Annotated in this window: 55 protein-coding genes (2 of these 55 only partly in view); 22 read left to right on the plus strand and 33 right to left on the minus strand. The window is 67.8% G+C overall.

Annotation, left to right across the window (positions count from 1 at the left end; translation table 11 throughout):
• Positions 1–689, plus strand: the 3' portion of a protein-coding gene (locus tag K7711_RS25385) for an alpha/beta hydrolase (protein ID WP_222971951.1). It extends 373 nt beyond the left edge of the window; only the last 689 of its 1062 coding nucleotides appear in the window; its start codon lies beyond the left edge, outside the window; it ends in the stop codon at positions 687–689.
• Between the two features lie 49 nt (positions 690–738).
• Here K7711_RS25385 and K7711_RS25390 read toward each other — a convergent pair whose 3' ends face one another.
• Complete coding sequence (locus K7711_RS25390; RefSeq protein ID WP_222971952.1) at positions 739–1311, minus strand: hypothetical protein; 573 nt, start codon at positions 1309–1311, stop codon at positions 739–741.
• A 339-nt stretch (positions 1312–1650) separates the two neighbouring features.
• On the opposite strand from K7711_RS25390, the gene K7711_RS47790 reads away from it, so the two are divergent.
• Positions 1651–2370, plus strand: a complete 720-nt coding sequence (locus tag K7711_RS47790) for a VOC family protein (RefSeq protein ID WP_235747758.1) — start codon at positions 1651–1653, stop codon at positions 2368–2370.
• Between the two features lie 21 nt (positions 2371–2391).
• On the opposite strand, the gene K7711_RS25400 is transcribed toward K7711_RS47790, so the two are convergent.
• The gene (locus tag K7711_RS25400) at positions 2392–3018 is read right to left on the minus strand and encodes a lytic transglycosylase domain-containing protein (protein WP_222971953.1); all 627 of its coding nucleotides are present in this window, start codon (positions 3016–3018) and stop codon (positions 2392–2394) included.
• Between the two features lie 339 nt (positions 3019–3357).
• On the opposite strand from K7711_RS25400, the gene K7711_RS25405 reads away from it, so the two are divergent.
• Together K7711_RS25405 and K7711_RS25410 are read left to right on the plus strand one after the other, a co-directional pair.
• Positions 3358–4191 (plus strand): hypothetical protein, encoded by an 834-nt coding sequence (locus tag K7711_RS25405; protein ID WP_222971954.1) that lies wholly within the window; start codon positions 3358–3360, stop codon positions 4189–4191.
• An 82-nt stretch (positions 4192–4273) separates the two neighbouring features.
• Positions 4274–4873 (plus strand): hypothetical protein, encoded by a 600-nt coding sequence (locus K7711_RS25410; RefSeq protein ID WP_222971955.1) that lies wholly within the window; start codon positions 4274–4276, stop codon positions 4871–4873.
• 9 nt (positions 4874–4882) lie between these two features.
• Here K7711_RS25410 and K7711_RS25415 read toward each other — a convergent pair whose 3' ends face one another.
• From K7711_RS25415 to K7711_RS25430, 4 genes are all read right to left on the minus strand, one after another.
• Positions 4883–5857 (minus strand): NADPH:quinone oxidoreductase family protein, encoded by a 975-nt coding sequence (locus K7711_RS25415; RefSeq protein ID WP_222971956.1) that lies wholly within the window; start codon positions 5855–5857, stop codon positions 4883–4885.
• Between the two features lies 1 nt (position 5858).
• Positions 5859–6644, minus strand: coding sequence for an enoyl-CoA hydratase-related protein (locus tag K7711_RS25420; protein ID WP_222971957.1), 786 nt, complete (start codon positions 6642–6644; stop codon positions 5859–5861).
• Positions 6645–6663: 19 nt separating this feature from the next.
• Positions 6664–7692: a phosphotransferase family protein gene (locus K7711_RS25425; RefSeq protein ID WP_222971958.1), complete on the minus strand. Its 1029-nt coding sequence runs from the start codon at positions 7690–7692 to the stop codon at positions 6664–6666.
• 181 nt (positions 7693–7873) lie between these two features.
• Positions 7874–9175, minus strand: coding sequence for an acyl-CoA dehydrogenase family protein (locus K7711_RS25430; protein WP_222971959.1), 1302 nt, complete (start codon positions 9173–9175; stop codon positions 7874–7876).
• Between the two features lie 35 nt (positions 9176–9210).
• Here K7711_RS25430 and K7711_RS25435 point away from each other — a divergent pair, with 35 nt between their 5' ends.
• Both K7711_RS25435 and K7711_RS25440 read left to right on the plus strand, forming a co-directional pair.
• Positions 9211–9690, plus strand: coding sequence for a VOC family protein (locus K7711_RS25435; RefSeq protein WP_308014936.1), 480 nt, complete (start codon positions 9211–9213; stop codon positions 9688–9690).
• A complete protein-coding gene (locus tag K7711_RS25440; RefSeq protein ID WP_222971961.1) occupies positions 9687–10526 on the plus strand; it encodes an SDR family oxidoreductase in 840 nt (279 codons plus the stop codon). Before K7711_RS25435 ends, K7711_RS25440 begins: the two co-directional genes overlap by 4 nt.
• Positions 10527–10650: 124 nt before the next feature.
• Here the strand turns inward: K7711_RS25440 and K7711_RS25445 are convergent, their stop codons facing one another.
• Positions 10651–11826, minus strand: a complete 1176-nt coding sequence (locus tag K7711_RS25445; protein ID WP_222971962.1) for an amidohydrolase family protein — start codon at positions 11824–11826, stop codon at positions 10651–10653.
• 141 nt (positions 11827–11967) lie between these two features.
• A complete protein-coding gene (locus K7711_RS25450; RefSeq protein WP_222971963.1) occupies positions 11968–12684 on the minus strand; it encodes a 3'(2'),5'-bisphosphate nucleotidase CysQ in 717 nt (238 codons plus the stop codon).
• A gap of 141 nt (positions 12685–12825) precedes the next feature.
• On the opposite strand from K7711_RS25450, the gene K7711_RS25455 reads away from it, so the two are divergent.
• Positions 12826–13482 carry a phosphate signaling complex PhoU family protein gene (locus K7711_RS25455; RefSeq protein WP_222971964.1) on the plus strand — a complete coding sequence of 219 codons (657 nt, stop codon included), beginning with the start codon at positions 12826–12828 and terminating at the stop codon, positions 13480–13482.
• Positions 13483–13604: 122 nt separating this feature from the next.
• Here the strand turns inward: K7711_RS25455 and K7711_RS25460 are convergent, their stop codons facing one another.
• From K7711_RS25460 to K7711_RS25525, 14 genes are all read right to left on the minus strand, one after another.
• Positions 13605–14504 (minus strand): acyl-CoA thioesterase, encoded by a 900-nt coding sequence (locus K7711_RS25460; protein WP_222971965.1) that lies wholly within the window; start codon positions 14502–14504, stop codon positions 13605–13607.
• Between the two features lie 132 nt (positions 14505–14636).
• The gene (locus K7711_RS25465; protein WP_222971966.1) at positions 14637–15224 is read right to left on the minus strand and encodes a carboxymuconolactone decarboxylase family protein; all 588 of its coding nucleotides are present in this window, start codon (positions 15222–15224) and stop codon (positions 14637–14639) included.
• 30 nt (positions 15225–15254) lie between these two features.
• Positions 15255–16010, minus strand: coding sequence for an SDR family NAD(P)-dependent oxidoreductase (locus K7711_RS25470; RefSeq protein WP_222971967.1), 756 nt, complete (start codon positions 16008–16010; stop codon positions 15255–15257).
• Entirely contained in the window at positions 16007–16834 is an 828-nt protein-coding gene (locus K7711_RS25475) for a TauD/TfdA dioxygenase family protein (protein ID WP_222971968.1), read from the minus strand. The genes K7711_RS25470 and K7711_RS25475 overlap by 4 nt, the downstream gene beginning before the upstream one ends.
• Positions 16835–16875: 41 nt before the next feature.
• Positions 16876–17436 carry a nuclear transport factor 2 family protein gene (locus K7711_RS25480; protein ID WP_222971969.1) on the minus strand — a complete coding sequence of 187 codons (561 nt, stop codon included), beginning with the start codon at positions 17434–17436 and terminating at the stop codon, positions 16876–16878.
• Between the two features lie 31 nt (positions 17437–17467).
• Positions 17468–18328, minus strand: a complete 861-nt coding sequence (locus K7711_RS25485; RefSeq protein ID WP_222971970.1) for an SDR family NAD(P)-dependent oxidoreductase — start codon at positions 18326–18328, stop codon at positions 17468–17470.
• 5 nt (positions 18329–18333) lie between these two features.
• The gene (locus tag K7711_RS25490; protein WP_222971971.1) at positions 18334–19761 is read right to left on the minus strand and encodes an aldehyde dehydrogenase family protein; all 1428 of its coding nucleotides are present in this window, start codon (positions 19759–19761) and stop codon (positions 18334–18336) included.
• Between the two features lie 24 nt (positions 19762–19785).
• Positions 19786–21492, minus strand: coding sequence for a thiamine pyrophosphate-binding protein (locus K7711_RS25495; RefSeq protein WP_222971972.1), 1707 nt, complete (start codon positions 21490–21492; stop codon positions 19786–19788).
• Positions 21493–21511: 19 nt separating this feature from the next.
• A complete protein-coding gene (locus K7711_RS25500) occupies positions 21512–22468 on the minus strand; it encodes an SDR family NAD(P)-dependent oxidoreductase (protein ID WP_222971973.1) in 957 nt (318 codons plus the stop codon).
• A gap of 4 nt (positions 22469–22472) precedes the next feature.
• Positions 22473–24302, minus strand: a complete 1830-nt coding sequence (locus K7711_RS25505) for a flavin-containing monooxygenase (RefSeq protein WP_222971974.1) — start codon at positions 24300–24302, stop codon at positions 22473–22475.
• A gap of 16 nt (positions 24303–24318) precedes the next feature.
• Complete coding sequence (locus tag K7711_RS25510) at positions 24319–25671, minus strand: aromatic ring-hydroxylating oxygenase subunit alpha (protein ID WP_222971975.1); 1353 nt, start codon at positions 25669–25671, stop codon at positions 24319–24321.
• Positions 25668–26522, minus strand: a complete 855-nt coding sequence (locus tag K7711_RS25515) for an SDR family NAD(P)-dependent oxidoreductase (protein ID WP_222971976.1) — start codon at positions 26520–26522, stop codon at positions 25668–25670. Before K7711_RS25515 ends, K7711_RS25510 begins: the two co-directional genes overlap by 4 nt.
• Before the next feature lie 5 nt (positions 26523–26527).
• Positions 26528–28120, minus strand: coding sequence for an SMP-30/gluconolactonase/LRE family protein (locus K7711_RS25520; RefSeq protein WP_372460187.1), 1593 nt, complete (start codon positions 28118–28120; stop codon positions 26528–26530).
• Between the two features lie 413 nt (positions 28121–28533).
• Complete coding sequence (locus K7711_RS25525; protein WP_222971978.1) at positions 28534–29340, minus strand: FadR/GntR family transcriptional regulator; 807 nt, start codon at positions 29338–29340, stop codon at positions 28534–28536.
• 153 nt (positions 29341–29493) lie between these two features.
• Between K7711_RS25525 and K7711_RS25530 the strand changes: the two genes are divergently transcribed.
• From K7711_RS25530 to K7711_RS25560, 7 genes are all read left to right on the plus strand, one after another.
• Positions 29494–30663: an acyl-CoA dehydrogenase family protein gene (locus K7711_RS25530; protein ID WP_222971979.1), complete on the plus strand. Its 1170-nt coding sequence runs from the start codon at positions 29494–29496 to the stop codon at positions 30661–30663.
• 217 nt (positions 30664–30880) lie between these two features.
• The gene (locus K7711_RS25535; RefSeq protein ID WP_222971980.1) at positions 30881–31822 is read left to right on the plus strand and encodes an acyl-CoA dehydrogenase family protein; all 942 of its coding nucleotides are present in this window, start codon (positions 30881–30883) and stop codon (positions 31820–31822) included.
• Between the two features lie 17 nt (positions 31823–31839).
• A complete protein-coding gene (locus K7711_RS25540) occupies positions 31840–32622 on the plus strand; it encodes an enoyl-CoA hydratase/isomerase family protein (protein WP_222972191.1) in 783 nt (260 codons plus the stop codon).
• Between the two features lie 143 nt (positions 32623–32765).
• Positions 32766–32963: a hypothetical protein gene (locus K7711_RS25545; RefSeq protein WP_222971981.1), complete on the plus strand. Its 198-nt coding sequence runs from the start codon at positions 32766–32768 to the stop codon at positions 32961–32963.
• Positions 32960–34135, plus strand: a complete 1176-nt coding sequence (locus K7711_RS25550; RefSeq protein WP_222971982.1) for an acyl-CoA dehydrogenase family protein — start codon at positions 32960–32962, stop codon at positions 34133–34135. Before K7711_RS25545 ends, K7711_RS25550 begins: the two co-directional genes overlap by 4 nt.
• Positions 34132–35223: an acyl-CoA dehydrogenase family protein gene (locus K7711_RS25555; RefSeq protein WP_222971983.1), complete on the plus strand. Its 1092-nt coding sequence runs from the start codon at positions 34132–34134 to the stop codon at positions 35221–35223. The genes K7711_RS25550 and K7711_RS25555 overlap by 4 nt, the downstream gene beginning before the upstream one ends.
• A 96-nt stretch (positions 35224–35319) precedes the next feature.
• Positions 35320–36039 (plus strand): alpha/beta fold hydrolase, encoded by a 720-nt coding sequence (locus tag K7711_RS25560; RefSeq protein WP_222971984.1) that lies wholly within the window; start codon positions 35320–35322, stop codon positions 36037–36039.
• 8 nt (positions 36040–36047) lie between these two features.
• Here K7711_RS25560 and K7711_RS25565 read toward each other — a convergent pair whose 3' ends face one another.
• From K7711_RS25565 to K7711_RS25585, 5 genes are all read right to left on the minus strand, one after another.
• Positions 36048–37766, minus strand: a complete 1719-nt coding sequence (locus K7711_RS25565; RefSeq protein ID WP_308014937.1) for a class I adenylate-forming enzyme family protein — start codon at positions 37764–37766, stop codon at positions 36048–36050.
• A 19-nt stretch (positions 37767–37785) separates the two neighbouring features.
• Complete coding sequence (locus tag K7711_RS25570) at positions 37786–39006, minus strand: FAS1-like dehydratase domain-containing protein (RefSeq protein WP_222971985.1); 1221 nt, start codon at positions 39004–39006, stop codon at positions 37786–37788.
• Positions 39007–39077: 71 nt separating this feature from the next.
• On the minus strand, positions 39078–40061 hold the full coding sequence (gene acuI / locus K7711_RS25575) for an acrylyl-CoA reductase (NADPH) (RefSeq protein WP_222971986.1): 984 nt from the start codon (positions 40059–40061) through the stop codon (positions 39078–39080).
• A 34-nt stretch (positions 40062–40095) separates the two neighbouring features.
• Entirely contained in the window at positions 40096–40893 is a 798-nt protein-coding gene (locus K7711_RS25580; protein ID WP_308014938.1) for an SDR family NAD(P)-dependent oxidoreductase, read from the minus strand.
• A 15-nt stretch (positions 40894–40908) separates the two neighbouring features.
• A complete protein-coding gene (locus K7711_RS25585) occupies positions 40909–42444 on the minus strand; it encodes a class I adenylate-forming enzyme family protein (RefSeq protein ID WP_222971987.1) in 1536 nt (511 codons plus the stop codon).
• Between the two features lie 206 nt (positions 42445–42650).
• On the opposite strand from K7711_RS25585, the gene K7711_RS25590 reads away from it, so the two are divergent.
• The 3 genes from K7711_RS25590 to K7711_RS25600 all read left to right on the plus strand — a co-directional run bounded on the left by K7711_RS25590 (position 42651) and on the right by K7711_RS25600 (position 45975).
• Entirely contained in the window at positions 42651–43790 is a 1140-nt protein-coding gene (locus K7711_RS25590; protein ID WP_222971988.1) for a CaiB/BaiF CoA transferase family protein, read from the plus strand.
• A gap of 148 nt (positions 43791–43938) precedes the next feature.
• Entirely contained in the window at positions 43939–45207 is a 1269-nt protein-coding gene (locus K7711_RS25595; RefSeq protein ID WP_222971989.1) for an acetyl-CoA hydrolase/transferase family protein, read from the plus strand.
• On the plus strand, positions 45208–45975 hold the full coding sequence (locus K7711_RS25600; RefSeq protein WP_222971990.1) for an enoyl-CoA hydratase-related protein: 768 nt from the start codon (positions 45208–45210) through the stop codon (positions 45973–45975). It abuts the gene before it with no gap.
• A 160-nt stretch (positions 45976–46135) separates the two neighbouring features.
• On the opposite strand, the gene K7711_RS25605 is transcribed toward K7711_RS25600, so the two are convergent.
• Entirely contained in the window at positions 46136–47176 is a 1041-nt protein-coding gene (locus tag K7711_RS25605) for a CE1 family esterase (protein ID WP_222971991.1), read from the minus strand.
• Between the two features lie 114 nt (positions 47177–47290).
• Between K7711_RS25605 and K7711_RS25610 the strand changes: the two genes are divergently transcribed.
• On the plus strand, positions 47291–47950 hold the full coding sequence (locus K7711_RS25610; RefSeq protein WP_222971992.1) for a TetR/AcrR family transcriptional regulator: 660 nt from the start codon (positions 47291–47293) through the stop codon (positions 47948–47950).
• Here K7711_RS25610 and K7711_RS25615 read toward each other — a convergent pair.
• Genes K7711_RS25615 through K7711_RS25630 form a run of 4 tightly spaced genes read right to left on the minus strand, consistent with a single transcriptional unit; the run spans position 47919 to position 52097 of the window.
• The gene (locus K7711_RS25615; RefSeq protein WP_222971993.1) at positions 47919–48821 is read right to left on the minus strand and encodes an SDR family NAD(P)-dependent oxidoreductase; all 903 of its coding nucleotides are present in this window, start codon (positions 48819–48821) and stop codon (positions 47919–47921) included. The two genes, K7711_RS25610 and K7711_RS25615, sit on opposite strands and share 32 nt — an antisense overlap.
• A 3-nt stretch (positions 48822–48824) precedes the next feature.
• Positions 48825–49727 carry an LLM class F420-dependent oxidoreductase gene (locus K7711_RS25620; protein WP_222971994.1) on the minus strand — a complete coding sequence of 301 codons (903 nt, stop codon included), beginning with the start codon at positions 49725–49727 and terminating at the stop codon, positions 48825–48827.
• 1 nt (position 49728) lies between these two features.
• Entirely contained in the window at positions 49729–50970 is a 1242-nt protein-coding gene (locus K7711_RS25625; RefSeq protein WP_222971995.1) for an acyl-CoA dehydrogenase family protein, read from the minus strand.
• A complete protein-coding gene (locus tag K7711_RS25630) occupies positions 50967–52097 on the minus strand; it encodes an acyl-CoA dehydrogenase family protein (protein ID WP_222971996.1) in 1131 nt (376 codons plus the stop codon). Before K7711_RS25630 ends, K7711_RS25625 begins: the two co-directional genes overlap by 4 nt.
• 103 nt (positions 52098–52200) lie before the next feature.
• Between K7711_RS25630 and K7711_RS25635 the strand changes: the two genes are divergently transcribed.
• From K7711_RS25635 to K7711_RS25645, 3 genes are read left to right on the plus strand one after another with little or no spacing between them, the layout of a single operon-like run.
• Positions 52201–53538 (plus strand): cytochrome P450, encoded by a 1338-nt coding sequence (locus tag K7711_RS25635; RefSeq protein WP_235747759.1) that lies wholly within the window; start codon positions 52201–52203, stop codon positions 53536–53538.
• Positions 53539–53724, plus strand: coding sequence for a ferredoxin (locus tag K7711_RS25640; protein WP_222971998.1), 186 nt, complete (start codon positions 53539–53541; stop codon positions 53722–53724).
• A gap of 45 nt (positions 53725–53769) precedes the next feature.
• Positions 53770–55386: an acyl-CoA synthetase gene (locus K7711_RS25645; protein WP_222971999.1), complete on the plus strand. Its 1617-nt coding sequence runs from the start codon at positions 53770–53772 to the stop codon at positions 55384–55386.
• Positions 55387–55399: 13 nt separating this feature from the next.
• On the opposite strand, the gene K7711_RS25650 is transcribed toward K7711_RS25645, so the two are convergent.
• Positions 55400–56233: an enoyl-CoA hydratase gene (locus K7711_RS25650; RefSeq protein WP_222972000.1), complete on the minus strand. Its 834-nt coding sequence runs from the start codon at positions 56231–56233 to the stop codon at positions 55400–55402.
• A gap of 118 nt (positions 56234–56351) precedes the next feature.
• Between K7711_RS25650 and K7711_RS25655 the strand changes: the two genes are divergently transcribed.
• On the plus strand, positions 56352–56506 hold the 5' end (the start) of the coding sequence (locus K7711_RS25655) for a TIGR03617 family F420-dependent LLM class oxidoreductase (RefSeq protein WP_222972001.1). The gene runs 883 nt beyond the window's last position; only the first 155 of its 1038 coding nucleotides appear in the window; it begins with the start codon at positions 56352–56354; the stop codon falls past the right edge of the window.

Here is a 56506-nt window from a genome sequence, read left to right on the forward strand (position 1 = left end):
CGAGCGGTCAGCCGCCGGGGACGCTCAGCTGTGTGGGCGGCCAGGCGACCGTCGCCCATCAGATCGTTCAGGACCTGCGATCGGGCAACTACTCGTCGGACGGCGGGGCGGTGGCCTTCCAACACGTTGCGCTGCTGGGACATTCGCTCGGCGGCGCGGTCGCCCAGGTCGAGGCGTACTCGTTCAACGACGTGGACGCCGTCGGCGTGCTGTCCTACTCCGATCTCGCCCTGACCCCCGAGCAACTGGTCGGCACCCTGTCCTGGGGATCCACCTGCCTCGCCGGTGCGCAGAAGTCCCCGGCCGGCGCTCCCGGCTACAGCTACCTGACCCCGAATGTCCAAGCCTTCCAACAGGATTTCCTGGGTCAGTCGCCTCCGAACGTCCTGGCTGCCGCAACTCCGCTGCGCGCGGTGAACCCCTGCGGTGACATGATCTCCCTGACCGAGGCGACCCTGATCGACCCCACCCGCCTCGGCGCGATCCACGTGCCGGTCCTGTTCCTGACCGGTACCAACGACCGGGTATTCGACGTCAACCGAGCCCGCTTCCAAGGCAGGCTGTTCACCGGCAGCAGGGACGTCACCACCGACATCGTCGACGGCGCCACCCACGGCCTGACTCTGGAACCCACAGCGGCGCAGGTGCGCGACGATCTCGACCGGTGGCTGCGCACCCACGGCTTCTGAACGACGCGTCATCCGCTGCCGGGGCTCCGGTCCCGACTTCGCCCGCCGGTCACCGACCGGGCCGAGCCAGGGAAACGTCGGTCGAGTCGACCAGCGTGCTCGGCCCGGACGCGGCGTCGACCAGCGCGTCGTGCAGGAGTTTCGCGGTTTTTCCGGCGCGCTTGCCGCGCAGGTTCACCTCGGTGAAGCCGTCGATCAGCGCCGCGGCGGGATCCAGCAGGTCGTAGTTGGTCCGGCGGCTGTTCAGGGAATCGGTGACCACGGTCTGCCACGCTTGCTGGTGGGCTCGGAAGTTTCCGGCGCGGTCGAGGACGCGGGCGTATTCGCGAACCACGGCCGTGAACACCGCCCGCTCGAATCCGCGTCCGAACCATCGCCGCCGCGCCGCGCCCGGTGACTGCGGCAGGGCGGCTTGGTCCAGGACGATCCACAGGGCGATGTCGTGCTGTGGCCCTGGTTCATTCGGTGAGCCATCCCCCGATGCGCCGATTGCTATGCCGCGCAACGGTATCGGGTACTTCGTGAGCAGTCGATCGATGGCGGAAGCGATCTCGCGGACGGTGCGCACATCCATGCCTTCGCGGTCGAACCCCCTGGTTTCCAGGCTGTGGCCGGCTGCCATGGTTCGAACGATCCGCAGCGATTCGCCGACGTCCTCGGTTCGAGCAGGTCCGCCGCGCTCGTCCGCGAGGGGCGCGGGCGATGTCGTCGCCCTGCGCGGGAGTAGAAAATCGAGGTCGGTCGGAATGGCCGTCACGCTGGGCATGGGCATGGGCATGGGCATGGGCGTCGGCCTGGCCATGGGCGTTGGCATCGGTGGCACGGTGTGGAGCTGCGTCGTGATCGGACTGTGCACTCGCGGTGCCGGTGTCGTCGTTCGCCTACGGGACCACGGAGTGGACAGCGGAGCGGAACCGTCGGCACGGTGCTCCGGTATCGCCGTCGACGTCGCGGTCAACGCATGCACAGCACCGTCGCGCTCGTGCATTTCGGCGAATGCGATGGCCGCCTTCAACTCGTCGGCTGCTCGGGACGCTTCACCGATGAGCTGTTCCAATGTCGCAACCAACGCGCGCAATGCGTCCGTGTCGAACTGCGACGGCTGACTCACCGATCTCTCCTGCTCGTCCCGCCGATCCCCGACCGGTTGAACTCGGCCCCCGCTCATCGAAGGCAGAACACCCAGTATCCCACGCCTCCCCACCACCCCTTGCCACCCGCGAGGATGCCCGCGAATGCATCCACCACAACGTTATTCGCCGAAGATATTCGGACTCACTCGGGCGCGTGCGAGACTTTCGGTATGACTTCGGCTTCTGAGGTTCCGCCGGGTTTTCATTCGGTGACGCCACGCATGGTGGTCGATGACCAGCTTGCCGCGGTTGGGTTCCTGCGGACGGTGTTCGGGGCCGTCGGCGAGGTCGAGCCGAATCGACCGGCCGAGGTACGGATCGGCGACTCGCTGATCATGGTGTCGGGAGCCGGCGAGCGCGAGGTGTTTCCGGTGTTTCTGTACATCTATGTCGATGATGTCGCCGGAACATATCAGCGGGCATCGGCTGCGGGAGCGGTCACCATCGAGGCGCCGCTCGATACACCGTACGGTGACCGGCGCGCGATGGTTCGCGATCCGTTCGGCAATGTCTATCAGATTGCGCGTCGGAGCGGGACCACCGCGTGAGGTTTCACGATTCGGGGCGAGCTATGCGTAACGGTGTGCCCAGCCCATGACCTGGGTGACGTAGGCCATCGAGTGGTTGTAACGCATGATCGCGGCCGTGCGCTGTTCCGGCTTCTGCATGTTGAGCCCGCCTGAGCAGAGATAATTTCCGGCGGTGTAGCTCGCGTCGAACAGATTTTGCGGGTTGCTGCCGGGCCGTGCGTACCGTGCCCACGTCGCGGGCATGAACTGCATCGGTCCTTCCGCGCGCAGGAATTTGCCTGCGTGATTGCGGATCACCTCGTTGCCGGGCAGCGTGCCGTCCAGGGACGGGCCGTAGATTGCGCGCCGGGTCGTCCCGAACATGTCGACATTGCCGTTGTTCGCGTGATGCGACTCGACCCGGCCGATACCGGCGAGCAGCTGCCACGGCATGTGGCACTGAGGTTGCTCCACAGCGAGTTCGGCGGCGGCGAACTTGTAGGCGGTTGCCGCGACCCCGGGAATTTCCGGGGCGCTCGAGCCGGAAGCCGATCCGGAGTCCGCGGATCCCGTACCCGCCGACCCCGATTCCGCAGACCCGGTGCCGGCCGATCCGGTGGGCAGCGCAACCATCCGGACCTCGGGCGTGGTCTCGGCTGCCGAGGCTTGGGTAGCGAGGGCGGTCAAGGAGACCACCCCGGGAACCAAACCGGACAACGCGATCACTGACCTGCGCCGGATCACTGGATCCGGCTCCCTCCGGTGACGTCCCACCTCGGTACTACCTCCGTGACATACATGCGAGCGGACGTCATTGTATCGATATCGGCCGCCGAGCGCTCGGTAACGCCCATCTAACTCGAAATACGTTCTCCAGCAGCATGATCGGTGATATTGCGACCAGGGAGCGAAACCGGCGACCGTGCCTGCCGGGCGCACGGCACCGAAATGCTCTGCAGGTCAGGACATCCTGTCGTACCGAAATCCCGATCGGTCCGCGGCATCCGGCTCGATAGGCTGCAGGTCATGGAACGCCCGGACCCGAACTCTCCGCTCGACTACGACGAAGCACTGCGGATCGCGCGCGATTGGGCACAGGATCCGGGCACGCTCATCGCCCACCCCCATCAAGGGCTCGAGAATGCCCGCTACGGGAGAGGTTTCGCCTTTCTGGAGACGCTCCGCAGCGGTACGAACGGCTATGTCCTGGTGTCCACGACCCGTACCGGTGGCGGAGTATTGTCGGCCGACCGAGACATCGACGCGGTGATCGCCGAACACCTGGTCGATGCCGAACATACCAACAGGCATATCCCCGACAGCGAACTCTCGGCTGTGCACCGAGTGGCGCTCGACGCCTACGATGCCGGTCTCACACGCATCGACGAAATACCCGCCCGCGCAACTCTCGACGCCGAGACCGCCGACTATGCCGAGTTCATCCTGCTCATTCTGCGGAATAACCAGGGCCAAGGGGACTCCGGTCGGAAAATCCTCGCCCACAACGATTTCCTGCTGGAAAGCCCGACCCCTGGACGTCGCGATACCCAGCCTTGCCCGCACTGTGGGCGGCCGGCGGTCTACCAGGCGCGCTATCCGCGCGCGGTCTGCGGTCACTGCTTCGACCGCACCACCGACCGCGCGGGACGTCGGGTCACCGGTTTCAACATCGATATGAGCGGCGGAATGATCGCCTACTACACCGACACGGTCGACCAGCCGGACGGCTCCAGCTCCCGATCCGAGGAATGCGTCGAGGTCAGCCGAACGGGTGTGTGTTTCATCGGCGACCACCCGGCGATCATGCAGGAGGCACGTTTCGGCGGGATCGTCGTCCAGATAGCCGTCGGCGACTTGTAGGCCGGAACCGGTTGCGGCCGCTGAAATTCGGCCGAGGCGGCACACGATCGCCTGGTGGGCTTCACGCTGTACCGTGGCGCGGGTGGATACGACGGAGGAATTCGTTGTCGGGGTGAATCGCGCGGAGGTGCAGCGGGCTCGGGAGCGGACGCTCAGGTGGAGCATGTTCAGTGCTGTCATCGACCTGGTGGGCGCTGTGATCATGGCCTTCATGGGCGGGGTGATCGTGTGGTCGGTGGGAGCGATCGGTCTGCTGGAGGCCGTGGTGGTGATCCTGTTCGCCTACAGCGGCATACGCAAACTGCGAGGGATCGCGGCACTGCGGCGGATGTGGCAGTCGGCAGGGGTCGTTGCCGAGGCGATGCGGTTGTCCACGGCGGGTGTGCGAATCGGCGTGGACAATGCCTCGGATTCGGTATTTCTGCCGTGGGACACCGTGCTCGGCTTCCGCGTGCATCGCTGGCGGGGCAAGCAGTTGCTGGTCGTGGATCTCGCACCCCAGGTCGACGCCGAGACTCCCGGCGTGGAGGGACTCGGGCAGCCGGCAGTGCAGCTCATGCTGAATCGGCGGATTCACGGCACTGCCGGGCTGCGTACGTCGGTCGGCATTTTCGATCAACCGTTGCAGGCGATCGATCACGCGTCGGCGTCGTTCACCGCGGGACGCGTACGCGTGCGGTGACTCTCGCGGTCAGGATGCAGCCGTGAGATCGATCAGGATCTTGCCGATCGCCTTGCCGTCGGCCACCCGGCGTAGCGCCGTCGCCGCATCGGTGAGCGGATAGACCGCACTGATGTGCGGGTGCACCCGCCCCGTGGTCAGCAATTCGCGCAATTCGCGTTCGTTGCGCGCGAACTCGTCCCGATCCAGATCCTGGAACTGGAAACCGAGGAGCTGAATTCCCTTGACCAGCACCAGATTCAGCGGGATCTGCGGAATCACGCCCGAGGCGAAGCCGACGGTCACGAATCGGCCCCCGCGCCCGAGGGAACGCAGTGCGGGCTCGGACAGCCGACCGCCCACCGGGTCCAGGACCGCGTGCGCACCCTCCGGTAACGCCTCGCGCAACGCGCCACGCAGATCTCCGGTGGTGTGATCGATCAGTTGCGTCGCGCCGTACCCGGCTGCCGCGCTGAGTTTTTCGGCCGAGGAAGCCACGGCGGTGACCTCCGCGCCCAACTGCACGCCGAGTTGCACCGCGGCGAGGCCGACTCCACCGCCCGCGCCGAGCACCACCAGCCGATCTCCGGCGCCTACCCGCGCCACGGACCGCAGACAGTGATAGGCGGTCCGATACGCGACTCCGAACGCCGCGGCGCGATGATCGTCCACCCCGTCGGGGATGCGCGCGAGTCCTTTCGCGGGTGCCGCGATCTCCTCGGCGAATGCCCCGACGATGCCGGTGCCGGTCACCCGGTCGCCCACCGCGAGCTCGGTGACCGCATCGCCGACTTCGACCACGGCTCCGGCGAATTCGCTGCCCGGCACGAACGGCGGCGGCACCTTGATCTGGTATTCGCCCGCGATCACCAGCACATCGGGGAAGTTGACCGCGGCCGCGCCGACCCGCACCCGGACCTGTCCCGGTCCGGGTGCGGGCGACGGCCGTTCCTCGATGCGGATGACCTCCGGCGGCCCGTAGGCCGGGCAGATCACCGCGCGCACGTCAGTTGCCCTGCCACTGCGGGGTGCGCTTCTCGGCGAACGCGCGAGCGCCCTCCTTGGCGTCGGCACTGGTGAAAACCTTTGCCTGCCAGGTCTTCAGGCGCGCCTCGGCCTCGTCGGCGTCGGCGACCGCAAGGCGGGCCAGCTCTTTGGAAGCTGCCAGACCCAGCGGCGCGTTGGCGGCGATCCGCTCGGCCAGGGCCACCGCGGTGGACAGCACCTCGTCGGGTTCGGCGACGGCGTTGATCAGCCCGACCTCGTATGCCCTTGCGGCACTGACGAAGTCACCGGTCAGCAGCAGTTCCAGTGCGATGGCCAGCGGAATCCGAGTGCCGACCGTGGTGCCGCCGCCCGCGGCGAACAATCCCCGCTTGACCTCGGGGAAGCCGAATTTCGCGGCCGAGGAGGCCACGACGACATCGCACCCGAGCAACAGTTCCAGACCGCCGCCGACCGCCGTGGCATTGGCCGCGCCGACCACCGGCACACCCGCCTGCCCCTTGCTCAGTCGCCCGTACGCCTCGGTAGCCGCGTCCGCGCCGAAGGTCTCGCCTTCGGCGAACGCGCGCAGATCCATGCCCGCGCAGAAGGCGCGGTCGCCGGTGCCGATGAGCACGATCGCGCGGATCCCCGGATCGGCCTCGGCATCCAGCACGGCCTGCCCGATGCCACGAATCAGATTGCCGTTCAACGCGTTACGCGCCTCGGGCCGGTTGAGGCGAGCGATCAGCACCGCCCCGGACCGTTCGACGACGAGTTCGCTGTTCGTGTCGGTGTTCTCGGTCATCGAGATTCCTTCCTGGATGTCAACGTGCGTACTTCGTGCTCTCGGCCAGCTCGGCGGCCGAACGCATCGTGTCGACCACCACCGGGCCGAACGATTCCAGTTTCACATCGCCCTTGGCGCGCTGGAATCCACGCTCGAGCACGATGGCCAGTTTCCACTTGGCCAGGATCAGGTAGTAGTCGATATCGTCGATCTGGCGTCCCGAGACCTCGGCGTAGTGCGCCAGAATCTGCTCGCGCGAGGGCATGTACTGCATATTCGCGTAGCCCTTGTTCGCGACCGCGGGATCGCTGGTGTCCTCGGGCCAGCCCTGCAACATCCAGCCCAGATCCAGCTTCGGATCGCCGACGGTGCCCATCTCCCAGTCCACCAGGGCGGCCAGTCGCGCCGGGCCGCCGTGCTGGAACATCACGTTGGCGAACTGGTAATCACCGTGCATGAGTCCGGGAATGTAGTCCAGCGGCCGGTGGGTGCGCAGCCATTCGGTCGCCACATCCATGCCGTCGAGGGTGCGTGCGCCGTCGATCCGGTCGTAGAAGCTCAGCCACCGCGCGACCTGACGTTCGTGATAGCCGTCCGGTCGGCCCAGATCGTGCAGCCCCTTGGCCTGCCAGTCCACCCGGGACAGCAGCGCGATCCCTTCGGCGAGTTGATAACCCAGCCCCGCGCGCAGGGTGTGATCGGAGTCGAACGGTTCGGGCCACACGCCGCGATGATCCATCGGCGACCAGCCGTCCACGAAACCCATCAGATAGAACGTGCGGCCCAGGACCGAAGCGTCGGTGCAAGCCGCGACCGCCGCGGTGTGCGGGACGTCGGTGCCCTCCAGCGCCTCGATGATCCGCCACTCGCGCAGAATGCCCGCATCCCGCTCGGTGGGCGCTTCGGGCGGCGGAATGCGGATGGCGCAGACGTGCTCACCCCGGCCGATGCGGTAGATCTCGTTCTGCGTGCCGCCGGACAGGAATCGTGCCTCGATCGGCTCGCCCTTCCCCGGCAGGCCCTGCTCGTCCATCCACTCGGCCAGACGCGCGGTATCGATACTCATGGTTGCCCTACGTTCATTCGTGCGGACCTCTCGCATCGGCCTCGGCGGGCACGAGTCGGACCGTGCCGGTGTGCTCGCCCAGGTCGGTCGATGTTCGCGGTTTCTGTTGTGCCGGTGCGGGTTCGAATCGTCTGTGCCATGGCGGCCCGCGCACCCACGGGGCCGGTCCGACGTGCGGCGCTCACAGATTTCCCGCCTCGTGCTCCAGGAATTCCGCGAATTTCGCCCGCGCCGCTTGCTGTTTCGCTGGAATCCACTGGGTGGGCCACATGCCGTCGGTCGGTTGGTAGTCGCGCAGTACCTGTTTGGCGACGGTGCCCTTGTGCACCTCGGTCGGGCCGTCGGCCAGACCCATCACGCCCGCGCCGTGAATCATCCGGAAGAAGGGCATCTCGTTGGTCGTGCCGAGTGCGCCGTGCACCTGCATCGCCCGCCAAGCGATGTCGTGCAGCACCGTCGGCATGATGATCTTCGCGGTGGCGATGTCCTTGCGGACCTTCTTGTAGTCGTTGTACTTGTCGATCTTCCACGCGGTGTTCAGCACGAACAGCCGGAACTGGGCCAGTTGCGCGTAGGAGTCGGCGATGTAGCCCTGTACGAATTGCTTGTCCGCCAGACGACTTCCGGCGGTCTCGCGGCTCAGGGCCCGCTCGCACATCATGTCCACCGCCTGCTGCGCCAGGCCGATCGTGCGCATGGCGTGGTGGATCCGCCCGCCGCCCAGACGAGTCTGCGCGATGACGAATGCCTGACCCTCGCCGCCGAGCAGTGCCTCGGCGGGCACCCGGACGTTGTCGTAGTGGATGAGCGCGTGTGAGCCGCCGTCCAGCGGTTCGCCGTACAGGCCGACGTTGCGCACGATATCGATGCCGGGGGTGTCGGTGGGTACCAGGAACATCGACATGCCCTGGTACGGACTGACATCCGGATTCGTCACCGCCATGACGATCAGGAAGGCCGCGGTTTTCGCGTTGGAGGAGAAGAACTTCCAGCCGTTGATGATCCAGTCGTCGCCGTCGCGGGTGGCGCGGGTGGTGAAGCGGGTCGGGTCGGCCCCGGCCTGCGGTTCGGTCATCGAATAGCTGGAGAACAGTTCGCCCTCCAGTAGTGGTTGCAGATAGCGTCGCTTCTGCTCCGCGGTGCCGTAGTGGGCGATGATCTCGGCGTTGCCGGTGTCCGGGGCCTGACAGCCGAAGACGATCGGCGCCCAGGACGAGCGACCCAGAATCTCGTTGAGCAGCGCCAGTTTCAACTGTCCGTAACCCTGCCCGCCAAGGTCCGGGCCCAGATGGGTGGCCCACAATCCCTGTTCGCGCACCTGCTTCTTGAGCGGCTCGATCGCCGCGCGGCGCGCCCCTTCCAGCGGGACGAACTGCTCGTGCTCCCAGACCAGGTCGAGCGGCTCGACCTCCTCGCGGACGAACTCATCGGCCCAGTCGAGCTTGCGCTGGTACTCGGGGTCCGTCTCGAAATCCCATGCCATTGCGCCTCCTCTCTCAAAGTGAGAATATCCTTCTCGTGATAAAGAACGCAATTCTTGATCCTGGTGATCAGTTCCACATCGGCATCGTGGCGGCGGATTTCGAGGCCACCGTGGCGCGGTTGACCGAGGTGCTCGGGTACGAGTGGGGGCCGGAGGTCGGTGGGCCCGTCACGGTGGATCGGCCCGGCGGTGCGGCCGTGGACCTGGATCTGCGGTGCGTGTATTCGATAACGGTGCCGCGCCTGGAGGTGGTGCGCAGTATCGCGAACACGCTGTGGGATCCGGCGGGGGAGGCCGGGGTGCACCACATCGGCTACTGGTCCGACGACGTCGCCGCCGACACCGCGGCGCTGGTCGAACACGGCTATCTGGCCGAGGCCACCCGCCCCGGTGCGCAGGGTGGGCTGTTCTTCGCCTTCCTGCGCAGTGCCGACGGTTTCCGGGTGGAACTGGTCGATCGCGCGGCCGAATCCGGGCTCTCGCGCTGCTGGGCCGCGCCGGAGGGGGTGGCATGAACACCGTGGGAATCGTGACCGGCGGCGGTCGCGGCATGGGATACGCCTGCGCACAGCGAGTGGCGGGACTGGTCGATGAGTTGCTGCTGGTCGATCGTGACGCGGCCACCGCGAATGCGGCGCGAGATGTTCTGGCGGCCGAAAATCCCGGTGTCACAGTGGAATCGGTGGCGCTGGACATCACCGACGCGCAGGGCCTGGCACACCTGGCCGAGCGGATCGGCGAGCTCGGTGAACTCCGTGCGGTCGCGCATGCGGCCGGGATCTCCCCGAGTATGGGGGACTGGCGCGATATCTTCACCGTCGACCTGATCGGCACCGCCCTGCTCGCGCAGGCCCTGCGCCCGCTGGCCGTATCCGGTACGGCCACAGTCTGTTTCGCCTCGATGGCCCCGCTGCTGGATCCCACGCCTCCGGATCCGGCCGCCCTGGCGATCCTGGACGATCCGCTCGACCCGCGATTCCTCGACCGGCTGCGCGAGGTGCTCGGCCCGGTCGTGGAGAAGCCGGGCGTCGCCTACGGCTGGGCGAAACGTGGCGTCCATCGATTCGTGGAGCAGGAGGCGGTCCGCCTGGGGCCCTCGGGTGCGCGCATCTGCTCGGTCTCGCCGGGCATGATCGATACCCCGCAGGGGCGACAGGAAGCCGCGGAGCAGCCGAGCATCGCGGCGCTCATCGAACGAACCCCGCTGGGGCGCACCGGTATTGCCGACGAGGTCGCCGATGTCGTGGCATTCGCACTGTCGGACCGAGCGAGCTTCCTCAACGGGACGGACCTGCTGGTCGACGGCGGGGTGATGGCCGCAGTGCGGGTGGCCGGACGGTCCACGAAGTGAATGTTTCTGGTCTCCGGTGATATTCGGCGGCGAGGCGTTGCGTCGCGGTAGTGGCAGCGGGGAAACAGCTTCGCCCCCGGCAAGAACCGCCGGGGGCGACGAGCTGTCGGGGCTACCGCGTCCGCTAGACGTTCAGCAGCCGAGCGAGGTTGCCGCCCATGATCTTCGACTGATCGTCCAGGGACAGGTCCTTGATCTCGTCGACGTAGCGCGCGGGCTCCGCAAGGCCCTCCGGATGCGGGTAATCCGAGCCGAACAGCACGTGGTCCGCGCCGATCAGGCCGGACAGCTCGACGAGATCCTCTTCCCAGAACGGGCTGACGTAGATGTTCTTGATCATCTCGACCGGATCACTGGGGAAGCCCTCGGGGGCCTTCTTGTAGATCGAGGCGAGGTCTTCCAGCAGGCCGGGCAGCCAGGCCGCGCCGTTCTCGATGACGGCGATCTTCAGCTCCGGGAAGCGGTACAGCGCACCGTGGCACACCCAGGAAGCCATCGCGTCGCGGATCGGCTGCCAGGCGTTGACCATCTTGAAGGTGTTGGTGACGAACGGCAGCATCTCGCGCTGCGTGCCGTCCCATTCCGAGGCGAAGCGGGCGTAGCCGCTGTCGGAGGAGTGCATGGTGACCAGCACGTCGAGTTCGACCACGCGCTTCCAGAACGGGTCGAACTCCGGCACCGCGAACGAGCGCGGGCCGCGCAGGCCGGGGACCGGCGCGGGACGCACCAGGATCGCCTTCGCGCCGCGTTCGACGACCCATTCCAGTTCTTCGATGGCCTTCTCCACGATCGGCAGGCTGATCACCGGCACGGTGAAGATGCGGTCCTCGTGGTTGAACGACCAGGTCTCGTGGAGCCACTGGTTGAGCGAGTGGATGACCGCGTGGATGAGTTCCGGATCGGCCTTCATGCGTTCTTCGACGAGGCTGGCCAGCGTCGGGAACATCAGCGCCCGATCGATCTGCAACTCGTCCATGACCTCGATGCGCGCGACCGGATCGCGGAAGGCGTCGGTGGAACGGATCGGCTTGCCGAAGATCTCCCGCATGCTCTTGCCTTCGGGATTGCCGTTCTTGAAGTAGTCCTCCATGGCCCCGGGCGCGGCGACCACGTCGAAGGTCGGGTTCGGGATGTATTCGCTGATCTGGCCGAGGATCGCGATCTTGGTGCGGCCGTCCACCTCCACGTACTTGACCGCGTCCTGGTACTGCTTCGGGAGGAACTTGGTCAGTGCCTCCTTGGTCTCGTAGAGGTGGTTGTCGGCGTCGAACAGCCGATAGGGCAGATCCCGCTTGGGCATGTAAGTCTCCTTCACGTTTTAGGAGAATTTTATTCTCACATGAGGGAGGGTGCAATGCCTACAAGGATTGCAAGGAAAGCAATTCGACGTGGTTGTACGCCAGCATCACCGGCCGTGGCCGGTGATGCTGTGGCGGGATGCTCAGGATGCCGCGCGGAGGACGCCCAGTGCGGTGTCGGCCAGCTCCGGGCGGCAGATGAGCAGGTCGGGGAGGTAGGGGTCGCGGCGGTTGTAGCGCAGGGGGGAGCCGTCGAGGCGGGAGACGTGCAGGCCCGCGGAGGCTGCCACGGCGACCGGTGCGCAGGAGTCCCATTCGTACTGGCCGCCGGAGTGAGCGTAGATATCGGCCTCGCCGCGGACCACGGCCATGGCTTTCGCCCCGGCTGAACCCATCGGCACGGTGGTGGCGTCGAGATGGTTCACCAGCAGATGGACGCAGGCCGGCGGGCGAGTCCGGGAGACCACCAAGCGAATCGGGCCATCGGTGGCCGGGGGGAGGACGGGCGGTTCTCCGGTGTGCAGGACGAGGTCGGCGGCGGGCAACGCCACCGCGCCGATGACGGCGACCCCGTCGACGGCCAGAGCCACGTGCACGGCCCAGTCCGGACGGGGCGGCTGGCCGTATTCGCGGGTGCCGTCCAACGGGTCGATGATCCACACGCGTTCACGTTCGAGCCGGATCGGGTTGTCGGTGCTCTCCTCGGAGAGCACGGCGTCGTCCGGCCGCAGTTCGGCCAGCCGCCGCAACAGCAACTCGTTCGACTTCCGGTCCCCGGCCGCTCCGCCCTCGTGCCGGATTTCGAGCAGTAACTCACCGGCCTCGGCCGCCAGCTGCGCGGCAACGCTGTGATCATCCATGCCAGTCATCATTACCTTGGCTTGCCCGAGTGCGCCAGAGCCGGGTGGGGTCCGGGGCGCTTATACCGGACAGCGAACGGACCGCGCGGATGGTTTTACGGAAGTTGTGCATATGGCGGTGAAAACAGCGAAGATTACGGCGTGCGAACTAAATTCGCCGCAGAGCTCGCGGCGCTCAGCGAGGAACTCGGGAGGCTCGCGGAGTTGGCATCCCTGGCATCCGAACGAGCCGCGGTGGGGTTGGCTCAGGCCGATCTGACCGCCGCGTACGAGGCCCTTGCGGCCGATGAAGAACTTCAGACCGGATATACGGCCTGCGAGAATCGGGCCGTCATTCTGCTCGCACTGGAGGCGCCGGTCGCTCGCGACCTACGCCAAGTGGTCAGCGCCATCCGGATCACCGATGATCTGTCCAGGATCGGCTCGCTGATCAGCGGTATCGCCGAGATGGCGGTGCGGTACTTCCCGGATCCGCTGGCGCCGCCGGAGGTGGCCGAGCAGCTCGCGGCCGTCGGACGAGCGACTGCCGAGCTGATCGCGGCGACCAATGCGGCCATCGCCGCACCTCCGGGCAAGGGGGACGTCCTGGTTCCGCCGGATGCGGAGCTGGCCGAGCTGCGTGCCGAGGTGCTGGCCCGGGTGTCGGCCCCGGAATGGCCGCACGGTCACACGGTGGCGATGGATCTGGCGCTGTTGATCCACCACTACGAACGCTGTGCCGAGCATTGCGGGCGGATCGGCGGACTGATCAACTTCTTCCACACCGGCACGCCGCTGTCGTTGGAGGCCGCGGAGTAGACCTACGAGCCCACACCCCCTACTGTTCCCTTTTCGCCCGGCCCCGATGACGATTCCGGTCATCGGGGCCGCTGAGTTTCGCGGTGCCGTGTCTGCGTGGGATGGCGTTGCGGTGCAGCGCCTTATAGCAACTCGCCGCTACCGCTGCCGCGCGGTTGGAAGGCGCGGAGCATGGCGTGCACGCCGTAGGAGGCGACCAGGCGGCCGTCCTCGGTGAAGATCTGCCCCTGGCTCTGGGCGTGGCCACGCCCGGCATAGGTGATGCGGGTGCCGTAGAGCAGCCACTGGGAGACATCCACGTCGTCGTGAAAGGTGATGGTGGCCATGGTGATTCCGGTGGAGATGCTCCGGTGTGCCATGGCCTCGCCGAATCCGGCGTGTGGACGCAGGGCGGCGGCGACCGTCCAGTGCGTGGTGGACTGGGTCAGCAGGGCGGCGTGTAGATTGTCGCGGTCGGGTGCGTCGCGAAATCGTGTCCACACGAACAACTCCGGCGGGCCGATCCGATCGGGATCCGGATCGTAGGCATCGTCGACCACGCGGATGTCGCGACCGAGGACCTCCGTGCCCGGTATGGCCATCGGCCGCAGTCCGTCCGGTGGGGCCACCTGCGGCATCGGCGCCGCCGAACGCACCAGGTCGGGTGCGGTCGCGTCGAGCAGGGCGATGCCCGCGCAGCACAGCGAATCATCCTGGCGGATATGGATCTGTCCGGTGCCGAGCGTCCGCCCGGAACGGAGCATGTCGACCTCGATCGACAGCGGCTCGGTGTGCTTCGCGACCCGCGAGAAGATCATCGAGACCGAGGTGACCCGTTGTCGCGGAACTTCTTTCGCGGCAGCCACCACGGCGCTGCCGAGCATCTGACCGGCCTCGACGACGTTGCGGATCGTCGGGCCGTGCGCGGGTGCGAGATAACGGCCTGCGCCCTGTGGTTCGACGTCCATCAGGCGCACGAGTTCGGCCTGGGTCCACGCGGGAGCCTCGGGATCGTCTGCGGCAGGGTAAGTCTCAGCAGCCACCGCGCAGCCCGCCCGGTGTGCGGGCCGGGTTATCGGCGCGTCGAAGCGGGTGCCGCTCCTGTCGCGGACTGACAGCGCAGGCCGTATGCATGCTTCTCCTCTCGGTGAGAATGATATTCTCCAACATTGATACTAGCCTTTCTGCTGGTCCGGGAGATACGGCCGCAGCGCTTCCTCCGGTTCGATGCCGAACGAGCGCAGGGTCATGGCGACCATGGCGTACGTGCCGACGGTGAAGACCAGGTCCATCAACTGGTCCTCGGTGAGCTCTCCCGACAACGTCGTCCACGTCACGTCGGCGATGATGCCGTCGGCGAGTAGTTCGTCGACCGCGGCGAGCATCGCTCGGTCCAGCGGTTTCCATTGCGCGGCAGTGGGTTCGCCGGAGATTCGAGCGATCTCCTCGGACGTCAGGCCCGCACGCTCGCCCAGGATGACGTGCTGTGCCCACTCGTACCCGCACTGCCGCAGATGCGCCACGCGCAGGACGAGCAGCTCGCGCTGACGAGCGGTGAGCGAGGTGCCCGAGAGTAGGTGGCGGTTGAACGTCAGAAACGGTTGGGCCAGAGCCGGATAGCGTGCCAGGGTGCCGAGCAGATGGGACCCGCTCTGGTTCTCCTGGGTCGGCTTCTTCCCGATGACCGCGGAGCGGAAGCCGTCGACGAACGCGGTCATCTCCGGCGACCATTCCGGCTTCGGCAGCGGGGATATGCGGGGCATGATGGTGACTCCTCTTGTGGCGGAACGGGATCAGGTGTTGCGGCCGCCGTTGACGCCGATGACCTGCCCGGTGAGGTAACCGGCCTGCTCGCTGACCAGGAACGCACAGGTGGCGGCGATGTCCTCGGGTTGGCCGATGCGGCCCACCGGAGTCCTGGCCAGTTGCAGATCCATATCGAACACGCCTTTGCTCAGGGTGTCCCGCATCATGGGCGTTTCGATGAATCCGGGCGGAATCGTGTTGACGGTGATGCCCTTCTTGCCGAATTCGAGTGCCAGCACCTTGGTGAGTCCGACCACGCCCGCTTTCGAGGACACGTACGCGGCCATCCCGGGCACGCCCGAATGCATGCTGGAGGAGGAGATGTTCACGATGCGCCCCCACCCGGCGTCGATCATGTCCGGCAGCACCGCCTGACAGCAGTCGAAGGTGCCGGTCAGATTGACCGCGAGCACCCGGTTCCAGGTCTCGGCCGTGACCTCGAGGGAGGGCCCGGCCACGGTTATACCCGCACTGTTGACCAGGATCCCGGGTGCACCCAGTTGCTCGCGCACCTGTGCGACTCCGGCGTCGATCGCGGCCCGATCGGTCACGTCGACCTCGAACCCGAGCGCTCGATTCCCACTCTCCGCAATGGATTTCGCGGCGGCCTGCGCCGCCTCGCCGTCTCGATCGAAAATCGCCACCCGGGCTCCGTCGTCGGCCAGCCGACGGGCGATGGCCCCGCCGATTCCCGAGGCGCCGCCGGTGACGACGGCCGTGCGCGGGGTGTGTGCGGTACTCACTGGATCGGCTCCTGTCCGACGAGAGTGGACCGGTGCATGCGCCGCGGCAGCGACCGGTCGAATTCACAGGCCCGATGGACGAGCCCGGTGTTGTCCCAGATGACCAGATCCCCGACCGACCAGGTGTGCTTGTAGATCCGGTCCGGGGTGGTGGCGCGCTCCTGCAACTCGTCCAGCAGCGCCTGGCCCCGGTCGAAATCCATATCGACCACGTGCGAGGCCGAAGCGCCGAAAACCAGTGACCTGCGGCCGGATTCGTGCGTCCACACCAGTGGGTGCTCCCGATCCGGAAAGCGCGCCCAGTCCGCCTGCTGTTCCGGCGTCGGATCCGCGAAGGTCCGGCTCTGGATCCTGGCCATGCGGTGGATGACCCGCATCTCGGCGAACTGCTCGCGCTCCCGCTCGGACAACGCGTCATAGGCGGCGTAGGTGCTGGCGAACGCCGTCTCACCACCCTCCGCGGTGATCTCGTGCGCGCTCATGATCGAGGCGCGGGCGGGCACCTCGTCCATGGACCCGTCGATATGCCAGTAGTCGTTACTGGGGTAGTACTTCGCATTCGGGTTGTCCGGATCGAAGCTGATGATCATGACGTGCTCGTTCGGGAAGTTGGGGAAACTCGCCAGCGGTCCCAGCTTCCGCGAGAACGCCACCTGGGCCGCGTCCCCGGCGTGCAGTTCGGGGAACAGCAGCACGCTGTGTCGCTCCAGGAGTTCCAGACACTGCCCCGGCAGGTCCTCGTCGGCGACCAGCCGTTCGGCGTCCACGCCGAGGATCTTCACCCCGACCGTCTCACTCAATTTCTCGGTGGTGAGTGCGGACATGCGCCGCTCCTTCCTACACACTCGTGTGCTGAATTCAACGCTTACGCTGGGATTTTCGGCTCCCGCAGGTTGATCAGGGGGCGCCGATACGAGGGATCCTCGGCACTGCGCGAGGGTTTGCCGTTGCCGTGGATGCCGGGCACGTCGGCGAAGGGGATCGGCATCGTGGGCACCATGCCGGACCACTCGATCACGGTGGTGCGCAGCATGATTCGCCACCGGCCGTCGCGCCGGGTCAACCGGTCCAGGTAACGGCCGCCCGCGATCCAGTTGCTCTCGTCGCGATTTCGTGCGGCGAACAGGTAGTACAGCTCGGTGTGCGCGGTGTCGCCATCGACGTCCACCGTGAGGTTGAGCAGATTATGTTGTGTCGCAATCTGTCCCGCCTCGTGCATCGCCCTGGACCAATCGAACAGCTCGACGGGTCCGCCGACGAAATCGCCTGCTGCGATGGTGGCGTCGGAATGGAAGGCGGACAGGAACAACTCCTGATCGAAGCGGTCCATTCCCCGGCTGAACCGGGTCAGCGCGTCGAGGATGTCCTGCCGGTCCAGCAGTGCCTCGAGTCTGGCGAGGGTTTCCGCGCCGGGGGATGCGGTCATCGTGCTCTCCGTAATGCTTTGTGCGGCAAGGTCAGATGGGTGACCAGATGGGGTCGCCGCGGGTCGCTCGCAGCGAGGGGATCACCGAACCGTCGATATCGGTGATGCCGTAGTCACCGGCGAGTTCGGCAGTGATGTAGGTACCGCCGGTGCGGGCCAGGGCGTCCGGATCGGCGGCCAGGGCCGCGACCACCCGGCCCGGATACTCGGGGGAGCATCCGTTGTGCGGCAGGGTGGCGGCCTGACCGTCCAGGCCCGGGATGGTCGCCAGATTGCGTTGCGCCCGTTCGGTCCAGGTCAGTCCCTGCCACAGCGAGATCGATGTCACGCCATACGGTTTCAACTCCACGGCCATATCCCGCGCCATCCGGTCCGCCGCGGATTTCGCCGTCCCGAAGACGACTCCGTACGTATAACTCACCCCGGTGTAACCGGAGATCGCCACGACCAGCCCCGAACCCTGCGGCACCATGATCGACGCGGCGTGCCAGGCCGCCACGAAATTCGACCGGACCCCGACGTCGATCATCTCCCAGTTCGTGAGGGGTTTTTCCCAGAACGGGGCCGGATCGGTGAGATCCTCCGGCAGCGAGAACGCGTTGTTGACCAGGATGTCCAAGCGTCCGGACCGCCGCCGGACCCGGTCGAACAGGTCCGCCACCTGATCGTCGCAGGTGTGATCCACCCGCACGGCGATGCCTTCCCCGCCCCGCGCGGTACATTCGGCGGCGGTCTCGCCGACCGTGCCCGGTAGCGGACGGGAGCCGGGCGTCACCGTGCGGCCGGTCACGTACACCGTGCACCCCTGTTCGGCCAGGGCGAGCGCGATACCTTTCCCGATACCCCGGCTCGCCCCGGTGACGACGGCGACCTTGCCCGACAGTGCGGCCATCAGCGCTACGCTTCGGGCTCGTAGCCGAGGATGCCCTTGATCTCCAGGTATTCCTCGAATCCGGCTGCGCCCCACTCGCGTCCGTTGCCGCTGCGGCGGTATCCGCCGAACGGGGCGCCGAAGTCGACGGCGTCGTTGATCGAAACCCAGCCCGAGCGGATCCGGGCCGCGATCGTGCGGGCGGCGTCGAGATCGGTTCCGGCCACATTGCTGGCCAGGCCGTATTCGGTGTCGTTGGCGATGGCCACCGCGTCGTCGATATCGGCATAGCCCAGGATCGACTGCACCGGGCCGAAGATCTCCTCGCGGGCGATGGTCATATCGTTGGTGACATTCGCGAAAACCGTTGGCTTGACGAAGAATCCGCGCTCGAGGCCGTCGGGCCGCCCGGTGCCGCCGCTGACCAGCGTGGCGCCCTCGTCGATACCCGCCTGGATCAGCGCCTGGATCTTGTCGAACTGTGCCTTCGAGACCACCGGTCCGATGGTGACGTCCTCGGCCGGGTCGCCGACCGTGACCTGCTCGGCCGCCGCACGCGCGGCGTCGATCGCCTCCGCCATCCGATGCGCCGGGACCAGCATTCGCGTTGTGGCACTGCAGGTCTGCCCGGAGTTCATCATCATGCCCGCCACGCCCTTGGCGACATTGGCGGCGAATTCCGCATCGTCGAGGATGAGGTTCGGGCCCTTGCCGCCTAGTTCCTGGGTTACCCGCTTGACGGTGGCCGCGGCATTGCGCGCGATCTCCACACCCGCGCGAACAGACCCGGTGAAGGAGATCATATCCACGTCCGGATGCGCCGACAGTTGTGTTCCGACGCCCGGCCCGTCACCCTGCACAAGATTGAAAACGCCGGCGGGAACGCCTGCCGCATCGAGGATTTCGGTGAGGATCTGGGCGTTGAACGGCGACTGCTCGGACGGTTTGAGCACCATCGTGCAGCCGGTCGCCAACGCCGGAAAGAGTTTCACCGCAATCAGACTCAACGGCCAGTTCCACGGCGTGATCAGCCCGCAGACGCCGATCGGCTCCTTGATCAGCAGGGTCTGCCCGCGTCGCTCGGAGAAGGAGAATTTCTCCAGCACCGAGATCGCCTCGGCGAGATGCCCTGCCACCAGATCGAGTTGGAAGCCGTTGGCCAGTGCGGCCGGTGCGCCCATCTCCTCGGTGAGTGCCGCACCCAGATCCGCACGGCGCCCGGCATATTCGCTCTCGATGGCGCGCAGGAGGTCGAGCCGGTCGGCCACACTGGTGGCCGACCAGGTAGGAAACGCCCGGCGCGCGGCCGCGACCGCCAGGTTCACATCGGCCGCCGAGCCGAGCGAGACCCGTCCCGCCACCTGCTCGGTGGCGGGATTGATCACATCGAAAGTCGTCGGTTCCGCGGGATCGACCCACTTGCCGTCGATATAGAACTTGAAGTACTCACGCATGATTCGTCCGTCCTCGTCCCGGGCCTACTGCTGTCCCTCGGCGTACCAGGTGCGGAACTCGTCGTAGCTCGGCATCTCCTCGGAATTCGCCTTGGGGTCGACGGCGACGTGGATCACGCCGGGCTTGCCGCTGGCGTACGCCCGCTTGATGGCCGGGGCGATGTCTTCGTCGCGTTCGACGTATTCGCCGTAGCAGCCGAATCCCTCGGCGACCTTGTCCAACCGGGTCTCGGTGCTCCAGTGCACGCCGGTCTCGAGCGACCCCTGTCCGAAGGTGCGCTTGTAGACCCCGACCTCGAGACCCCAGGCGTAGTCCACGCCCACCACACAGACCAGCGGAAGATTCAGGCGCGCAGCGGTTTCCAGCTCGGCAATCTGGAACTGGAACGACGAATCGCCGGTGACCAGCATGACCGGGCGCTTACCGCCGTCGGCGACCGAGGCGCCGACCGCGTACGGCAGACCCGTGCCCAGATGACCGAAGTTCTGGTTCCAGATGACGTCGTGCGGTTTGGCCTGCGAGTAGGTCCAGCCGAAAATCGTTGTCGCACCGCCGTCGCGGACCATGATGCCGTCCGGCGGGAAGGCCTTGGTGGCCTCCACGCTCAAGCGCGCCGGATGGACCGGCGACATCCCGGAGGGCGCGGATTCGGCCAGTTCGGCCAGTCGGGCGGCATCGCGTTCGATCCACCCGGCCAGTTCCGGGGACGGGCTGCGCGGGGTGTCGCGCAGCGCCTCGATCAATTGCGGAACGATCGCGCGCAGATCGCCGACCAGCGGCACATCGATCGGGCGGTTCACTCCGATCGAGGACGGATCCTGTTCCACCAGAATCCATTTCCGGTTCGCCTCGTTCGCCACCCAGTGGTAGCCGCGGCCGAAGTGCACCGGCTCGCCGAGTTCGGTGCCGATGGCCAGGCACAGATCCGACTGTACGACCGCCTCGACGGCCGAGGGCGAAAAGCCGTACGGGAAGGTGCGATCCTCGAGCCCGGCGATGTAGGAGGTGCCGCCGGAGGTCTGGATGACCGGTGCGGCAACGAGATCCGCGAGTTCCTTGACCTGTGCCCCCGCCCGCGCGGTGTGCACGCCGTGCCCGACCAGCAGCACCGGCTGCTTCGCGGCCCGGATGGCTTCGACGGCCTCGGTGATGCGATCGGCTCCCGCGGTCTGGCCGACGAGCCGGTATGCCTTGGGCGGCAACGCCGGTGGAACGTCCAGATCCTCGAGGATCACATTCGAGGGGTATTCGATGTACACCGGTCCGGGCGTGCCCGACAGGGCCTTGCGCAGGCCCTCGCGGATGATCTCGTCGGTCTGATCCGCGTATTCGATACTGGCGCTGTACTTCACCGCGTTCTCGATGAGCGGGGTCTGCTGCACGAACTGGATGCGCCCGCGGCGAACCCGCTGCTCGGTGATCCGGGCGCGCTGGCCGCCCAGGAAGATCACCGGGGAGTTCTCCACCTTGGCGCACATGATCGCACCGGCCAGGTTCGCGATACCCGGTCCGAGCGTGCCGATGCACACCGCGGGCTTACCGGTCATGCGCGAGACCGCCTCGGCCATCATCCCGGCCGATTCCTCGTGATGCGGCGCGACGACCGTCCAGCCGCGCTCCTGCGCGCGGTGGAACATATGCACGAAATTCGGATCCGGGATGCCGAAGATGGTGTTGATCCCCTCGGCCTCGAAGAGTTCCAGAATGCGTTCGTAGACCTTCACTGTCATGCTGTGCCTGCTTCCCTGATCAGGTAGTAGCGGGAGTGGTTCGGGTCGATGCCGTGCCGACCTTCGGTGCGGATTCGGCAGCCATCGCGAAGCTCCTGCCGATGTGGTCCGCGTGCGCCGACAATGGCGGCAGGATCCAGGAATCGTGGGTGTCGCGGATTTCGTCGATGTGGTCGGCGACCTCGTCGACGGTCCAGGACGGCCGGTACACCCCGGGCGTCTCGGCGATGTACGCACGGGCCACGCGTCCGGCGATCGCGACGAGCAATTCCCCGGTGAGCGAACAGGATTCGTGCGCCAGGTAGCCCACCGCGGGCGCGACCAGATCCGGACTCATATCCGGGTAGGCGGAGGTGTCCAGTCCGTCGGCCATCCGGGTCAGCGCCGAGGGGATGATGACGTTGCTCGTGATGCCCGCGTCGGCGCCCTCCAGCGCGACGACGTTGGACAGCCCGATCACCCCCGCCTTGGACACCGCGTAGTTGGCGACCGACTTGTTGCCGTAGATGCCGCCGATCGAGGAGGTGAGCACCACCCGCCCGTATCCGGCCGCGCGCATCACCGGAAAGGCCGCGCGCACGACGTGGAACGCGCCACGCAGGTGCACGTCCACGACCGCTTCGAAATCCTCGTAACTCAACTCGGTGAGCGATCCGTAGCGGACGTTTCCGGCGTTGTGCACGAGGATGTCCAGGCGGCCGAAATGCTCGACCGCCGATTCGACGATCGCCCGGCCGCCCTCGGGGGTGGCCACCGAGGCGGTGCAGGCGACGGCGGTTCCGCCCGCCGCGGTGATCTCCCGGACCACCTCGGCGGCCACTCCGTCGTCGGGGGAGTCGCCGCGCACACTGGCGCCGGGATCGTTCACCACGACCGAGGCGCCGCGCTCGGCGAGCAGCATCGCGTAGGCGCGGCCGAGACCTCTTCCGGCGCCGGTGATCACGGCGACGCGATCATCGAATCGCAAGGAGGACAACGGCTTACCTCTCCTTCAGGGACAGGCCCGCCAGATCGCCCGCGTCGCGCCAGGTTTGCAGCAGCTCCTCGAGCACGTAGAACCCGCCCCAGAACGGATCACCCAGGAACGAGCGGCCGTTCGGCTCGCCCTCGCTGTTGTAGTAGCCCGGCGTGCACTCCGTGACGAAGGTGCTGTTGTCCACGGTATTGGCCCGCACGGTGCTGACCCACTCCTGCTCGGCCGCCTCGGTCGGCTCCACGGCCGTGAGCCCGCGTGCCTTGGCCTCGGCGATGATGTAGGCGATGTGGTCGGCCTGCTGCTCGAACATCAGCGTCGTGGCCGCGGTGACCCCGCCCTGGATGAATCCGGTGAAGTAGATGTTCGGGAAGCCGTTCGTGCTCATCCCGTGCAGGGTGCGAAAACCCTTGCCCCAGTGCTCGTACAGCGATCGGCCGTCGCGGCCGGTGAACGGTTCGATGTCGTACTGCCGGTCCAGCGAGGTGGTGATCTCGAAGCCGCTGGCCAGGATGATGCAGTCCACTTCGTATTCCACGCCGCCGGCCACGACGCCCTTCTCGGTGATCCGCTCCACGCCCTTGCTCGCCGAGACGTCCACCAGGGTGACGTTGGGGCGGTTGAAGGTCGGCAGGTAGTCGTCGTTGAACACCGGCCGCTTACACATGTTGCGGTAGTACGGCTTGAGGATCTCCGCGGTCTCCGGATCGGTCACCGTCTGCGCGATCCGCTGCCGCAGCCGCTCCATCGACCGGTAGTCCTCGATCTCCTTGAGCTCCAGGAACTTCGCCGGATCGGCCAGGGCCGCCCAGCCGTTCGTCTCGTTGAGTTTGGCGGCCAGATTGCGGGCGACCTCGGTCCAGCCGTCGCAGATCAGGTCGGGCTCGCCGGGGGAGTAGAAGGCGAAGGCCGCGTTGTGGAAGTTGCGTTGCCGATCCGCGCGCCACCCGGGTTCGAGGGATTTCACCCATTCCGGATCGGTCGGGTGGTTGTCCCGCTCGAAGATGTAGGACGGGGTCCGCTGGAACACCGTCAGATGCTTCGCTCCGCGGGCCACGTGCGGAATAGCCTGCACGCCACTGGAACCCGTGCCGATCACAGCGACCCGCTTGTCGCCCAGCCTGTCCAGGCCGCCGTGCAGATTTCCGCCGGTGTACTCGTAGTCCCAGCGCGCGGTGTGGAACAGATGTCCGTCGAAATCCGCGATTCCCGGGATGCCGGGCAGTTTGGGCCGGTTGTATGGGCCCTGGCACATGACCACGAAGCGGGCGTCGATCGTGTCGCCGCGATTGGTCGTGATCCGCCAGCGCTCGAGTTGCGCGTCCCATTCCAGTGAGCGGATCAGCGTGTGGAACAACGCGTGCTCGTAGAGGCCGAAATGCCGGCCGATGCGCTGGGCGTGTTCATAGCATTCGTCGCCGTGGGAGAACTTCTCCTTCGGCATGAAACCGGTTTCCTCGAGCAAGGGGAGATAGCAGTAGGAATCCGAGTCGACCTGGATCCCCGGGTACCGGTTCCAATACCAGACACCGCCGAAATCGCCGCCCAATTCGATGATCCGGAAATCGGTGACCCCGGCCTGCTGCAGCCGGTGCGCGGTGATCAGACCGGCGAAACCGCCGCCCAGCACCGCCACCTCGAGCTCGCCGGAGATCGGCTCGCGCGCTTGGACGGGCAGATGCGGATCGCCCTCGTAGAAGTCCGCGAATTCGTCGTCGGCCTCCAGATATTGCTGTTGGCCCTCCGGGCGCAGCCGCTTGTCCCGCTCGGCCAGATATTTCAGCCGCAGCGCCTCCCGGTCGACCTCGGGTGTCTGCGTGGGTGAGCAGTTTTCCATCCAAATTCCTTATTACTCAGACCAGGTCGCGTGGCTCGCCGGTGCCCATGTAGGACGCGAGGTTGTGGTGCAGGTTCACGATGGTGCGTTCGCGGTACGGATTCGGTTTGAGGCCGGAGAATCCGCGGGATTTCATGCCCTGCTGAACCGCGGCCATATTGTCGAAATCCTGGGGGAGCACGGTGCGCCAGCCCTCGTCGCCGACCGGGGTGTAGATCCATTCGGTCTTCGGCTCCTGGCCGGGCGGGAACAGTTCGAACACCGAAGCTTCGAAGATGCACTTGTCCGGATCGAACCCGTAGGGCCGGAATCGGTAGCACAGCATGTTGTTCGGCGCGTGGCCGATCTGGAAGTTGGGGAAGATCTGCCACGAGGTGCCGCTCTTGGCGACGATCTCGGGATCGACGGTCGGCCAGATCACCCCGCGTTCGGCGTCCTCGCGCCGGCAGGTTTCCAGCCAGTACCGCAGCACCTCACCGGGCGCGGTGCCCTCGGGCAGTTCCTCGGCCAGCCGATTGGCCACGGCCACCATGGATTCGGTGGTGTTGGTGTTGGCGTTCTCCCAGGTGAAATTCTGCAGTTGCGCGGTGGACAGCCGCGCGTCCGCGCCGCTGCCGATACGCAGCTTGCCCTGGTTCTCCTCCATACCCTTCGGCGCGTCGTAACCGATATTGCTGTGCTTGCCCTGCGCGCGGCCCCAGCCCAGGAAGTCGCCGAAATTCATGAATTCCGGGTGGGTGTAGGGCACGTGGTAGGTCTCCATGAACGCTTCGAAGGCGACCTTCCAGTTGCAGTCGAAGGTCAGCCAGCGCCGCCACCGGTATCGCATGTTCTCCAGGTGGAACGGATCCAGCAGGGTGGCAGCGGGTTCCAGATATTCGCGCAGTGGTTCCGCATCCGGATCCAGGGTGATCCAGACCCAGCCGCCCCAGGTGTCCAGGCGGACCTGGTTCAGGCCGTCGTTGCGTTCGGTCAGCCCGCACGGCCAGTCCCCGCGCTCGGGCACGAAGGTGTTGTTGCCCTGCAGGTCGTAGCGCCAGCCGTGGAATCCGCAGACGAACTGTTTGCGGCTGCCGCGAGCGTCGTGCGCGCCGGGCGGGGTGTCGACCAGTCGGCGGCCGCGATGCGCGCAGACGTTGTGGTACGCGCGAATGGTGTCCTCGGCGGTGCGCACGACGATCACCGAATCGTCGAGGATCTCGTAGCTGAGGAAATCGCCCACCCGGGGCAACTCCTCCACCCGGCACACCTGCTGCCACACCTTGGCCCACAGCCGATCCCCTTCGGCGCGAGCGTATTCCGGGGAGGTGTACGCCTCCACGCCGATCGTCATCGGGGTGGAGAGTTGTTCGGCTGCTGTCTCGGTCATGGGTTACTCCTGGTGATGGCCGCGCGGAACGATTCGTCCTTCAGGAACAGGGAGGTGTTGTCGGCGCCCAGATGGGTCCACTTGAGATTCAGGCCGCCGTCCACGAGCAGGGTCTGTCCGGTCACGTAGCCGGACAGTTCGGAGAGCAGGAACAGGATCGCGCCGGCCTGCTCCCGGGGCGTGCCGCGCCGGCCCATGGCGATGGCGCGGCGGTCGCGTTCGGGATCGGTGTCGACATAGGTGCCCGAGGCGGGCGTTTCGGTGACGCCGGGCGCGACCGCGTTGATCCGGATGTCGTCCAGCGCGAGTTCGACCGCCAACGTCCGGGTGGCCGCGACCAGCGCGGCTTTCGCTGTGCCGTAAGCGATGTGGAACGGCGCGGTGTTCATCCCGCTGATCGAGGAGAGCGAGACGATCGAGCCGGGCAGGGACTGCGATTTCAGTTCCGCCGCGACGGCCTGGCTGAAGAAGAACATCGTCTCGAGGTTCTGGGTGAACAGCGCCTGCCAGTCCGAGCGGGTGACCCGGGTCGCGGGCATCCAGGTGCTCGGCGCGGCGCCGCCGGCGACGTTGACCAGGCCGTAGAGCTGGCCGTCGGTCTCGCGGGCGCGCTGCATGACCGTCGCGATGCCCTCCTCGGTGGACGCGTCGGCTGCCACGGAGATGACCGGAAGCCCCTGGGCGGCAAGGGGTTCGATGTGTTTCGCGAGGTTCTCCGGTGAGCGGCTGACGGCCAGGACGGTGCCTCCGGCCTCGGCGACCAGGCGGGTCACTGCGGTGCCGATACCGCCGCCGCCCGCGCCGGAGACTATGACGATGCGGCCGTCGAGGCCGAAGAATTCGTTGGTCATCTGGCTCACTCCGTGTACCGCAGCGCCAGCACGCTGCCCTCGGCGTCTGCGGACAGGTAGATCGTGCCGTCGGGTCCGGCGGCGATCCCCGCGAACGGGCCCATCGGACCGGAGAACGGGGGCGTGCCCAACAGCGGTTTTGGCACCACTCCCGGCGGAGCGCCGAGCGGAAGATCCGCCGCGATCGTCTCGCGTTCGCCGGTGACGAGATCGACGCCGATCAGGGCGTTGAGCCCGACGTCGACGATGAGCAATCGGTTGCCGCGCACCAGGATTCCTTGCGGGGTGTCCAGACCGTCCACCACGGTGTCCACCCGGCTGCCGATCGAGACGACCCGTCCGGCGCCGGATTCGGAGACCAGGGTCGCCCCGTCCGGCCCGAACGCGACGCCCATCGGATCCCGCAGGCCGGAGGCGAGTACATCGGCCCCGCCCGCCCGGACCGACAACACCCGGCCGGTGCCCAGCTCCGCGGCGACGATGGCTCCGTCGGGTCCGGCGGCGATGCCGTAGAGCTGGTCGAATCCGTCGGCCACCACCTCGGTCTCCGGCTCGGGATGCAGCCGGTGGTAGGCGATCTGCCCGCCGGAGGTGGCGCACAGGAACTCTCCCGGGCCCACGGCGCTGACGCCGCGGACATAACCGGGCGTCCCGGCGCTGAAAAGCGATGCCACCACGCGCAATTCGCCATCGCGCAGCACGTAGAAGAAGGTGCCGTCGGCGACGTAGAGATTGCCCTCGGCATCGACGGTCAGATCCAGCGGCCACATCAGGCCGCCGTCGAGCACGGTCTTGGTTGCTCCGTCGGACAGGATCTCGGTGATCTCGCCGCAGAAGTTCGAGACGAACAGCCGGTCGCCGACGAACGTGCAGTTGTCCAGGCCGGGCGCGAGCTGCGCCAGGACCCGGCGCTCACCGGTGCGTGGATCGATGCGCAACACCTCGCCGGTCGCTACCTGCGTGGAGACGATACGTCCCGCGGAATCGAATTTGACCGAGTCGGGCGTGCCGAGATCGCCTGCGACACGCTCGGGTTCACCGCCGTCCGGATCGATCCGCCAGATGTCGTTGGAGCCCATCACCGGGTAATAGAGCAGGCCGTCGGGGCCGACCTCCATGGCGTTGGGCATCACCAGGTTGTCCTGCAGGACGCGCGGTGCGCTGCCGTCCAGCGGGAGTTCCATCAGGCGCCCGCCGATCCGGCACTCGTTGACGAACAGGCGGCCGTTGTGCACGGTGATCCCGTTGGCGCCGGGCAGATCCGCGCGGATCACCCGGGTGCTGCCGTCGGTGTTGCGCACGCTGACCCGCGCGTCCATGTACTCGGTGGCGATGAGGTTGCCGCCGGGATCGAAGGCCAGGTCGTCGGGGGCGATGATGTCGCTGCCCTTGGCGCTGACGGTTTCGAGATCGCCGGTGGTCACATCCAGGGCGCTGATCTGGCTGCCCGCGACCTGGGCGACGTAGACGCGGCCATCGGGTCCGGTGCGTAATCCGTTGGCGCCGAACAGTCGGCTCGGCGGAGTGAGCCGTCGCAGGCTCCATCCGTCGGCGAGGGTAACCGGAGTGGTGCTGCTGTAGCGCGCCCCCAGGGTCACGGCGGGGCCTCCCATGCTGAAGAGAACGTCGGTGTTTTGTCCGAAAGGTGGCTGCGGACCCGGCCGAATCGGCGGTCGTGACGCACGCCACTTTGCGTGGGGCTACGCTACTTCAATCCTCATAAGGATAGCAATACTTGAAGGGCTGTTTTTCCGGGACTACACTGCCCGGCGCTGTGACGGGGATGGCGGGCGGCATGGCCCGGACCGCTTCGGGCCCGGATGGGTTGCGGCCGTGCGAAAGTCCGCTCGGTGGGGAGGCGTCGACGATGTGCGACGTGCGCGGGTCGGTCCGGGTGTGGCGGCGGTTCCGTCGGCAGGCGGAAACCGCGTGCCGGACAGCTCATGGTGTCCGTGGGTGAAAGCGGCTGCGGAGCAGCGTGATCCGTGCCGGTCGGGCGGCTCGCGTCAGCTCAGACGCGGGGGCCCCGGCTCGACTGGATCGCCTGCCGGGCCAGGTCGGAGGTGGCGTTGACGATGCCGTTGTCGAAACGCTCCAGGACCAGCGCCTGGGTGGCGGTGAGGTGGGCGCGGTAGAGGCGCTCGGCGGCCTCGGCGCGGCCCGCGGCGATCTCCTCGAGCAGGCGGCGGTGCGTGCGGACCGACTCCTGGGACTCGGAGGGGGAGGGGTACTCACCGCGTTTGGTGAGCACCTCGGCCCAGGCTTCCTCCTGGGAGGACCACAGGGCGACCAGGCTGCTGACCACGTAGCGGATGGTCGCGTTCGGGGTGAACGAGACGATCAGATCGTGGAAGTCCCGGGCGGTGTGGGTGAACGGTAGACCCTCGCCGATCAGCTCCGCGGACGCCTCGATGCTCGCCTCGAGCGCCGGGACGATCACCTCGGCGCGGTCCTCGCGACGGGCGCATTCGGCCGCACACAACGGTTCGAGCGTGCGCAGTCCGGCGGCCAGATCGCCCAGGGTGACCTTGGCGCCCTGCAGGGCCAGACCCAGGTGGTATGCGGCGGAGGACTCGTCGGGACGGTGCACCTCCGCGCCCCCTACATTGCCGCGCCGCACCGTGACCAGGCCCTCGGTCTCGAGTATGCGCAGCGCCTCGCGGATCGACGGGTAGCTGACGCCGAAATCCTGCACCAGCTGGTCCTGGGTGGGCAGGCGGTAGTCGTCGTCGCCGGACAGGATGCGGGTGCGCAGTTCCGCGGCGACGGTCTCCGCGATGCGGCGTTGCGGGATCCGGCCGCGCCGTGCGTTGGTCATGCTGTTCCACCCGTGCGCAGGCATGTGTCGGACGTGCCTGTTCCGTGCGCTTGACCTGCCCGTATCGGTGCGTTCACGCGTGCGAGTTTACCCAGGGGTCTGTGACCGTTCAAATATTGCTATCCTTATGAGGATTGAAGTACTGTCCGATTCATGGACTTCACGATGGGTGAGGCCGCCGCCGAACTCCGCGGCGAACTGCGTCGGCTGATCGCAGCGGAGGTTCCGCCGGACTTTCTCGGCGCGTTCACCGACGATCCCGCGGATCTCGCAGTCGCCCAGCGCTTTTCCCGCACGCTCGCCGAGCGCGGACTGTTGTGTGCGGCATGGCCGGTCGAATTCGGCGGGCGCGGCGCCTCGATATGGGAACAGACCGTGGTGCGCGAGGAGATGTGGGCCCATCACGAGCCCCGCGGCGCGCAATACATGGGTGTGAACTGGGTCGGCCCGACGATCATGCGGCACGGCACGCCCGAGCAGCAGCGCAAACATCTGCCGCCGATCGCGCGTGGCGAGGTCATCTGGTGTCAGGGGTTCAGCGAGCCCGACTCCGGTTCGGACCTGGCCTCGCTGCGGACCACCGCGCACCGGGACGGCGACGGCTGGCGCATCTCCGGGCAGAAGATCTGGACCTCCTACGCGGGTATGGCGCAGTGGTGCTTCCTGCTCGCGCGGACCTCGCGAGAGGAACGAAAACAGCAGGGGCTCACCGTATTCCTGCTGCCGATGTCCGATCCCGGGATCGAGGTCCGGCCGATCCGGTCGATGCTGGGGCCGCATCATCTCAACGAGGTCTTCTTCGACGGTGTGCGCGCCACCGAGGCCGATGTGCTCGGCACCGTGGGCGGCGGATGGCCGGTGGTGCAGGAGGTGTTGGCCTTCGAGCGCGTCGGGATCGCCCGCTACGCCCGCTGTGAACGGCTGCTACAGGCCGCCCCCGAGGTGCTGGGCGAGAGCTGGGATGCGCTGCCCGCCGCACTGCGCGGACGATGGGCACGCATGCTGACGCACTGCCGCCGGGCCCGCCTGCTCGCGTATCACGTTGTGTCACTCCAGGATTCCGGACAGGTCAGCCCTGGTGACGCGGCCGCCTACCGCATCGCGGTCACCCGCTTGGATCAGGACAGCGGCGGCGTGCTCACGGATATCGCGGCCTTCGTCACCGGCGAGGGTACGGCGCAGCAACGATTCCGCCGAGCAGTGGCCGATCACGCTCGCTACTCCCACGCCGCCACCGTCGCCTCGGGCAGCATCGAGATCCAGCGGATCCTGCTGGCGCGGTCGTTGCTGGCGGTCAACCACAGGAAGCGGGATGCGGCATGAGTGCAGAACATGATGCCGGGGTGGTCCGGCTGTATCGCACTGCGGTTACCGGGACGAGCCGACCCATCTGCCGCTTCGGCGTGCCTGCGGATCGTCTCCGGATGGTTGTTACCGGGCTGCGCGGGCGCGGACCGGGCTGCGGCGACGAATCCGATGGTGCACGAGTTGATTCGAGTACCGGCTGCTCGACTGTGCCGCGGGCTGTGGAGCGTGTGCGATGAACATCGAATTGTGTTCCGAGGCGAGAGAATTCGGAGTGCAGGCCGGGCGGGCGCTGACCGCGGCCGGTGGGGACGAGCTGGTGCAGCGTGCCGAGCAGGAGCCTGAGGTTCGGCGCGGCGTCGTGGCCGAGGTGCTCGGCGGGCTCGGGGCGTGGGATCTCGCGCCGCGGCGGGATGTGGTCGAGCTGGAAGCTGCTGCGGCGCTGTGCCGTAGTGCCGGATATCTGGCTGTTCCGTATCCGGTGGCCGAGCGGTTGGCGCGGCCCGAGGAGTCGGGGGTCGACGGGCTGTTGGTGGTCTCGGAGGTGCGGCCTGCCGCGCCCGTGGCGGATCTGGATCTGCGCTGGGCGGCGGTGACGGTCGACGGCGTGCGGCGGAATGTCGCTGTGCGGCCGAGTGATTCGTCGCCGCGGACCTCGATGTTCGTGGCCGAATTGGAGGTCGGCGCACCGATCGAGGGTGTGGTCGATCCGGCTTTGGCGCTGGTGCTGCCGTGCTGGACGTTGCTGGGCATGTTGGATCGGGCGATGGATCTGGCACGGGCGCACGTGCTGGTGCGAGAGCAGTTCGGGCAGCCGCTGGCGCAGTTCCAGGGGGTGCAGTTCCAGCTCACCGATGCCGAGGTGGAGCGGCGCGGGGTGGAGATGCTCGCGCGATATGCCTTGTGGAGCATAGGAACCGGTGATCCGTCGGCGCTCCCGGATGCGTTGTCCTTGCGCCTGGCCGCGCTCGAGGCTGCCGATACGGTCTTCCGGGTTGCGCATCAGCTGCACGGGGCGCTGGGGTTCTGCGATGAATCGCCGCTGTCCTGGGTGTCGCGGTACAGCCAGCCGATCCGGCGGCTGCCATTCGGACGCACGACCACCGAGGAACTGCTCGGTGATGGTCTGGGGCGGCGCGGATTGAGCGGGCTGTTCTCCGACCCGATGGGGGTCTGAACCGGATGCGTGAGGAATTGCGTTACGACCTGCCTGATGAGCTGGAAGTCCGGTGCGACGGTCCGGTGCGCACGGTGGTGCTGAACCGGCCGGACGAATTCAATGCCGTCGACGTGAATCTGCATCGTGCGCTCGCCACCGTCTGGCGGCAGCTGGCCGCCGATACCGAGGCGCGGGTGGTGATCCTGACCGGGGCGGGCCGAGCGTTCAGCGCGGGCGGCGACCTGGACTGGATCACCTCGTTCCTCACCGATCCGGTCGCTCGGGACGAGAGTATTCGCGAGGGTGCGCAGATCATCGAGGAGATGCTGCGGTTCCCGCTGCCGGTGATCGCCGCGGTCAACGGGCCGGCCGTGGGCCTGGGCGCGAGTGTCGCGGTGCTGTGTGACGTCGTGCTGATGTCCGAGCGGGGTCATCTGGCCGATCCGCACGTCGCGGTGGGACTGGTCGCCGGTGACGGCGGTGCGGCGTTCTGGCCGTTGCTGACTCCGATTCTGCGGTCGCGCGAATACCTGTACACCGGCGACCGCATCGATGCCGCCACCGCCGTCCAGCTCGGCCTGGCCACCCGCGTCGTCCCGCCGGAGGATCTGCTCGACGAGGCGCACCGCCTCGCCCTGCGCCTGGCCGCGCAACCGGCCGAGGCCCTGCGCAGCACCAAACGCGTTGTGAACATGTATCTTTCGCAGGCTCTCGCCGGTCCGATGCAGGCAGGTTTCGCCGCCGAGGTCGTCACCATGCAGTCCCCGGAGCACCGCGAACGTCTGCGAGCATTGCGGGACAGGACGAGAAGCCGATGACGTCGTGGGCGATGGTCGCTGTCGGTGCGGCCGTGCCGTGTTCAGGGCCGTCCACCCGATGGCGACGGCTGTCATACGCTGTGGGCCGGGAACGACGGACCATGGTCGGTGGCGAGGTCGGCCGCCACGATCGCCAGTGCGATGTGGGTGTTCCGACGGGAATCGGTGTGGCGTACGGCGATGCGGAGAGCGAGTATCCGATGACCGGGGAGCACCACCTGCGGGAGTTCCGTACCGAGGTGCGGGAGTGGTGCCGCGCCGAGACTCCATCGGGGTGGCGGGTCGCGCAGCCCGGAATCGGTGTGGCGTCCGGCGATGCGGAGACAGGGCGTACTCGATGACCGGGGACCAGCATCTGCGGGAGTTTCGCGCCGAGGTGCGTGATTGGTGCCGGGCCGAGGTGCCCCGGGGGTGGCGGGCCGCGCAGACCGGCGCCTCGGATGCGGAGTTCGTTGCGTTTCAACAGGAGTGGTTTCAGCGCCTGCGGGGTGCCGGGTTCGCGGTGCCACACTGGCCGGCCGAGTGGGGCGGCGGGATGCCGGTGGGGAAGCAGATCGTGCTGTATCAGGAGTTGGCGGCGCATGACGCGCCGCGACTGGTGCTGGCGTTCGTGGCGATCCACCATGCCGCGGCGACGCTGCTGGCCGCCGGGACGCCGGAGCAGCGGCAGCGGCATCTGCCCGCCATTCTGGACGGCGAGATCTGGGTGCAGGGGTTCTCCGAACCCGCGGCGGGATCCGATCTGGCCGCATTGGCCACCACGGCTCGGCGCGAGGGCGATGACTATGTCGTGACCGGGCAGAAGGTGTGGGCCAGCGGCGCGCAGTTCGCGGACTGGTGCCTGCTGCTCGCGCGCACCGATCCGAATGCGCCCAAGCGACATGGTATCTCGTACTTCCTGCTGGACATGCGTACGCCGGGCATCGATGTGCGGCCGATCCGGCAGGCCACCGGCGAGTCGCACTTCTGCGAGATCTTCCTCGACCGGGTGCGCATCCCGGCCAGTGGGTTGATCGGCGCGGAGAATGCCGGATGGCAAGTGGCACAGCAGACGCTGGGGGCCGAGCGCGGGCTGACCATGCTGGAACTGGCCGAGCGACTGGGTAATGCCGGATTCCGTTGGCTGGTGCAAGCGTGCCCGGCGGGGGATCCGGTCCTGCTCGATCGGCTCGCCGGATTCGAGACCGAGATCGCCGGACTGCGGCTGCTGTGCCGAGATCTGGTGGAACGCCACGAATCCGGGACCGCAGGACCGGCCGATGCCTCCATCGTCAAGCTGTACTACAGCGAACTTCTGCAGCGGATGACCGATTTCGGTACCGAACTCGGGGGAGTGCAGGCCCATACGGTGTTGCACAAGCCACGATCGGGCGGCTGGGAGTCCGGCGCGTGGGCGCTGGACTTCCTCGGGTCGTGGGAGTGGACGATTCCCGGCGGTACCAGCGAGATTCAGCGCACGATCATCGGGGAGCGCGGCCTCGGCCTGCCCCGGGAACCGAGCGGGGCACGATGACCGGAACAGTCGGGGACACCGTGGACTTCACCGAGCTACACGATGAATTGCGTTCGGTGGCAAGGGATGTGCTCGCCTCCGGCGATGCCGGGGGACTCAGCTCCGGCAGGCTCGCCGATCTGGGCTGGCTGGGCCTGGAGACACCGGATGAATGGGGCGGGGCGGGGGCGAGTTTCGCGGAGACCGCGATCGTGCTCGAGGAGTTCGGACGTGCGGTGGCCGGGGGATACTTCGGGGCCGCGCTAGGCGCGGGGACCTGCGGTCTACTGGCCGAGACGGCGGATCACGAAAACCTGCTGCGCGCACTGGCCGCAGGCGAGACGATGACGGCCGTTGCGCTGGTCCCCGACGATTGTGCCGGCGCACCGTCGCCATTTCACCTGCGCACCGCGTCCGGCGGTCTGTTGCTCTCCGGCCGTGCGGAATTCGTGCCCGATGTCATGACGGCGGACCGGATACTGCTGCTGGCCGACGATCCGCACGGCGCGCCGGTCATCGTCGCGGCCGAGCCCGACGCACTGGTGCGCGCCGCCCAGCCGGTTCTGGACGAGACCAGATCATTCGGCATCGTGACCGCCGATGATGTTGCGGTGCCCCCGGATTCGATCTGGCAGTTCACCGGTGAGCCGGAAGTCGCTGTGCGGCGCCTGCACGACCGCGCCGCGCTGTCGATCGCCTGTGACAGCCTGGGTCTTTCCGCTGCGATGCTGGATGCCACGACCGCCTACGTGAGTGTTCGCGAACAGTTCGGCCGCCCGGTCGGATCCTTCCAGGCGGTCAAACACGCTTGCGCCGATATGCTCGTGCGGATCACCATCGCCCGGCATCTGGTCGCCGATGCGGTGCGGCAGGTAGCCGAAGCAGATCCGGACGCCTGGGTCGCCGTCTCGATGGCCAAGTCGCACAGTTGCGCCGTCGCGGTCGATATCGCCGGTGCGGCAATGCAATTGCACGGCGGCATCGGTTACACCTGGGAGAGCGGCATCCATCGCTATCACAAACGCGCCATGCTCAACCGCGCGCTGTTCGGCTCTCCGGCGGCGCACCGCCGCAGGTTGGCCGGGCGGTACGGCAGTACGGGCGGGTAGGGAAACCCGGGCGCAGCCGAGTCCTCGGTTCTCCAGCGACCGTCCAGTGCGGTATTTAGACTCTCTCCAAAAGAGAATGCAATTTTCAGGAGTGAGATGGCTACCTTTGTCCTGGTGCACGGCGGCGGACACGGCGGCTGGTGCTATCGGTACGTGCGGCAACTGCTTCAGCGGGCCGGTCACGAGGTGTATGCGCCGACGTTGTCCGGGCTGGCCGAGCGTGCCCATCTGCGCACGGCGGGAATCGGTCTGGAGACCCACATTCAGGATGTGGCCGCACTGCTGCACTACGAGGATCTGCGTGAGGTGATCCTGGTGGGGCACAGTTACGGCGGCATGGTGATCACCGGCGCGGCCGACCGCGCCGTGGAGCGCATCGGGCGGATCGTCTATCTGGACGCGGCTAATCCGGTGAACGGTCAGTCACTGGTCGACGTCGCCGGGCCGATCATCGAGTCCACCCGCCCCATGGGCGAGACCGTCGACGGAGTGGAACTGGTCCTGCTGCCCGCGCCGGAGGCCCCGCTGTTCTACGGGGTCACCGATCCGCAGGATTCGGCCTGGATGGCCGAGCGGCTGACCGCGCATCCGTGGCAGTGCTTCGAAGACCCGCTCGACCTGCGTAATCAGGATGCGCTGTGGGCGCTGCCGCAGTATCACATCGTGTGCACCTCGACCCTGGCCACGCGCGATCCGGAGTTGGTCGCCAAGGCGCGGGCGCACGGGCGGCTGTGGGATATCGATACGGGCCACGACCTGATGATCACCGAACCGCAGGCCGTCGCCGACGCGCTGCTGGAGATCGCCGCGTACTGACGCCGGTTTCACTGCGCGGCAGACGGATTCGCCTCCTGCGACAGTCGCCGGGCGGCCAGTGCGCGCAGATCGCTGGATTTGATCTTGGCGCTGCCGGTCAGGGCGATGTCCGTCTCGTCGAAGAACAACACGTGCCGGGGCACCTTGTAGCTGGCCAGCCGTTCGCGCAGATGGGCGCGGATGGCTTCGGCCTCCGGTGTCGCGCCCTCGTGCGGGACCAGGCAGGCCACCACCACCTCGCCCAGGGTGTCGTGCGGAACACCCACCGTGCGAGCGACTTTCACGCCCGGATAGCCGATCAGCGCCTCGTCCACCTCGAGTGGTGAGACGTTCGCGCCACCGGTCTTGATGATGTCGGTCAGGCGGCCCTCCCAGAACAGCCTGCCGGTGGCGTCGAGATGCCCGCCGTCGCCGGTGTGGAAGTAGCCGTCCGCATCGAGGGTCTCCGACAGCGGTGTGCCGAGGTAGCCGAGCATGAGAGTCGGTCCCTTGACGCAGATTTCGCCGGATTCGCCGCGCGCGGTGACCGCATCGGTGATCGGATCGACGATCTTCACCGTCACCCCGGGCAGCGCGACGCCGCTGCTGCCCGCGTGCACCTCCTCCGGGGTGTCGGCCGGGTAACACGTTGTGATGGTGAAGGTTTCGGTGTTGCCGTAGGCGCGCCCGGGTTCGTACCAGATCGTGGACACACTCGGGTGATGCGCGATCGGGGTGTGGTAGTCCACGAAGCGCATGGCGCTCAGATCCACGGTGTCCCAGTTGGGCGCGGCCTCGAGCTGGGCCCACTGATGCGGCCATGCGCCCGGGAAGTTCACTCGTTCGGCCTGCATCAGCTCCAGGGCCGCGGGGGCGTCGAAGATCGGTTGCAGCACCAGGGATCCGCCCGCGGCCAGGGTGGAACCGAGCGCCTGCGCGAAGTTCCCGGACCAGAAGAATCCGTTCGCCACCCAGGCGCGCACGTCGTCCTCGGGACCGAAGCCGAACAGCCGCCGGAACCGCCACATCTGGATGGTCACCCCGCGATGCGCGCTGAGCACACCCTTGGGGGTGCTGGTGGATCCGGAGGAGAAGAACAGCACGCCGGTGTCACTCGGCAGGGTGGAGGCGGCGGTCGCCTCGATCAGCTCGCGGGGTTCGCCGCGGCCGCGCGCCAGGAAGGTGTCCCAGGTGTCGATCGCGGCGGTGGGCAGCGCCGGTCCGAGCATGGCCACCCGGCGCAGGAACGGATAGCGCGTCGAGCGCAGCGGGCCCAGTCCGGCTTGGCCGAGTGCCGGTTCGAGTTCGGCGAGGATCTGCGCGAAATCCTTGCTGAGCACCTGTCTTTCGAACAGCAGCACCGACACGCCGGACAGCCGCAGCAGCTGATCCAACTCCGCCGCGGTCGAGAAGGTGCTCAGCGGCACCGCCACGCCGCCGGCCAGGCTCGCGCCGAAGACCGCCGCGAGCCATTCGGGACGATTGGTCATCAGCACGCCGACCCGGCTGTCCCGGCCGACACCGCACGCCCGCAGCGCGCGAGCCACCGCCATCGCGCGCTCCCACAGCTCGGTGTACGACCAGCGCACCACGCCGTCGCCGCTGCGCCCGGCCACGGCCTCGCGGTCGCCGTACAGCTCGGTGACCTCACGCAGAAAGCCCGGCAGGGTCAGCGCGCCCAGTCCGGGCTCGCTGTCCAGCGGAGGCCCCGAGACGATCGAGATATCCTGTGCGGCAGCGGTATCCACCACTGATCCTTTCCCGCCGCTACAGCGGCAGTTCGACCTCGGCGGTGCTCTTGACCAGCACGCCGCCGTCCTGATTGGTCAGTTGCAGCTTCACCTGGACCAGCGGCACGCCCCACGACGACTGCGGCTCCTTGCCGACGACCTCGGCATCGAAATAGGTGACATCGCCCTCGAAGGCGGGCAGCCGGAAATCGGACTTGATGTGCCGCACCAGACCGTCGTTCCCCGCCCAGTAGGCCAGGTAGTCGGTGCACCAGCCGCCCATCGTCGCGCCGTAGCCGTACGCGCGGGCCATGCCGACCTTCCCGGCCTTGTCCTGGTCGATATGTCCGCGCGAGGGCCCGACGTACAGTCCGTCCCGCAGTCGCGGATCGATCCGGGCGCCTTCCTCGTCGAAGCCGAATCCCTCGGTCCAGCCGGGATCCTGGTACACCCACGGATCATCGACGCCCTCGGGGGTGACCCAGTGGAAAGTGCCCCAGATGTTGAACAGGAACGCGCGGTACTCCGTGGTGAAACTCGCGATGCTGTGCGGGCCGATCACCCGGCGCGGCAGGGTGTCCCCGACCTTCACCTCGTCGAAATGCGGTGAGACGCCGAGTCGATTGGACATCAGCCATTCGGTGCGCAGGCGGCCGACCTCGTCGAGTTCGGCCTCGGTCCAGCGCTTGCGCTCGCCCAGCTGGTTCTCGTACATACCGCGTTTGTTGGCCTCGGCGGCGAGATAGCGGATGGAGGTGGATCTTTCGAGCGCGACCAGTGCGCCGTGCTGATTGCGGTGGGTGGTGTCGCCGCGCTGGAACATCGTGGGCCCGGCGAAATTCGTCGGCGCCACTTTGTAGTCGTGGAATCGGCGCTCCTGGAACAGTTTGTCACCCGGCCGCACCGGGCAGCCGTAGAACCACCACTCCTCGCCGCCGAAGATCAGGTGGCTGCCCGGGATCCGGCCCACACATGCCGGGGCCGCGCCGTGTCCGTAATCCAATGCGACAGCGATGGATTGGGGTGCGACGATGCCGCCGTAGCGCGATTCGCGGGCGAACTCCTGGTCCCAGTGCAGCGGGTTGGGGTAGTCCATCGCCATCACCCAGCGGCGAATGTCCGAGGCGCTGCAGGGTTCCCAGAGTTGTCCGCCGCCGACCGGTTGTCCCACTCGGGGGTCCACGTCGGACAGGTCGAGTTCCACGGCCTCCGGCTCGGCGGATTTGCCCTTACCGGCCTTGCTCGATGAAGTGCTCACTGCTGCTCTACCTTTCTGCCCGTTCCCCGGGGGCGGTGCGTCCGCGCGGCCCGGGGAACCGGATGTTGCTCTCAGCGATTGACGTCCACGACGATGCGTCCGCGCACCGTGCCGTCGATGAATCTGCTCGCCGCACCGATGGCGTCCGCCAGGGCGATCTCCTCGGTCAGCGATTCCAGCGCGGCGGGGTCCAGATCGCGGGACAGCCGCTCCCACGCGGTGATTCGCCGCGGACGCGGCGCCATCACGCTGTCGATGCCCAGCAGGCTGACCCCGCGCAGGATGTGCGGGGCGACCGTCGACGGGAAGTCCATTCCCTGCGCCAGGCCGCAGGCCGCGACCGCACCGCCGTAGCGGGTCTGCGCGCAGGCGTTGGCCAGGATCTGGCTGCCCGCGGTGTCCACCACACCGGCCCAGCGTTCCTTCTGCAGCGGTTTGCCGCGCTCGGCGAGTTCGGCGCGGTCCACGACGGTGGTCGCGCCGAGCCGGCGCAGATAGTCGGCCTCGGCGGTCTTGCCGGTCGCCGCGGCCACGGTGAAGCCCGCCGCGGTGAGCAGCGCGATGGCGATACTGCCGACGCCGCCGGTCGCGCCGGTGACCAGCACCTCGCCCTGCTCGGGTCGCACACCGAAGGAGTGCAGCGCCTCCACGCACAGGCTCGCGGTGTAGCCCGCGGTGCCGATCGCCATCGCCTGGCGGCTGCTGAATCCGGACGGCAGCGGCACCAGCCAGTCGCCGTTGAGGCGAGCGCGCTGAGCCAGTCCGCCCCAATGCTTCTCGCCCACGCCCCAGCCGTTGAGCACCACCCGGTCACCGGCGGAGAATTCGGCGTTGCTGCTTTCGGTGACCACACCGGCCAGGTCGATGCCGGGTACCAACGGGAAGGTGCGCGCGATGGGGGAGGAGCCGGTGATCGCCAGGGCGTCCTTGTAATTCAGCGTCGAGTACTCGACCTCGACGGTGACGTCACCGTCCGGGAGCCGGCTCTCGTCCAGGCTGGTCGCGGAAACCGTCTGCCCGGCATCGGTTTTGTCGATCACGAGTGCGGAAAACATAGAGGGAGAAGTCCTTTCTGGTTGTCGACAGGTCTCAGCGTGCGGTCCAGCCGCCGTCCACGACGATCGTCTGGCCGGTGACATAGGCCGCCGCGTCACCGGCGAGCCATACGATGGCCCCGGCGATGTCACCGGCGACCGCCTGCCGGGGCAGGGGGGTGTTGCGGCGCAGATATTCCGCGCCACGCTCGCTGTCGTAGAGGGAGTCGGTGATCTCACTGCGGAAGAAGCCCGGGGCCACGGTGTTCACCCGGATCGAATGCCGCGCCCACTGCACCGCCAGCTCGGCGGTGAGCCCGGACAGGCCCGCCTTGCTCGCCGCATAGGACGCCTGCGGAATGCCCGGCACCCCGACGCGCCCGCTGATCGAGGACACGTTCACGATCGAGCCGCGCCCGGCCTCGCACATGTGCGGAAATACCTGCTGCGCCAACAACAATGGCGCGATCAGATTGAGATCCATGGTGCGGCGCACATCGGTGAGCGGTTCGGATTCGGCGCGTTCGGCGCCGAATCTGTTGCCCGCGGCGTTGATCAGGATCTCCGGCGGGCCGAGCGCGTCGGCCACCGCGGGCACGAGCTGCTCGACCCCCTCCAGGTCGGACAGATCGCAGGTGATCGCCGCGCCGCCGATGTCCTCGGCCAGTTCCGCGAGCCGGTCATGTCGCCGGGCCACTACCGCGACCCGCGCGCCGAGTCCGGCCAGGGCCCTGGCGACCTCCGCGCCGAGGCCCGAGGACGCGCCCGTCACGATCGCCACGCGGTCGTGCAGCTCGAACATGCGGGCGGCGGTGTCATCGGGAGGTTCCGGTCCGGCGGCGTTGTCGGCCACGTGCTTACCCAATCGTCAGTAGGGGCGGGGGTGCGGCGACCGATGGCGGTCGAGCAGTTCGGGCAGCCGGGTGCGCTCGACCTTGCCCATCGCGTTGCGCGGCAGATCCGGTACGGCACACCAGATTTCGGGGACCTTGTAGCCGGCCAGCTCACGACGGCACAGCGCATCGAGAGCATCGAAATCGAGTGTGCCGTCGGCACTCTGGATCAGGGCCGCGACGCGCTGGCCGAGTCGTTCGTCCGGCACCGGGCACAGGGCCACGGCGGCGACGCTCGGATCGGCGGCGAGGATCCGCTCCACCTCGAGCGGATAGATGTTCGCCCCGCCGCGGATGATGACCAGCTTCTTGCGGTCCAGCACCGTCAGCCAGCCGTCGGCGTCGACGGTGCCGATATCGCCGGTCGCGATGGGGCCGGGGTCCGGCGGGCGGATGCTGCCGTTGTCCCAGTGGCCCAGGAGTGGTCGCCACTGTCCGGCGTACGGTCCGGTCGTGGTTGCGGTGAGGCACAGTTCGCCGAGTTCCCCGGCCGGAAGTCGTTTGCCCGCATCGTCGTAGGCCGCGACGTCGTACTGCGGGAGCAGTTGCCCGCTCGCCCGGGAACGTCGCTCGTGGCCGACGGGGTCGATCGAGACGACCGCCGGTGCTTCGGTGAGTCCGTATGTGGCTCTGGGGGTTACGCCGTGCGCGTCGGCGAAATCGGCGAACAGGTTCTCGCCCGCATCACCGCCGCCGCTCCAGACCTCTTGCAGGGAACCGAGATCCAGGTGCGGTCGTCGCGCCAGATCGAAGACCTGCGCGGGTGCGCCGTTCCAGACCGTCACGCGGCGGGCGCTGATCCAGTCCGCGACACCGTCGACGTCGCGCCGGTCCATGATGACCGCGCAGCCGCCCGCCTGCGCGGTGAGCAGGGTGGACAGCACCATGAGGTTCAGGATGGTCAGCGGGAAGCTGTCGCCCTTGCGCAGATCCGGTCCCCAGCCGCGGGTCTCGACCAGTGTCGCGCCCGGCAGCAGGAGGTTGTGGTGGCTGTGCACCACGGCTTTCGGGCGTCCGGAGGTGCCGCTGGTGAAGGCGATGGCCGCGGGCGCATGCGGATCGACCGGGATGTCCGGGGCCGCGTCGGCGTGGTCGAGCAGATCGGCCCAGCGGGGGGCATCGATGCGGCCGGGGACGTCGATACGGCAGCGTTCCCCGGCCAGCAGGACCACGGGTTCGCAGGTCTCGTGCAGTCCGGCCTGTTCGTTCGCCGACAGCGCTTCGCCGACGCCCGCCCAGATCGCGCCGATGCGCGCGACGCCGTGGAAGGCGGCGACGATGTCCAGATCGTTGGGCAGGCAGGCCGCGACGCGATCGCCCGGACGCACACCCAGCGACCACAGGGCGCCGGCGGCGCGATCGGCCCGCTCGTTCAGGTCGGCGTACGACCAGATGCCCGAGGCGGCCTCGATCGCGGGGGAGTCCGGACGGGTTCGCAGCGCGGTGTCGAGCACCCGGGCGATCGTGCCCGGACTGTTGCGCTGGGACGCCGCGCCGGTGCTACTTTCCACGCCCCCTTTGATATCAGTATCTTTACTATCCTTGCAAGGATTAATCCGATACTCTGGCAAACGCGCCACCGGGGCTCGGTCCGTGATAGCCGGCCCGCCGTGCTGCGCACCGAATCACGCCCAGGCCACTCCGTCATCCTGCGCTCGCGACACCCCCGATCCGGCGTCTTGCGACGGGAGTGGCGGCATCCGAACGTGGAGGACGCATGGAACACACCGGTCCGCTGTCGGGAGTACGAGTCATCGATCTGACGGCGATGGTCATGGGGCCGTACTGCACGCAGATCATGGCGGATATGGGCGCTGACGTGATCAAGATAGAACCGCCCGCCGGGGACAACACCCGCTACATCTCCGCCGGGCCCGAACCCGGCATGGGCGGGGTGTTCGTGAACGTCAACCGCGGAAAGCGCAGTGTGGTACTGGATCTGCGTTCGCCGGAGGGCGCCCGCGCGCTGCGGGAGCTGATCCGCGACGGCGATGTGTTCATCCATTCCATGCGCGGCAAGGCGATCGCCCAACTCGGCTTCGACTACGACGCGGTCCGCGCGATCAATCCCGCCATCGTGTACACCAACTGCTACGGATACGGCCGCCGCGGCACCGACGCGGATCTGACCGCCTACGACGACACCATCCAGGCCGAGTGCGGACTGCCCTCGGTGCAGGAACAGCTCACCGGCACAGCGGGTTACGTCGCCACCATCATGGCCGACAAGGTCGCCGGGCTGACCGCGCTGTACGCGACGACGATGGCGCTGTTCCATCGCGAACGCACCGGCGAAGGCCAGGAGGTGGAGGTCGCCATGTTCGAGACGATGGCGGCGTTCCTGCTCGTCGAACATGCCAACGGCGCGATGTTCTCGCCGCAGCTGGGACCGGCGGTGTATCACCGTGCGGTGGACCGCAATCGGCGGCCGTACCGGACCAAGGACGGGTACATCTCCGCGCTGGTCTACAACGACAAACAGTGGGCGGCGTTCGTCGAAGCGGTGCAACCTCCCTGGGCCGGACCGGAATTCGCCACGCTCGCCCAGCGCGCGCAACGCATCGACACCGTGTACGCGCTGCTGGGGGAGACCTTCGCCGAGCGGACCACGCACGACTGGCTCGAACTGCTGCGTTCGCGCGACATCCCGTGCGCGCCGGTGCGCACGCTGGACGAGCTGTTCGACAATCCGCATCTGAACTCGGCGGAGTTCTTCGAAACCATCGAGGCTCCGTATGGGCCGGTGCGTTATCCCGGTGTGCCGACATGGTTTTCGCGCACACCGGGGCGGGTGGCCGGACCGGCTCCCCGGCTCGGTGAGCACACCGCCGAGATCGTGGACGGAGAGCGCGCATGACGGTGAGCGGTACAGCTGAAGGGGCGTACGGGCCGGTGCGGCGTTGTCCGGGTGCGACGACGCTGTTGTCGCGCGGGCCGGGGAGGGCGACGCGTTCGGCTTCCCGGCGCGATGGACAGGCCGGCGAGATCGTGGACGGGGAACGCGCGTGAAGGTGATCGATGCCGAGGAGCTGGATGTCGCGGAATTCCTGCGACCGGGTGACCGGATCGTCATCGGGCAGGCGTGCGGGGAGCCGACCACGTTGCTCGAGGGGCTGATCGCGGGGGCGGGGGCGATCGAGGGGGTGTCCGCGTTCATCGCGACCAGCTTTTCCGGATTGCTGACTCCCGAAGCGACACAGGGAATATCGATGTCGAGTATGGGGGCGATCGGCGCGCTGCGGTCGCTGACCGCCGCCGGGCGGCTCGAGGTGATCCCGTGTCATGTCGGCCGGGTGGGGCCGTTGATCGAAGCCGGGATCATCGGGTGTGATGTGGCCTTCGTACAGGTGTCGCCGCCGGATGCGCAGGGGGACTACAGTTTCGGGCTGATCAGCGATTACGTGCGGGCCGCGGTGGAGCGGGCGCGGGTGGTCGTTGCGGAGGTCAACGACCGGGTGCCGTGGACATACGGTTCGACGCTGCGGGCGAGCGAGATCGACTACGCGGTAACGGTTTCCCGCGATCCGGTGCAGGTGCCGCCCGCCCGGATCACCGAGATCGACTCCGCCATCGCGAAATACGCCGCCGCCTATATCGAGGACGGCTCGGTGCTGCAGACCGGTGTCGGTGCGGTGCCCGATGCGATGTTGCGGCTGCTGCACGACCGCCGGGATCTGGGCGTGCATTCGGGCATGATCGGTGACGGCCTGGTCGATCTGGCCGAGGCCGGTGTGCTGACCAATGCGCGCAAGCGGATCGATCCGGGCGTCTCGATCACCGGCGCGCTGATCGGCACCGACCGGCTCTACGCATTCGCTCACCGTAACAACGGGATTCGCATGTGCGCGACCTCGTACACGCACGACGCGTCCGTACTCGCGCAACTCGACCGGCTGGTGACGCTCAACTCGGCGCTCGAGGTGGATCTCACCGGCCAGGTCAATGCCGAGCAGACCGGCGCGGCCTATCTCGGCGGGACCGGCGGTCAGGTGGATTTCGTGCGAGCCGGGGCGTGCTCACCGGGCGGCCATTCGGTGATCGTGCTGCCCTCGACCGCGAAGAAGGGCACGGTCAGCCGGATCACCGCCGCGCTGAGCGGGCCGGTGACCACCGCGCGCAGCGATGTGGACGTGATCGTCACCGAGTACGGCGCGGCCGAGCTGCGCGGGTGGACCCTGGCCGAGCGCACCCGCCGCCTGGTCGCCATCGCGCACCCCGACTTCCGGGAGGACCTGGAACGGGCGGCGCACACCATCCAGCAGAGAGGTTTCTGAATGCACGACGCGGTCCTGTTCGACGCACGCGAGGACGGCATCGCCGTCATCACTCTGAATCGACCCGAGATCCGCAACTGCCTGACCGCCGAGGTGCGTGCGGGCCTGGCCGCGGCGTGGGAGCGGTTCGAGCGGGATCCGTTGCTGCGCATCGCGATTCTGACCGGTGCGGGGGATCGGGCGTTCTGCGCGGGCGGCGATCTGAAGGAGATGGTGGAGACGGGCATGCGGGTGCCGCCCCGGGAGATGTTCGCCCTGCCGTACGACACCGTCGAGCTGTCCAAGCCGACCATCGCGGCGGTCAACGGCGTCGCCTATGCGGGCGGGTGGATGATCGCGCAGGCCTGTGACCTGTGCGTCGCGTCCACCACCGCGCGTTTCGCGATCACCGAGGTGAAGGTCGGCCGCAGCGCTCCCTGGGCCGCACCGCTGATCCACATGATCCCGCAGCGGATCATGATGGAGATCATGCTGACCGGCAAACCGATCACCGCTCGCCGGGCGTACGAGGTCGGTCTGGTCAATCGGGTCGCCGAACCCGACGAACTACTCGCTGCCGCAGTGGAATTGGCGACCGAGGTGCTCGCCGGTGCGCCGCTGTCGGTCCGCGCCGCCCGCGAAACCGTCATGCTGGCAACGGAAATGGGCCGCTCGGCGGCTTTGCAAGCCGCGCGCAGTGCCTCGGAGCTCTGCTACAACAGCGACGACGCCCAGGAAGGACCCCGCGCCTTCGCCGAAAAGCGTTCGCCCCGTTGGCAGGGGCAGTGATTCCCGGGATCGACCCACCATGCCCTGTGGTCTGTGCGACGAGCAGACTCCGGAACATGTTGCCGCGGGCAGTTGTCGGCGGATTCGGTGACCGTGCCGGGTGCTCGGTGCCCGCGATGGGTTCGGTGCCGCCCATCGCATCCGCGCTGCGGGTGGCCGTTCAACCGCGCACTGGGCCGGTCAGCGGGTGCGCCTGGAAGAAGTCCCACATGGTCGCGGTGGCGTCGATGGAATTCGTCGTGGACCCGACCAGGGGAGTCGGCGAGACGATCGACGCGTGGCCGGGCCAGGTGTGGCCGCCGCCCAGGACGCTGTAGAGCTCGACCGTGCCGTCGGCCGGGCACTGGTAGGCGGTGAGGGTGACGTCGGCGGCGACCTTGCGCTGCACTGGTTGTCCGGTGCAGCCGTTGCGCCGGGCCCAGGCGGCGGCGTTGGCGGGGATGTCGGTGGGGCCGGGGCCGTTCTGTGCGCCGCTGGAGGACCCGCCGTCCGGCGCGGGCAGGTATCGCGCGTTGACGCCCTGGCCGCCGCCGTAGGCGACGAGCGGATCGGCCGTGCCGTGGAAGGCGACCACCGGCACCGGACGCTGGGTCCGGCACCAGCTGAAGTTCTGCAGTCCGGCGACCGAGGCCACCGCCGCGATCCGGTCGGACAGCTGGCAGGCCAGCGAGGAGGTGGTGAACGCACCCATCGACAGCCCGGCCACGTACACCCGGCGCAGATCGATGCAGGAGGTCGCCTCCACGTGCGACATCAGCTGGGACAGGTAGGACACGTCGGCGCTGTTCGGGCTGAAATCCCAGCGGGGCCAGCCTGGTTCGTCGATCTGCGGGGTGATCGTCGCGAAGCCGTGGCTGTCGCCGTACGGGCCCAGACCGCTGCCCTCGTGTTCGAGCACGGCGAGTTCGAGATAGCCGTGCAGGTCGAATACCAGGGGCAGCGGGTGGCTCGCGGCAGGGGGAAGGTCCCGGATGTAGGTTCCGGAGCGCCCGGCCGCGCTGAAGTGCTGGGTGGACTGGCCCGAGGGGGCGGCGGGGGCGTGGCAGCCGGAGGATTCCACGGGGGCGACCGAATTCGCGGGTGCGGCCTCGGCGGTCCCGCCGACGGCGGTGAGGGTGGTGGCCGCCAGCGCGGCGGCGGCGATCATCGCGCGGGCGGTGCTCCGCAGCGCCGACCACGATGATGCGGCATTCTCGATCATGAGAGGCATGCTCGCACGTCTGTGGGTGTCCGTGTGGCCGTTCGCCGCCGGATCCTCGACGGAGATCCGGCACCGATATTTGCGAGATTCCACGCTGGCAAGAATAATATTCTTGTGAACGAGAATCATGCTGCCCGTCCCGCGGGTGATATTGCGAGCCGGATCGCGGCACGCACACTGGCCGACCGGGAGGCGGTCTACGCGGGCGAGGTGCGGCGGCTGCTCGATGCGGCGCTCGAGCTCATCCGCACCGCGGGTACCGGCGCGCGCCCCCGGGTGGCCGATATCGTTGCGGCCGCCGGACTGTCCAATGACGCGTTCTACCGGCACTTTCCGTCGAAGGACGCGCTCATCGCCGTGCTCATCGAGGACGGCGCGGACCGTCTGGTCAGCTATGTCGCGCACCGGATGGACAAGCAGGACACCCCGCGCGACGCGGTGCGGGCCTGGGTGGAGGGTGTGCTGTCCCAGGCCGCCGACGAGACCGCGACGACCACCCGCGCGGTGCTGTGGAACGCGGGCGCACTGACCCCGGCCATCGATGCGGGCTCACCGCTGCCCAGTGGTCGGCTCGCGCTGCTGCTGCACCGCCCGTTCACCGAATTGGGCAGCGTCGCACCCGAATTCGATGCGGGGCTGATCGCCCACGCGACCGTGGGACGCCTGTCGGACTATCTGTGGCGACGCGAGGAACCCACCGCCGCTGATGTCGACCGAGTGACGGCGTTCTGCCTGCGGGCACTCACGATTGGCCAGCATTCCGCAGGGCGCTGAGCGGCGCGTAATTCGCCCAGCCCTGCTCGGGCCAGTTGAACCAGCCCGCCGAGGCCGAGGTGCCGCCGTCCGGATGCAGGGTGGTGCCGGTCAGATACGCCGACAGATCCGAGGCCAGGAACACCACGCAACCGGAGATGTCGGTGACCTCCCCGGAACGTCCCAGCGGTATCGCCACGCGCACGCCGACGGGATCGTCCATCGCGCTGTCACCCTGCCCGTGTCCGATGCGCGCCAGGTTGGGCGTCGGAACATAATCCGGTGCAACGCAATTGACTCGGATCCGGTCCGGGGCGAGTTCGATCGCCAGGGTCCGGGAGAACTGCTCGACCGCGGCCTTGGCCGCGGAGTAGACCGCGAAACCCGGTGCGGCGCGGTGCGCTTCGATGGTGGTGATGGTGACGATGCTGCCCCCGCGCCCGCCCGCGCGGATCCGCGGCGCGGCCAGCGAGCAGGCGTGCATGACGTGCAGCAGATTCGCCCGCAGCAGCGCGTCCCAGCCCTTGGGCCGGGTCTCGGTGAACGGCGCCCGGAAGGTGCCGCCGACGACGTTCACCAACGTATCCAGCCGTCCCCACCGCTGATCGACCTCGTCGAACAGTGCGGTGAGCGCCTCGGGATCGCGAGCGTCCCCGACCTGCACCACCGCATCGTGGCCACCCTCGGCGAGTGCGGTGCGCAGATCCGCGGCCGCCTCGGCATCGAGGTCGAGCACGGCCGTGCGCACGCCGTTGGCGGCCAGATCCGTCACGATGGCCCGGCCCAGACCGCCCGCGCCGCCGGTGACCACGGCCACCCGATCGGCCAGTCCGCTGCGCTGTTCGAACCAGCTCGAGCCGGATGTGCCTGTGTTGTTTCGTATTTCGCTCATCGTCTACCGCAGGTAGGTCGCGCCGAAGGATTCGATGAAATCCAGTGTCGCGGTGCGTTCCCCGGTTCGCGCCGACACCACGACCCAGGTGATCCCGGCCTTGTCGAGTTCGGCGAACGCCTCCCTGTTCCGGTCCGGATTATCGGTGGGCGTGCCCAGGCCCTCGTCGTGGTAGGAGTACACCACGTCGATCGGGTCGGTGCGGCCCTGTTCCTGTGCGGAGGCCCGCAGTTCGGCGATGTCGCCGGCCAGCTGCCCGATCGGGCCGAGTTCGGGAGTCCTTGCGGTGGAACTCAATTGGGGACCACCGGACATCGGCATCCAGCCCTGTGCGTGTGCGGCGACGCGGCGCCGGGTGAGTTTGGAATTGCCGCCGATCCAGATCGGAATCGGATCCTGCACCGGCCGCGGGCGGGCGATCACGTCGCGGGCGTTGAAATGCCTTCCGGCGTAGCTGAACGGCTCACCGCTCCAGTGCAGCGGAAGGGTGTCCAGGGCCTCGTCGAACAACGCGTTGCGTTCCTCGAAATCGATGCCCAGAGCGTGGAATTCGCTCTTCTGATAGCCGGTGCCCAGGCCCAGGATCGCCCGGCCGCCGGACAGTTTGTCCAGGGTGGCCGCGGCCTTGGCGAGCAGGAAGGGATTGCGGTACGGCGCGACGGCCAGATAGGTCAGCAGCCGCAGGCGTTCGGTCGCACCCGCGATATATCCCAGTGCCACCAGCGGATCGAGTGTTTGATGTCCGCCCGAGGCCAGCCAGCGTGCGCCGGGGATCGGATGTTCGCTCAGCGACAGCGCGTCGAATCCGGCGCGCTCGACCGCGATCGCGACCTCGCGCAGCGGGCCCGCATCCAGAATGTCGCCCTCGTACCCGGTGGTTTCCGGGTAGTGGAAGATGAATCGCATCTCAACGTCCTCGTTTGACCTGATTGAACGGCACGCCGCGATCCGCGGCGTATTCGCGGGGCATGCCCAGCACCCGTTCGCTGATGATGTTGCGAGCCATCTCGGTGCTGCCACCGGCCAGGCTCCAGGCGTTGCGGAACAGGTAGTCCAGGCCGATCCGCGCGATTCCGGGTCCGTCCGCGTCCCCGGTCACCGCCGCCGAGCCCGCGATCGTCATCGCGGAATCGGTTTGCTGCCAAGTGGTTTCGGCACCGAACAGCCGGACGACGGATCCGGCGGCCGGAGGCATCGCACCACTGGAGATGGCCTGGGTGACATGGTCGATCAGCTGATTGCGGACCACGTTCATCATCCGTGCCGCACCGATGTCCTCGCGAACCCGCGGATCGTCCAGACGGCCGGTGTCGCGGGCCAGATCGACCAGGACGTTCGTATCCGCGCCGAGGTGGGGGCGTCGGCCGCTGGTGTACGGCGACGTGCCGCCCATCGCCGCGCGTTCGTGCACCAGCAGCCGCGATGTCGCCGCCCAACCGCCGCCGACCTCGCCGACCACGGCGTCGGCGGGCAGCCGGACGTCGTCGAAGAATTCCTGGCAGAACTCGGTGGCTCCGGTGACCTGTTTGATCCGCTGAATGCTCACCCCGGGCGCGTGCACCGGGACCAGGAACATCGTCAGGCCGTTGTGCTTGGGCGCATCCCAGTCGGTGCGGGCCAGGCACAACCCGTAGTCCGCGCCGTACGCACCCGAACTCCAGATCTTGGAGCCGTTGAGAATCCAATCGTCGCCGTCGCGATCCGCGCGAGTGGTCAGGCCCGCCAGATCCGATCCGCCCTTGGGTTCGGACAGGAATTGCGCGAGGATCTCCTCGCCCTTCAGCACGGCGGTCAGATGTGTGCGCTTCTGCTCCTCGGTGCCGAGTTCGGCGAGGGTGGCCGCGCAGATGGCCAGGGTGGGCACGTTCAGCTCGAGCGGCATCTCGTAGCCGAGCGACTCCTCGGTGAAGGCGCGCTGATGAGCGAGTGTGAGCCCTTGTCCGCCATAGGCTTTCGGGAAGCAGATGCCCGCGAAGCCGCCCTCGGCCAGGATGCGCTGCAACCGGCGGGCGCGATCCCAGCTCTCGTCGTCGGGGACGCCGAGCCGGGACTGCGAGGCGGGCGGGAGGTTCTCCTTCAGCCAGCGCCGGGCCCGGTCGCGGAAGGCGTCGACCGGTTCGAGTTCGGTGGTTTCGGGTGCGGTGCTCATGCGGCGCTCCGGACGAGTAGGTCGGTGATGCGGCGGTGGTGCTCCTCGGGCGTGCCGTACAGGGCCCGGCCGAGAGTGACCCGCCGCAGGAACAGGTGCAGATCGTGTTCCCAGGTGACGCCGATGCCGCCGTGGATCTGCACGCAGTCCTGCACGATGACCGGCGCTTTCCCGCTCACGTACGCCTTCGCGACGCTGACGAGTTCCGCCGCGGTGGACGGGCTGTCGTCGATGGCCACCGCCGCGGCGCGGGAGGTGGCCTCGCACGCCTCGAGCCAGGTCTTGTTGTCGGCCATGCGATGTTTGAGGGCCTGATAGGAGGCCAGCGGGCGACCGAAGGTGTAGCGGTCGAACATCCACTCCACGGTGGCGTCGAAGGCGCGGCGGGTGGCCGCGGTCGATTCCGCGGCGGTCAGCGCGGCGGCGATGTGGAGCTGGGATCGCACTGCGGCCGTGGCGCTTTCGCCGCTCTGCACGACCGCGTCCGCGCCGACTGCCACATCGTCGAACTCGACCCGTGCGGTGCGCCGGACCAGATCCAGCGTCCACGTCGGGGTGACGGTCACCCCGGGACTGTCGGTGCGGACGAGCAGTTGGATCGGCCCGTCCGGACAGGCCGCGGTGACCAGCAGGACATCGGCGGTATCCCCGGCCTCGACGCGGTCCTTGCAACCGGTGAGGCGGTATCCGTCGCCGTCGGGTTCGGCGCGTGTGTGGCCCGGGGCCAATTCGAGCCCGTGCTGCGGTTCGTACAGCGCCCATGCGGCGATCAGATCGCCCGCGACGATCTCGCCGATGACCTCGGCGAACCGGTCGCCCGCGGCCACGAGGCCGGACAGTACGGCGCTGGTGGGCAGCAGCGGTCCCGGCGCGCAGGCACGGCCGAATTCCGTGGCCACCAGGCCCAGTTCGGTCATCGGCCGCCCGGAGACCGAACCGCCGCCCAGGCTCTCGGGCACCAGCATGGCCGTCCAGCCCAGCTCCGCGCCCCGCCGCCACCAGTCGCGGTCGAATCCCGTTGCGGTGTCGGCGAGTTCGCGAATCACCGGAATAGATGCGGTGCGGTCGAGGAACTCGCGGGTGGTGGTCTGGAACAGCAGCTGATCGCCGGTCGGTTCCGCAGTCATGGTTTACGGTCCTCCACTTCGTAGCGATCCTCATTTGACGGCCCCGGCTACCAATGTGAGAATCAGATCATCAGTTAATGAGAGTAGCATTCTCGTGAGTCGGATGGACGGTGCAGGCACCGCCGCCCGAAGGGAGTCAGCAGTGGTGAACGACGTCACGTCGACGGACTTTTTCCTGGGGCGCGAGCTCCTCGAGGACCCGTACCCATACTTCGACGCCCTGCGGGCGCAATGTCCCGTCACCAAGGAGAATCACCACGGCGTCTACATGGTGACCGGGTACGACGAGGCGCTCGAGGTGCTCAACGATCCGGAGAAGTTCTCCTCGGTCACCTCGGTGACCGGGCCGTTTCCGGGATTTCCGGTCCCGCTCGAGGGCGATGACATCAGTGGGCTGATCGAGAAACACCGCGACGAGCTGCCCTTCAGCGATCAGCTGCCGACCCTGGATCCGCCGGTGCACACCCAGCACCGCGGTCTGCTGATGCGGCTGATCACGCCCAAGCGGCTCAAGGAGAACGAGCAGGCGATGTGGTCGATCGCCGATCGGATCCTGGACGAATATCTCGCCGCCGACTCGGCCTGCTTCATTCGGGATTTCGCCGGCCCGTTCACGCTGTACACGATCGCCGATCTGCTCGGCGTCCCGCCGGACGATCAGGAGCAGTTCCTGTACACCCTGCAGCGCGATCCGCATCGCAGCGAGGGCAGTGCCATCGGCAGCACCAAAGGTGATGCCATGCAGGAGAATCCGATCGAGTTCCTGTACGAGAAATTCTCCGCCTACATCGAGGACCGGCGTCGCGAACCGCGCGGGGACGTGCTGTCCAGCATGGCCGAAGCGACGTTCGCCGACGGCACCGAGCCGCCGGTGCGCGATGTGGTCGCGGTCGCGGCGAACCTGTTCTCCGCCGGTCAGGAGACCACGGTCCGGCTGCTCAGCTCGGCGCTGCGGGTGATCGCCGAACAGCCCGAGATCCAGCGGCTGCTGCGCGAGGATCACTCCCGGATCGGCAACTTCCTCGAAGAGGTGTTGCGCACCGAGAGTCCGGTGAAGGGCGATTTCCGGCTCTCGAAGGTGCCGGTCACCGTGGGCGGGGTGGATCTGCCCGCCGGGACCACACTGATGGTCGTCAACGGCGGGGCCAACCGGGATCCGCGCAAGTTCACCGATCCCTCGACCTTCGATCCGCAGCGTTCGAATGCGCGCCAGCACATTTCGTTCGGACGCGGCATTCACACCTGCCCGGGTGCGCCGCTGGCTCGCGCGGAATCGCGGGTGGCGATCGAACTGCTGCTGAAGCGCACCAGTGACATCCGCATCGATGAGCGGGTGCACGGCCCCGCCGATGCGCGCATCTACAAGTACGTGCCGACGTTCGTGCTGCGCGGTCTGACCGAGCTGCATCTGGCATTCGACATCGCTGAAAGTGAGGCGTAAATGAAGGTTTCGATCGATGCGGACCGCTGCCGCGGCCACGGGATCTGCCTGGGTATCTGCCCGGAGGTGTTCGAGCTCAGCGACGACGGGTACGCCGAGGCGGGGCCGGACGTCGCTCCGGAATTCGAGGACGCGGTGCGTGAGGCCGCTCAGGCATGTCCGGAACAGGCCATCGTCGTGAGCTGATCGCGCGGGCGTGGCACAGCCGAGTTCGATCGGAGGGAGCGCGAGATGCGTGAGACCGGTACATCGTCCGATTCCGGTGCGGCCGAGGGGGATCGGACGCCCGGTGCGGCGGCGCCGCTGACGCCCGGATGGCATGCCGAGCGGACGCCGGATCGTCCCGCGGTGGTGCTCGCCTCGAGCGGTGAGGTGGTGACCTATGCGCAGTTGGAGGACCGCTCGATCCGTTTCGCACGGGCCTTGCGCGCGCGGGGGCAGAAGGTCGGCGACCATATCGCGATCCTGCTGGAGAACAATCGGCAGTTCCTCGAGATCGCCTGGGCGGCACAGCGTTCCGGGCTGTACTACACCGCGGTGAACCGGAACCTGACCGCCGGCGAGGTGCAGTACATCCTGGACGACTGCGGCGCCACGGCGCTGGTGACGAGTGAATCGCTCGCCGAGGTGGTGTCGGGTCTGGACCTGTCCCGGGTTCCGATCCGGATCTGCGCGTCCGGGCGCATCGAGGGGTTCGAGGACTACTCGCAGGTGCTGGCCGGGTCCTCGGGTGAACCGCTGGGGCCCGAGGAGTGCGAGGGCCGCGAGATGCTCTACTCCTCGGGAACGACCGGGCGGCCCAAGGGGATTCGCAAACCTCTTCCGGCCACGCCACTGGGTGATCCCGAGGCCCCGCCGGTCCAGATCGCCCGGGGCCTGCTGGTGAGCGGCGCCCGGGAAGACGCGGTGTACCTCTCGCCCGCGCCGCTGTATCACGGTGCGCCACTGGTATTCTCGATGTCCTGGCAGCGGATGGGCGCCGTCGTGATCGTGATGGAGCGCTTCGATCCGCGGCTGTATCTCGAACTGGTCCAACGGTATCGGGTGACGCACACGCAGCTGGTGCCGACGATGTTCGTGCGGATGCTGCGGCTCGCGCGCGAGGAACGTGAGCGCTACGACCTGTCCAGTCTGGTGGACGTGGTGCATTCGGCCGCGCCGTGCCCGGTGCCGGTCAAGCGGCAGATGCTGGACTGGTGGGGCCCGATCATCAGCGAATACTATTCGGGCACCGAGGATGTGGGGAACACCTACATCTCTGCGGGGGAATGGCTCGCGCATCCCGGCTCGGTGGGCAGGCCCGCGCAGGAATGTCACATCGTCGGCGAGGACGGTGCGGAGGTGCCGGTCGGACAGGTCGGCGTGGTGTACTTCGCCGGTGGCCGCGGGTTCGAATATCACCACGATGCGGCCAAGACGGCGTCGGTCACGCACGAGAAGGGCTGGCGCACCCTCGGGGACATGGGCTATCTCGACGAGGACGGTTATCTGTACCTGACCGACCGGCAGGCGCACATGATCATCTCCGGCGGCGTCAACATCTATCCGCAGGAGGCGGAGAACATCCTGGCCTCGCATCCGGCCATCGCGGACGTCGCCGTGATCGGCGTTCCCGACGAGGAGATGGGCGAGTCGGTGAAAGCCGTTGTGCAACTGGTCGATACCGCTGCCGGGGACGCTGCGCTGGCCGATGAGCTCATCGTCCACTGCCGTGCGGAACTGGCCGCCTACAAGTGCCCCCGCACGGTCGATTTCGTGACCCAGCTGCCGCGCGACCCCAGCGGTAAGCTGTACAAACGTCAACTGCGGCAGCGCTATTGGGAAGGCCACGACAATCTGGTGCGCTGAGGGTGCGGCCCGGTCAGGGGGTGGGCATTGCGTCCGCTTCGGCCGGGCCGGGGTCCGAATGCACTTGGCTGCGGCCGCGCGCGACGACCGCTGCTCTGCGAGCGGCGATATCGCTCGTGCCCGGACGCCAGGTTTCGGCGAGGATGCCCTCGAGCAGATGCGCCTCGGTCAGCGTGGCCGTATCGGCGACCCGGTCGTAGTGCCCCAGGAGTTGCTGTACCGCACGGGGATCGTTGCCCGCGATGTCGCCCGCGAGGCGCTGCGCGAAGGGGAGTAGGTCCTGGTGTGGCACAACGTGATTCACCAGGCCGAGGCGCAGCGCTTCCGCGGCGGTGAGGAAGTTGCCGGTGAGCGAGAGTTCGACGGCCTTGCGGGCGCCGACCGTCGCGGCGAGCAGGACCGTCGCGCCGCCGCCGGGCATGACGCCCAGGCGGGCGTGGGTGTCGGCGAAACGGGCGCGATCCGACGCGATCAGGAAGGTGCACTGCAGGGCCACCTCGAGGCCCCCGGTGACGGCCGCGCCGTTGATCGCGCCGATGACGGGTTTGCCGATCGGCGGCAGGAATCGGAACAGGCCGTTGGTATCGCGTCCGGGGCCCTGGCCCGGCGGCCGCAGGGGCGGCATGGTTCCACCGGCTGCCTCGGTGAGATCCACGCCCGCGCAGAAGACGGGATCCGCGCCGGTCAGCACGATGACATCGATTCCGGGATCGTCCCCGGCCGTGGTGACCGCATCCCACAGCGCGTCCATCAGGGCGCGGCTGAGCGCATTGCGCGCGGTGGGGCGATTCAGCGTGAGGGTCGCGACGCGATCCGCGGTCTCGACCCGGACCAGGGCATCGGTCATGGGGCACCTCCGAACTGTGTGGGCGGGTTGCCGCCGCACTCGCTCACTCCGTTTGCTGGACGAGAGTGAATATACTGTTCTTACAATAGGAGAATACAGTTTTCGAAAGGTGCTCCGGATGAAGGTCGACGCCACCATCGCGGGTCTGAGTGTGGCCGCCACCCGCGCCCGCGAGCTGGAAGCGGACGGATTCGACGGACTCTGGGCCGGGGAGCTGAATCAGGATCCGTTCCTGGCGCTGGCCGTGGCCGCCGAGGCCACCGAAGGTATCGG

The organism is Nocardia coffeae (genome assembly GCF_019890715.1).
In the GTDB taxonomy this organism is placed as follows: Bacteria; Actinomycetota; Actinomycetes; order Mycobacteriales; family Mycobacteriaceae; genus Nocardia; species Nocardia jiangxiensis.

What these genes read in the sequence shown, in the direction of transcription:
- K7711_RS25650 (WP_222972000.1), bottom strand. Translation starts at nt 56,233, where the DNA reads ATGACCGATGCCCTGGTCCGGGTCGAGACCGCGGATCGCGTCGCGACC.
- K7711_RS25480 (WP_222971969.1), bottom strand. Translation starts at nt 17,436, where the DNA reads ATGACCGCATCCCCCGGCGCGGAAACCCTCGCCAGACTCGAGGCACTG.
- K7711_RS47790 (WP_235747758.1), top strand. Translation starts at nt 1,651, where the DNA reads ATGCACAGCACCGTCGCGCTCGTGCATTTCGGCGAATGCGATGGCCGC.
- K7711_RS25560 (WP_222971984.1), top strand. Translation starts at nt 35,320, where the DNA reads ATGGCTACCTTTGTCCTGGTGCACGGCGGCGGACACGGCGGCTGGTGC.
- K7711_RS25550 (WP_222971982.1), top strand. Translation starts at nt 32,960, where the DNA reads ATGACCGGGGACCAGCATCTGCGGGAGTTTCGCGCCGAGGTGCGTGAT.
- K7711_RS25635 (WP_235747759.1), top strand. Translation starts at nt 52,201, where the DNA reads ATGGACGGTGCAGGCACCGCCGCCCGAAGGGAGTCAGCAGTGGTGAAC.
- K7711_RS25475 (WP_222971968.1), bottom strand. Translation starts at nt 16,834, where the DNA reads ATGTCCGCACTCACCACCGAGAAATTGAGTGAGACGGTCGGGGTGAAG.
- K7711_RS25440 (WP_222971961.1), top strand. Translation starts at nt 9,687, where the DNA reads ATGAACACCGTGGGAATCGTGACCGGCGGCGGTCGCGGCATGGGATAC.
- K7711_RS25495 (WP_222971972.1), bottom strand. Translation starts at nt 21,492, where the DNA reads ATGACAGTGAAGGTCTACGAACGCATTCTGGAACTCTTCGAGGCCGAG.
- K7711_RS25525 (WP_222971978.1), bottom strand. Translation starts at nt 29,340, where the DNA reads ATGACCAACGCACGGCGCGGCCGGATCCCGCAACGCCGCATCGCGGAG.
- K7711_RS25645 (WP_222971999.1), top strand. Translation starts at nt 53,770, where the DNA reads ATGCGTGAGACCGGTACATCGTCCGATTCCGGTGCGGCCGAGGGGGAT.
- K7711_RS25390 (WP_222971952.1), bottom strand. Translation starts at nt 1,311, where the DNA reads ATGGCAGCCGGCCACAGCCTGGAAACCAGGGGGTTCGACCGCGAAGGC.
- K7711_RS25615 (WP_222971993.1), bottom strand. Translation starts at nt 48,821, where the DNA reads ATGAGCGAAATACGAAACAACACAGGCACATCCGGCTCGAGCTGGTTC.
- K7711_RS25445 (WP_222971962.1), bottom strand. Translation starts at nt 11,826, where the DNA reads ATGCCCAAGCGGGATCTGCCCTATCGGCTGTTCGACGCCGACAACCAC.
- K7711_RS25640 (WP_222971998.1), top strand. Translation starts at nt 53,539, where the DNA reads ATGAAGGTTTCGATCGATGCGGACCGCTGCCGCGGCCACGGGATCTGC.
- K7711_RS25420 (WP_222971957.1), bottom strand. Translation starts at nt 6,644, where the DNA reads ATGACCGAGAACACCGACACGAACAGCGAACTCGTCGTCGAACGGTCC.
- K7711_RS25490 (WP_222971971.1), bottom strand. Translation starts at nt 19,761, where the DNA reads ATGCGTGAGTACTTCAAGTTCTATATCGACGGCAAGTGGGTCGATCCC.
- K7711_RS25485 (WP_222971970.1), bottom strand. Translation starts at nt 18,328, where the DNA reads ATGGCCGCACTGTCGGGCAAGGTCGCCGTCGTCACCGGGGCGAGCCGG.
- K7711_RS25430 (WP_222971959.1), bottom strand. Translation starts at nt 9,175, where the DNA reads ATGGCATGGGATTTCGAGACGGACCCCGAGTACCAGCGCAAGCTCGAC.
- K7711_RS25530 (WP_222971979.1), top strand. Translation starts at nt 29,494, where the DNA reads ATGGACTTCACGATGGGTGAGGCCGCCGCCGAACTCCGCGGCGAACTG.
- K7711_RS25600 (WP_222971990.1), top strand. Translation starts at nt 45,208, where the DNA reads ATGCACGACGCGGTCCTGTTCGACGCACGCGAGGACGGCATCGCCGTC.
- K7711_RS25505 (WP_222971974.1), bottom strand. Translation starts at nt 24,302, where the DNA reads ATGGAAAACTGCTCACCCACGCAGACACCCGAGGTCGACCGGGAGGCG.
- K7711_RS25465 (WP_222971966.1), bottom strand. Translation starts at nt 15,224, where the DNA reads ATGCCCCGCATATCCCCGCTGCCGAAGCCGGAATGGTCGCCGGAGATG.
- K7711_RS25590 (WP_222971988.1), top strand. Translation starts at nt 42,651, where the DNA reads ATGGAACACACCGGTCCGCTGTCGGGAGTACGAGTCATCGATCTGACG.
- K7711_RS25450 (WP_222971963.1), bottom strand. Translation starts at nt 12,684, where the DNA reads ATGGATGATCACAGCGTTGCCGCGCAGCTGGCGGCCGAGGCCGGTGAG.
- K7711_RS25555 (WP_222971983.1), top strand. Translation starts at nt 34,132, where the DNA reads ATGACCGGAACAGTCGGGGACACCGTGGACTTCACCGAGCTACACGAT.
- K7711_RS25510 (WP_222971975.1), bottom strand. Translation starts at nt 25,671, where the DNA reads ATGACCGAGACAGCAGCCGAACAACTCTCCACCCCGATGACGATCGGC.
- K7711_RS25620 (WP_222971994.1), bottom strand. Translation starts at nt 49,727, where the DNA reads ATGCGATTCATCTTCCACTACCCGGAAACCACCGGGTACGAGGGCGAC.
- K7711_RS25535 (WP_222971980.1), top strand. Translation starts at nt 30,881, where the DNA reads ATGAACATCGAATTGTGTTCCGAGGCGAGAGAATTCGGAGTGCAGGCC.
- K7711_RS25625 (WP_222971995.1), bottom strand. Translation starts at nt 50,970, where the DNA reads ATGAGCACCGCACCCGAAACCACCGAACTCGAACCGGTCGACGCCTTC.
- K7711_RS25515 (WP_222971976.1), bottom strand. Translation starts at nt 26,522, where the DNA reads ATGACCAACGAATTCTTCGGCCTCGACGGCCGCATCGTCATAGTCTCC.
- acuI (WP_222971986.1), bottom strand. Translation starts at nt 40,061, where the DNA reads ATGTTTTCCGCACTCGTGATCGACAAAACCGATGCCGGGCAGACGGTT.
- K7711_RS25630 (WP_222971996.1), bottom strand. Translation starts at nt 52,097, where the DNA reads ATGACTGCGGAACCGACCGGCGATCAGCTGCTGTTCCAGACCACCACC.
- K7711_RS25425 (WP_222971958.1), bottom strand. Translation starts at nt 7,692, where the DNA reads ATGAGTATCGATACCGCGCGTCTGGCCGAGTGGATGGACGAGCAGGGC.
- K7711_RS25405 (WP_222971954.1), top strand. Translation starts at nt 3,358, where the DNA reads ATGGAACGCCCGGACCCGAACTCTCCGCTCGACTACGACGAAGCACTG.
- K7711_RS25605 (WP_222971991.1), bottom strand. Translation starts at nt 47,176, where the DNA reads ATGATCGAGAATGCCGCATCATCGTGGTCGGCGCTGCGGAGCACCGCC.